We start from the raw sequence: 42,665 nt of genomic DNA, 5'->3' as shown, positions 1-42,665 counted from the left end.
CCGACGGCACCACGGGCAGGGCCGTGCCCGCGCTCGGCCGCGGGCTGCTCACCCTCGCCGACCTGCCCGCCGGTTACGCCCCCTGGAAGCCCGAGTACAGGCCCTACAGCACCAGCACCAGTCCGGAGTGCGCCGCCGTACTCGACGAACTGGAGTTCAGCAGGCCCCGATACCGTGGCGTCGACTACGCCTTCGCCGGGTTCGCCGCCAAGGGGGCCTTCGGCCCGTGGGTCGTGGAGAACCTGCGGCGCTACCCGACGGCCGTCGTCGCCGACCACGACCTCGACCGCGTCCTGAGGGTGCTGCCCCGCTGCTCGTCGTTCAGCCTCGCCTACCGGGGTGAGCGCCCGGCCGTCTCCGTCGTGCGGGTCACCCCGATCAGGATGGCCGCCCTCGGCGACCGGAGCCGGGCCATGTGGATCACCGTGAACGTCAACGGCGAGTGGGCCTACGGGGAGGTGCTGGTTCTGGCCAGGGTGCGCGCCACCCTCATGGTCCTCAGCCAGCTCGCCTTCCGGCCGCCGAAGGCCGCGGCCGCCCAGGCGGTCGCCGCCAGAGCGGTCGCGAGACTCCGCGCGGCCAAGGTCTGAGACGTGTTCCGCGGGTCCTCACCATGGTGAGGACCCGCGGAACAGGTCAAGGTGCCCGCGTCCCACGAGTGCCGGACCACCGTGGGACGCGGGCACGGCTCACCGTCGCCCGCCTGGGGCACCGTCCCTGTCGCAGACGGTGTCACCGCCGGGCAGGACACCGTCGACCAGATACCGGTTGACGGTGGCGTCGACGCAGGTGTCGCCCGCCGCGAGGTAGGCGCCGTGACGGTAGGCGCCGCGCAAGGTGACCATACGGGAACCGGTCAACGCCCGGTGCATGGCCCGCTGGCCGGGGTAGGGGGTCACCGGGTCGCCGGTCGCGCCGACGACCAGCAGCGGGACGTCGTTGCCGATCGTGGTCGGCGCCTCGACCGGTGCGGTCGGCCAGAAGGAGCAGGGACTGACGTTGCGGGTCATCGGCCCGAACAGCGGCTCGTCGGCGCGGTGGGCCTGGATGTCGCGGAAGTAGGACTGCGGGTCGCGGGTGGCGGGCTTGTCGGCGCAGATGATCGGGGTCCCCGCCCGGTCCTCCGCCGACCCCGAACCGGTGAACAGGCCGTCGAGCGTCTCCTTCAACGACGCCGGGACGGTGACCGTTCTCCCCCGTGCGGCGTCGGCCAGCACCCGCACCTCGGCGGCGAGGCCGGCGTACGCCTCGGGGCGGTCGTCGTAGAGGCGGACGAACAGCAGATAGGGGACGTGCTGGAAGCCGAGCCGATACGGGCCGACCCGCAGCGGACGCCGGGTGGCGGCCTGGTTGACACGCTCCACGGTGGCCAGGACCTCGGCCTCGGTCGTGCCCAGGCCGTACTCGGTGTCGCGCGCGGCGGCCCACGACGCCCAGTTCCGCAGCGCGGCGGCGATCGCCGGGCCGTTCTCCGACAGCAGGTCGGGGCCGTAGACGTCCGGTCCGACCGCGCTGTCCAGCACGATCCGGTCGGCGCGGGCACCGAACATCTGCGTGTAGACGGCGCCCAGGTAGGTGCCGTAGGAGTAGCCGAGATAGGACAGTTTGGGTTCGCCGAGGACCTCGCGGACGACGTCCATGTCGCGGGCGGTGTTGCGGGTCGTGGCGTGGGGCAGCAGGTCACGGTCGCCCTGGGCACACCCGTCCGCCAGCTCCTTCATGAGGGTCACGCTCTCGTCGAAGGTGCGGCGGGTCGGACCGGCGGACCGGGTCGGGGTGTCGGTCGTCCACCGGCAGCGGATCTGCCTGTTGCGGCCGACGAAGCGCGGGTCCATCCCGATCAGGTCGTAACGGGCCGCGACGGCGGGCATGTACCCGGCCAGGAGCACCTGGGGCACCCCGCTTCCGCCGGGACCACCGGGGTTGATCAGCAGGGCGCCCCTGCGCCTGGCCGGGTCGGTCGCCCTGATCCGGGAGATCGCCACCGAGATGGTCCGCCCCCGGGGATCGCGGTAGTCCAGCGGGACGGTGACCTCGGCGCACTGGGCGCCCGCCGCGTCCAGCTTCTCGCCGGTCTCGTCGTCCGGCCCGGTCCTGCAGCCGTGCCAGGTGAGTGTCTGGCGGTGGAACGTTCCTGCGGCCCCTGCGAGGTCCGCGGCGTCCGCTGACGCCTGGCCGGTGACCGCCATCCCCGTCATCAGCGTCGCCCCCGCGGCGACGGCTGTGACGATCTTTCGTGCACGCACGGAAAGCCCCCTGTCGAATGTCGTCACCCCGAAGCTAGGTTCCGCGCGGTTGATCATGATCGGTCATATGGTCGATGGAACTCGACCATATGGACATTCCTCTCTCGTCCGCCCCACGAAGGCCGGCATGATCGAGATCATGCGGACCCGCGTCCTTTTCGTGCGACACGGAGACTCCCTGCACAAGCACGAGCGGGTGACAGGCGGCCCGAAGGGCTGCCGGGGGCTCACCGAGACCGGCAGGCAGCAGGCGGAACGGCTCGGGAGGCGGCTCGCCGCCGAGATCGGGGAGGCCAGGACCTCGGTCTACTCCTCGATCCTGCCCAGGGCGGTCGAGACGGCCACCGCGATCTCTGCGGCCTGCGGCCTGCCCTTCTCCCAGGACTTCCAGGACTGCGGGCTGTGCACCTGGCACATCCCGCCGGAGGCGGACGGGCTGCCGAGCGAGGAGTTCCTGCGGCGTTTCCACGCCGACGGCGGCGGTGTCCACCGGCCCTTCCAGGCGGGCAACGAGAGCTGGGCCGAGCTGGTGACGCGCGTCAGCCGTACCGTCGCCGACCTCGCCTACCGCCATCGCGGTGAGACCGTCATCGTCGTCGGCCACGCGGAGACGGTCGAGGTCTCCTTCAACGTGTTCGGGCTGCTGCCCGCCTACCGGCCCTTCGACCTGGAGGTCTCCCCGGCCTCCGTGACGGAGTGGGTCACCGACGAGGACCCGGGCCGGTGGCCGCCGCCCCGGTGGACGCTCACCCGCTTCAACGACACCTGATCCGGGGCGTACCATGGGGCCGCACACGAAAACGCGGTCCGGTTGGTAGCCCGGGCATGTCGCTCTCGTAACCGCCCTCTCCAGGGATGTCCGGTGTGCCGGAAACGGTCTCGTCAGACCGTTCGTCGGCATACACCTGGGAGGGCGTTGTGATCTCACTGGCCGTTTACTACGAGGGCCCCTTCTGGGTCGGTGTCCTGGAGATGGTCGAGGGCGACGAACTGCGGGTGACGCGGTTCGTCCTCGGCTCTGAGCCGACCGACCCGGAGCTGTACGAGTTCCTGATGCGGCACGGTAGCGCGCTGCTCGCGCGGACCGCGGAGTCGCGCGCCGTACCGGCGGGGGAGCGCGCCGAGCGGCGGGTCAACCCCAAACGCGCCGCCAAGCTCGCCGCCCGCCAGGCCGCCCGGGTCTCCACCAGGAGTACGGCCTCGCAGGAGGCGATGCGGATCGAGCTGGAGGGCCGCAAGCGTGAGGCGGCCACCGACCAGCGGGAGAGGAGGCGGGAACTGGCCGAGTACAAGCGCGAGGTCGCCAGGCGCAAGCGCGTCGAACGGCACCGGGACACCTGACCGGCGGGCCGGTTTCGGCCGCGTCACCGGTTCACCGCCCGCCCCGGGAGCTGCCTGCCCTGGTTCACCGCCCGCCCCGGGAGCCGCCTGCCAGGAGAGCCGCCTGTCCGGTTCGCCGCCTGTCCGAGGAACCGGCGTCCCCGGCGGGTTCGGGCGTCGCCGCCGGGGACGCGCGGGTCAGACGCCGCCGGTGACGGAGATGGTCTGGCCGGTGATGCCGGTGTTGGCGGCCGAACCGAGGTAGACGACCGCGTTGGCCACCTCACGGGCGTCGAGCAGCCGGCCGACGGCCGACAGGTTGATGTAGCGCTGACTGAACGGCTCGATCCGCTCCTCGTTGCGCGCGGTCGCGGTGAGGCCGGGCAGTACGACGTTGGACAGGATGTCGCCGTCCCGGCCGAGGCTGAAGGCCGCGGACCGGCTGAACCCGTGGACCGCGGCCTTGGCCGTCGTGTAGTACTCCGCACCGGCCATGCCCTCGTCGACGAGACCGCTGGAGATGTGCACGAGGCGTCCGAAACGGCGTTCGCGCATCCCGGGGGTGACCAGTCTGCTCAGCTCCAGGTAGCCCTCGACGTTGCGCCGCACCATCTCACGCCAGGCGTCCTCCTCGACCTTGTCGAACGACTCGCCGGGCTCCCATCCCCAGGTGAAGAGGGCGTTGTTGACCAGCACGTCGATCCGGCCGGTCCAGTCGAGGGCGGCGGAGACCACGGCGCGGGCCGAATCGAGGTCGCCGAGCTCGTAGGGGACGACCAGGGCGTGTTCCCCGATCTCCTTGGCCACCCGCCCGGCTTCCTCGGGTGAGCTGCGATAGGTGAGCACCACGTCGGCACCCTCGGCGGCGAAACCCCGCGCGACCTCCCGGCCGATGCCGCCCGACGCTCCGGTCACGATCACGGTACGGCCGTCAAGTCCCAGGTCCATGAAAACCCCTTAACCGATTGGTTTGCTTCGCAACATCGAAGCATCGGGGCAGGGGAGGAACGTCGCCAGGGTGGGTACCCCGGGTGTCCGGCATTGGTGCGGGCGGCGCCTGACCCCGCCCCTCCATACTCCGCTCCCCTCGGGCACTGTCAACGGCTGTTCGAATTAGGCTTGTAACGGACGCCCCATATATGTAATTTGCGTTTCGCACAAAGGGGCGGCGGGCATCTGGACCCCGCGGGCTCTCCCCTCCTGCCGGGGAGGGCCCGCGGACTTCCCTCGACTACGGTGTGCCGTATGTGGCGGTTCACTCCTTTCGAAGAGCGGCTCCACGCGGCGCAGACAGGAGGGGACCTCGCCCGGTGCCTGGGCCTGCTGGCCGCGGCCGACTTCGCGATGCCGATCTCCAGAGCCGCGGCGGCGGGGGACGAGCCCGTGGCCTGGCCGACCTGGACGGACGGCGAACGGACCTGGCTGATCGCCTACACCTCACAGGAGGCGCTGCTGACGGGCACCGGCGGAGCCGTCGGCGACCACCGGATCGTCCTGATGGCCGAACTCGCCGCGGGATGGCCCGACCCCCACTGGGGACTGGCGGTCAACTCGGGGCTTGAGCCCTCCTTCCTCCTTGAGTCGGGTACGGTGGCCCGGCTCGCGGCGCCCACCCTCGCGCAGGACAACGCGGTCGATCCGGGGATCCCGATCGTGCAGAAACTGGTCGGGCCGGAGGAGATCCGGGCGCTGCTCGACGACGGCGCGCCGAGTGTGTCCGGATACTGTCACCACGCCCTCGACGTGGCGCACATCGCGACGCCGACCGTGCTCGCCGAGGCCCTGCTGCAGGAGGAGATGATCACCGATAGCGGATCGGTGAACGTCCTGCGCTGGCCCGCGATCGGGTTCGACCTCTACCGGACGCCCTACGGCGGGGTGGACGAGGAGACGATGCGCGCCGTGGGCGGGTGGGTGGTCGAGGAGCCGCCCTTCGTCGGGCTGGGGCTGGTGCCGAACGTCGACCAGACGATCAGGGAGTACAAGGTGGCCGGGGTCGCGTTGCCGTACGGGGCGGAGATCGTGGAGCTGGGCGACGACGGGGTGACCCGGCGGCGCGCGGTCTACGACGGGGACCTCGGAGGATGGATTCTCCTTGAGGCGGCGCGGTGACCGGCTCCTTCTACCGGGCCCACTGGCGCGGGAGCCCCTACCGGGCCTCTCCCGAACTCCGCGGGGACGGACTGTGGCTGCGTCTGTGGAGTCCGTACGCCGTCGAGGGGGCCGAGGAGGTGGTCGCCGGGCGGTGGATCGTGGTGGTGCCCGCCGGGGAGTGCGAGCGGATCGACCTCGTGACCACGGTCTGCGAATGGCGCGGCGAACCCTTCCTGGTGGTCGGCGAGAGGGAGGACGAGGTGCTGCTGGAGTATCCCGGCGGTCTGGCGCCGGTGGCTCTCTCGCTGGGGTTCGAAAGGGTCGAGCGGGGAGTTTATCGCCGCTGGACCCCCCGCGTGGAAACGGGGAATGCGAGGGAAGAGGCGCGTTCTGTCACGATTTCGTGACTTATGTACGGCTTCTGTAGCTGTTCTGTGATTTAAATAACAGAAGCGAACTTTGTGGTGGACGTTAGGTAGCTTGATCGTGTTGTTCGAGTGAACACAGTGACAGCGTTTACCACGGGGGAGAACGTGCAGCCGGTCGAGAGAGCGGACGCGACAGGTATGCGGGCCTACGCCGACGAACTGCGTCGGACCTTCATGAGCCTGCAGGACGAGGGACTCGACCTGCTGCGGAACGCGAAGGCCGTACAGGTGACCGAGAGGTCCAAGGACGGCCTGATCACGGTCACGGTGAACTCGCGCGGCGAACTCGTCCGGCTCGACATCGACCCGAGGATCTACCGCCACCCCGACGCCAGGGCCCTGGCCGACACCATCACCGACACCGTCCACCGCGCGGGCGAGAAGGCGCAGCAGAAGGTCGTCGAGGTGTTCGAGCCGCTGGTCCCCGCCGACCAGATGCGGGCCTACATCGAAGGCGACGTGGAGAAGATGATGGACCAGCTGGCCGGCATGATGGCGGGGAGGACCAGTGGCGACCTCTGAGCCCGTCCTCTACCTGGGCGCGGTCATCGAGAACGGGATCTCCCAGTGGGACACCATGGCCTCCGACCTCAACGAGGCGTTGTCGCCGGTGTCCGCCGAGCTGAAGGCGCTCAACGCGACGGCGCCGTGGGGGAACGGCCCCGAGGGGCGGGCGTTCGCCGCCCAGTACCTCAAGGGGGACGGCCCCAACCGGCTGGTCGAGACGGGGGCCGAACTGGTCGGCCACATCACGGACGCCGGGACGCTGCTGCGCAAGACCATCGCCAACTCCCGGGCGGCCGACGTCAGGAACGTCGAGGACATGACCCGCCACGCGAAGGCAGTGGCCCAGGGACGTGTGACGGCCTGAGATGGCCGGTAGGGGGGACGTCAACTCACAGACGCCGGGCGGTCTGCCGTCGGAGGACGACTTCGGCGGCGTGTCCGCGACGGACGTGCGGCCGGTGTGGGAGACGGAACAGCTGCCGGACTGGGTGGTCCACTGGCTGATCCCGATGCTCATGTCGGGACAGGCCTGGCCCGAGGCCAGCGAGAGCGGGCTGTGGAAGCTGCGGGAGGTGCACCGGCGGGCCGTCGAGGTCTACGCGGCCTCCTTCGAGCCCACGAGTACGGCGGTGCGGACGATCGCGGCGGACTGGGAGGCCCCCGTCAAGCCCGTCACGTTCTCCCGAATCGGGCAGATGTACGACGAGAAGACCGGCGTGCTGTCCAAGATGGCCGGTCACCACCGGTACGCCCAGCAGACGGACGCCTTCGCACTGGAGACGCAGTACTCCAAGATCTCCATCAACGTGGCCTTCTGGGTGGCCGTCATCGCGATCGCCATCGCACTGCTCGCGGCCTTCTTCTCCGCGGGGACGACCACCCCGATGGTCGGCTCGACCGCGACGGCCCTGCGGGAGGTGATCAGGAAGATCCTCACCCGCCTCGGCATCATGGCGGCACGCCCGGCCGGGGTCGCCGCGGCGAGCAAGCTGACCACCCTGGCGGGCGGCGCGGGGGGCAAGCTGCTGTCCGGCGCGCTGGCCCGCGAACTGTTCGAGGAGATCGGTGAAGAGACCTTCATCGACGCCTACACCCAGTACAAGCAGATCCAGCTGGGCACCAGGAAGAGCTGGGACTGGAACAAGACCATGGCCGCCGTCATCGGCGCGGGCGCGGGCGCGGTCGTTGGAACCAAGATAGGCGGCTCGGTCTCCGGGCTCACCAACAGCCTGCCGGGCATCCGCCAGTTGAACCGGAGCGCGGGCGACCTGCCGGGGTGGGGCAACGCCTTCAAGCGCTTCCCCGGCCGGGCGTTGAACACCGGCCTGAACAACGTGGTGGCCTCGCCCGCGGGCAGCTTCGTCGCCAACGGCCTGGTGTACGGGCAGTGGGCGCCCCCGACGGCCGACTCGCTTGTCGGCGGCTTCATGGGCGGAGCCGGCCGGACGAACACGGTCAGCCCGTTCAACGCCGACGTGGTCGGGGCGTTCGTGAACCCGGCGGGCGCGTTGAACTCCGCCATCGACGCCGCCGCGGCCACCGACCTGGCGAGCGTCGGGACGGACCCGTCATCCGGGGGCGCTCCCGGGAACGACTCAGGGGGCGGCCCGGGGACCGGCCCCGGAACCGGGCCTGGGAACGGACCCGGGAGCGGGTCGCACTCCTCGCAGGGGCCGGTGCAGGGGCCGGTCTCCCCCACCACGCCGAAGTCCTCCTCCACTCCCACGACCCCGCCGGGTACACACGCCTCCCCCGGTACGGCCCCGCACGTCTCCCCGGGGACGAAGACCTCCTCGACCACGCACGTCTCCCCGACCACGCACCCTGCCCCGGACACCGCCCCGGACGCTGCCTCGGACACCGCTCCGGACACGCAGGTCGCCCCGGACACGCAGGTTCCCCCGGGCGCGCAGGTTTCCCCGGACACGCAGCAGACGGACACGCAGCAGACGGGCGCGCAGCCGACGGGCGGTGTTCCGCAGGCCGGGGGGACGCAGGGGAACGGCGCCACCACGACGGAACAGCAGGGACGCCCCGACCAGGCGGCCGCACCGGACGTCACCGACCCCACCTCGACCACCCAGTCCCCCACCTCGCAGAACCCGGCGAACCCGCAGAGCCAGCAGAGCCCGGCGAACACCGGTCACCAGGGGACCGCCGCCGCGAACCCGGCCGACACGACGGCCCCGGCGACCTCGACGGCACCGGAGGGCCCGGCGGGTCCGGCCTCCGGTGGGCAGGGGAACACGGCGCTCGCCGGGCCGACCCCGTCCGCCTCCGCACCCGTGGCCGACCAGCAGGGCGACCCGGTGCCGGACGGGACACCCGCGCGGACGGCCCCGGACAGCACGCCGGGGGCCGCCGTACCGCTCGTGGGTTCCAGGGGCGGAATCCGGCCCGCGGGGAGCATCGACGCCCTCATCAACAGGGGACGGCCCGCACCGCCCGAGGAGATCGACCACGGGGTCCGGGTACCGAAGCTCAACGTGGAGCCCGCCTCGGGGCCGGAGCAGGCGCTGGCCAACGCCCATGACCCCCGCGAGGTGCCGTCGGCCAGGGACTGGGAGGGGCTGCGCGGATCGGTCGATCCGGAACCGGTCACCGTCCCGCACGCCTCGGGGGCGGTCCGCCTGGAGGCGCGCAGACTGTCCGTCCCGTGGCGGGGACAGCGGCGTCCCGTCACCGAGATCACCGTCCGGGTGAGCGTCCGCGCCGATCCCCGGATGAGTCCTGAGGAGATCGCCGCCGCCTACGCCAGGGTGCTCGAAGGGGTTGACCTCTACTGCAACCACCAGCACCGGCTGCCTGACGGTTCACAACTGCACGTGCGGATGGAGTTCGTGGTCGCGCCTGACTCGGCCCCGACCGGCGAGGTCGTCCACCTGCACCCCGGGACCGGGGTCCGCGCCTTCGACTTCGCGGACCTCCAGAGCTGGTCGGGCGAGGGCGAAGTGATCACCGCACCGCTGGACCAGCTGGCGGACTACCGCTCCCGCGCCCCCATCGACCACACGAGCTGGTACGCGGAGATGCCGCCCGTGGTCTTCGCGCACGAGACGATGCACCTGCTCGGCATGCTCGACGAGTACGTCGACGCGCGTGACGGGAACCGGGCCGACCTCGGCGCGGCGGGAGTCCGGGGCGACGCCAACCTGCTGGGGCACACGGTCCTCCTCTGGTCGGGGGGCAACCCGGTGCTCGACCGGGACGGTCACCCGGTGCCGGAGGCCGTCGGGCTCCGCGACCGTCACCTGGAGCACGTCTACGGCCTGCTGCCGGAGAGCGGAGCCTTCACCGCCCGCCCCGAGACCGCGCCCGCGACCTCCGGACCCGTGACCTCCGGACCCGTGAACTCCGAGGCCTCCACGTCAGAGAACCTCGCTCCTGAGAACTCCACGACCGACAACCCCGAGACCCGGCCCGAGACCCAGGACGAGACTCAGGACGAGACCCGGCCCGAGGAGTGGTCGCGGCCCGACTACGAGCCCGGCCGGTTGCCGGGGAACCTGCGGACGCTCCTTGAGGAGTTCCCCGCCGGAGACCGTCCGCTGCTTGAGCACCTCAGGCTCCTGGAGCGCGCCGAGGCCCTCTTCGCCGACGAGGGGCCGCTGACGCCGTACCACCTGGCCTACACCGACGCGCTGGTCCGGATGGCGCAGGAGGTCTACGACACCGGACCGGAGTACTCCTTCTCCACCACCGAACTGGCCCGGCTGCGGGGCCTGTCCGAGCTGCTGCTCGGCGACGCCCCGCCACGGCTGGACGCGCTGGCCGAACAGGTCAACGAACTGCTCGGCCGGGACCGGGACACCACGGTGGAGAACCGGAAGATCCACACTCTGGCCGGCATCGTGGCCGACGTGACGCCCAGGCCGGGGGAGACGGGCAGGCAGACCGCGCGCAGGGCCGTTCTCGAACGCCGGGGCTCGCTGAGCGGTGTCCTCGAACTCCGCCGCGCCGGGATCAGGATCCCCCAGGTCGCGACGGACCCGGCCCTCGCCATGCGGTCCGCCCTCAGCCCGGACGACTCCCGTGGCGCGGACAGTGGCTCCGACAGTGATCCCAGGGTTTTCCAGAGGTTCTGGAACACCCTGATGAACCAGGTGCGGGCCGAGGCGCACCGCCGTGGGACGGGGGTGCTCGACGAGCTCCAGCAGTTCACCCTCCAGCGCGCGCTCGGCAGGATCTTCACCGCCAACCCCGACGACTGGATGCTCAAGGGCGGCCAGGCGATGCTCTCCAGGAACCCCGGGGGGCGCGCGAGCAGCGACATCGACCTCGTCAGGATCTCGGGGGACACCGACCCCGAGGTGATGGCCGCCGAGTACGAGGCCGCGCTGGCCCGTGACCACGGCGACATGCTGCGGTTCGAGCGGGTGTCGAAGGTCCCCATCCTGCACGGCAAGGCCGTCAGGATGGTGCACAGGGTCTACTGCGGCGACATGGAGATCATGCAGCTCAGCGTCGACATCGCCCCGCCGCGCACCAGGCCCGTGTGGAAGGAGCCGGACCTCATCGCCTTCCCCCCGCAGATCATGTCGACCGGCCACCCGGACGAGGCCCCCGCCATCAGGGTCATCTCCTACGAGGACACCCTGGCGCACAAGGTCTCCGGCATCTACACGCACGGCATCAGGACGCTGGAGACGCGCTGCCTCGACTGCACCGCCCGTGGGGGCGGCCTGTTCAGCTGCAAGTCGGGTGACCTGCCGTACCGGTGCCAGGACCTGGTCGACGTCCTGATGATCATCCTGAGCTCGTCGTGGGACGGGCCCGCGACGCACGCCATGCTGCACGCGGAGTTCGCCTGGCGGCTCGAACAGGGCGAGAACATGAAGGTGCCCGAGTCCTTCGAGATCCCCAACCCCGACTGGTTCAGGAAGTTCGACCAGTACGCCAGGACGACACCCGGCCTGCCGTACGGCGGGCTGGCCGAGGCCATCCCGGTCGCGCAGGCGTTCCTCGACCCCCTCCTGCGGCCGGAGGCGCCGCCGGCCAGCCGCTGGGACCCGCAGACCCGCCAGTGGGTCGAGACCGACGGGACGACCCCCGCTCCCATGACCGACGCCGGGGAGTCGACCGCCCCCACGGGAACGCCGAGGGTCCGGCAGCTGGAGGGCCCCAGCGTCGCACCGGCGTCCACGGTCCACGCCGACCCCGACATGGTCGAGCGGTGGGACCACCTGACCCGGGGAGGCCTCGACGAGGAACTGCGGCTGCTCAAGGAACGGACCGACCTCTCCCCCGAGGAGAAGGCGGAGTTCGTCAAGGGTCGGCTGATGTACGACAACGGCTACACGGAACTGACCCGTGTCCCCGGCCCGGAGAACGAGAACTACAAGCACCTGCGCTTCTACGCGCACCAGCGTGGCGAGCTGTACAGCCACGCGGCGGCGCTGATGGCGGACCCGGAGACGACGGTCGAGATCGCCTTCGAACCCGACCGGGGCTTCAAGACCTACCAGTGGGACTCCCACCAGACCCACCTGGCCTTCCTCGGCGACCTCCCGGCGGGCCTCACCGCCGACCAGGCCAACGCCGCCTTCCTGCGCGCCCTGCTCAAGACCCCGGACGTCACGGGCCTCGACCCCGCCACGCTGGCCGACCACTTCGTCGACCTGCACGCCCAGCCGCTCAAGGACGCCCTGGAGCTGCGGCGGCGTCTGATCGAGGACTACGGCATCGAGCCGCACCGGGTCCGGCTGGCCTTCGCCAACACCAGTCAGAAGAGCCACTACGCCGAGACCCAGTGGATGCGGGCCCAGCTCCTCACGCTGCAGGCGATCCAGACCGACGCCGAGCAGGCCAGGCGGCGCATGGTGGACAGGATGCTCGGACCGGACGAGGAGAGCGCCGCCCGCCGTACGGCCCGCGCGCAGGCGGTGGTCGACCGGCTCGGCGCGGCCAACGGGAATCCCGAGGAGTACGCCCTGCTCTGGGTGCGCGACACCAGGGGACAGCCGGTCGGCGGCAGGCACGGCCCGCACCTGGACACCCGGCCCGAGATCCTGCGTCAGACGATCGAGACGCTGCGCGAACGGCACCCGGGGCGGCGTGTCGTCCTGCTCGGTGACGACGTCTTCGCCGGTCGTCCCGGGCTTGAGGAGGCCTGGCAGCGCGAGGGCGTGCTGGACGGCGTCGACATCCGGACGCTGGTGGAGTTCTGGAAGCCGGAGCACAACGAGGGGGTGGCCCTGAACTACGCGGAACAGGGCCTGTTCTTCGCCCGGCTGGCGGCCCAGCACGACGTGGTCCAGATCGGCATGGAGAGCGGGGCGCTGGAGATCCCCGCGATGCTCGGCGTGCCCACGGTCTACTTCGAGGCCCTGGAACACGACGGGAACAAGGGCAACCGCTGGCTGCTCTACTGGCAGGACTGGACGTTCGGCAGGCCGGAGCAGGTCCTCGACGACCAGGGCAACCCGCTCTTCGACCGGATGGGACGCCCCGTCACGAGGTTCGTCGTCGAGGAGACGAGTCCCGCCCCGCTGACCGGGATGCGGAGGGTGTCGTTCGGTCCCGACCTGTCCGACCCCACCAACCGGAGAGGGCAGCCGGTCGCCGTCTACCACTCGGCGCGGCTCGCGGTCACCGTGGACCGGATCGCCCGGCTGGTGAGCAGCGGCCAGCTCGACCAGTGGCCGCTGCGGCTCGGCCGGAGCTCCTCACTCGACGGCAAGGAGTGGATCGACTGGACCGCCGAGGACTGGAGGCGCAGCGCCTACTACGCCGACCAGCTCCGGCTGTGGCTGGGCACCGACGCCACGACGCCCGACGAGGTCGGCAGGAAGTGGCACGGCGTACGGCTCGCCCTGCTCGGCGTGCTGGAACCGCAGTTCATCGCCGACCAGGAGTACGAGGGCCTGTCCCTCGCGCACCCCTACGCGGTCCTGAGCCTGGAGACCTCCCCGGCGAACACGTCGGCGAACACTGAGACCGACCCCGCCGCCCGGATCGCCCAGGCCTACGACACCGCCCAGGAGGAGCGCGGCGTCGCCGTCACCGAGGCGCTCAGGCCGCTGCTCGCCTCGCCCGACCTGGCCCGGCGGGCGCTGGAGGAGCTGCGGCTGTTCCAGCTCACCCCGGCGGAACTCCTCACCCTGGGGGAGGAGATCGACAGGGCGACCGGCAACGCCGTCCGGCCGTACGCGGAACGGCTGGAGATCCCCATCGCCGAGGGGCAGCCGACGCCACGGGAGGTGCTCGAACGCTTCGACCCGACCGTCGCGGGACTTCCCGAGGTCACGCCGGAGGAGGCCGCGCGGTACATCGCCGACAACGTCGCCACCCGGCCGTGGCTCGCCGGCGTCGCGGACCTGGACCCGGCCGTCCAGCGTGTCCTGGTCGCCGTCGACCAGGGGCAGGGACACCACCTCGCCCGGCACGAGGGCTTCGCCGCGGACGGCAGGCTGGAACGCCGCGTCACCTGGCTGGAGGACCCCGCGCAGCTCGACGAGGGGGAGCGGGCACGCTCGACCGACGCGTTCAAGCCGGGGGACAGGGAGCACGGCTGCGCCGACGCGGCCACGGCGATCAGCGACCCCGTCGCGTTCGCCGTCGCCGTCGCGCGGAGCATCGAGCACCCGGCCGTGCGGAACGCCCTGACGACGCCGTTCGACCCCGACAGGCGTCCGGACCGGGTCACCGTGCCGATCGAGGAACTGCTCGGCCCCGACGGCCACCTGTACTTCTCCGGATACAGGATCGTGCCCCTCAACGGTAGCCTTGAGGCCGCGATCTCGAACCGGGCGTCCTGGGTCATGGAGCGCCGCGACCCCGCGAACCTGCCGGAGGACCGCAGGCCGACCGGCCCCGAGCCGCAGGCCGTGCCCATCGCGAGCATGGAGGGGGGAAGCATGCAGTACTTCTTCCAGCCGAACCGTCAAGGTGACGGCTACGAGATCACCACCATGTTCGCGGACCCGGCATGACGGACTCCGTGCTGCTGCGGGTGTGCGCCACCTACTGTCACCCCGAGGCCGACCAGGACGCCTACGACAGCCTGAGACGGCTGGCCGTACGGCCCGGCGACCGGGAGATGGCGCTGTTCAAGGCGGAACTGCGCCGTGCCCTCACCGACCCGGACCGGGTGCCGCCGTCGCTGTACACGGCTGTCCGCTACGACGACGGCAGCGCCGAACGCTTCCTGCGGCGACTGTGGGGGGACCTGTATCCGGACGAGCCGGTGCCTAACCCACCCGGGAGATGATCTCCGCGGCGATGTCCCGGCTCAGGGTCTCGTCGGGTACGGCCCCGGCCTCCGTGAGCATGTGGGCCACCCTCGGTTCGACGGCGGCGATCCGCTCCGGGTGGACCAGGGCGGCGTGACCCCGCCGGTTCCGTGGGGAGAGGGCCGCCGGGTCGACGTCCGGGATGAAGTACTCGACGAACCGCGCGCCGTCGCCGGGGAACTCGTGCCGCTCCGCCAGGGGGGCCAGGTCGGCGTGGAGCGCGCGCAGGTCGACGAGGTCCTTCAGCACGGCGTCCATGAGGACCCTGCGCAGGTCGCCGTGGTCGGTCCAGTCGGCCACCAGGTCGACGACGGTGCGGTGCGCGGTCGTCACCGGGATTCCCTCGACCACGGTCACCTCCTCCGGCGTGAGACGCGCGAGGTGGATCTTCACCGCCCGCGGCGCCTCAAGCGCCTCGGGGGAGGTGAAGATCATCAGAGGACTCGCGACCGAGCCGAGTCCCAGCAGGCGGCAGGCCGACTCGTGGGAGAGCACGGCGTCCTCGTCGGCCGAACGCGGCCGCTCCCAGCGGTAGAGCTCGGGCAGCAGCGCCAGCCAGGCGGCGTAGGGGTAGGCGTAGCGCGGCCCCGTCGACGACCACGCGAGCTGGTACACCGACCAGTCAAGCTCGACGAGCAGCCCCGAGGCGGCGAAGTGGGCGAGCCCCCGGTCGTCGACGCCGACCCTGGCCGCCTGCGCCGCGGTGACCATCCCGTTCTGGCGCGCGGCGACGGCCGACAGCTCGGCGAACCGCTCTTCCCACATCATTCCTCCACCGTCTCCCGCCCGTCTTCGTGGCCTTCACGATGTCCACGCGGTGAACCGTCGATGGCCAACCTAACGCGCGATCCGCCGTGCGGGGCCTCGCGGAGGCGGGAGAGCGATACGTCACACGACCCCTCCGCGCCGGTTCAGGAACGGTGGACGCGCGGGTCGGCCCTCAGCGGGCGCGGCAGCCGTACGGTGATGAACTCGTCGTTGTCGGGTTCGCCCGGAGTACGGCCCGCGGAGAACGGGAAGTTGTTGTCGTTCAGCACACCCAGGGTCCGGTCGTCGAGGATCACCACGTCCTCGATGGTCTGGAACGGGAAGCGGAAGGTCTCCCCGAACCCGCCGAGCCCGGCCGGGTTGGCCAGGTCGAGCAGGTCGGCGACCAGGGTCTTGCGCCCGTCGCGCAGGTCCACCTGGTAGATCCGCTTGAACGCCGCCGCGTCCCCCTGGAGGTTGTCCCGCTCGATGACCAGGAAACGGCTCCCGTCCACCGCGATCATGTCGCCGATCGCGTTGCCCGGACTCTCCAGCCGGTAGGTCCACCGCCTGCCGGTGTAGGAGCGCGAGCGCAGGTCGAACTCGTTGATCCGCAGCGTCCCCGCGGGGTCGCCCGCCACGGTCCCCTCAAGCAACGGGTAGAGGGTGCGTCCGTCGACCGAACGGGCCATGCCCTCGAAGCCCTTGCTTGAGGCGAGGTTCGGCTGCTCGCCGTTCAGGGACGGGTTCTCCGGCGCCCTGACACCGGGCAGCGGGACCGGCGTCTCAAGCAGCCTGCCGGTGGCCGAGAAGTGCAGCAGGAACGGGCCGAACTCGTCGCCGATCCAGTAGGTCCCGTCGGAGGTTCGCACGATCGACTCGACGTCGAAGTCGGCGCCGGTCAGCTTCCGGTCGGGGCGGGTCAGCGGCCAGGTCACGCGGCCGTCGGGGTCGCTCAGGTCGAACCCGCCGAGCACCCTGACCGTCCCCCGCCGGAGGTCCGGCCTGATCCGGTGGACCCGGAGCAGGAAGTCGGCGCTGTTGGCCTTGGCGCCGTAGCCGTTGTCCGACAGCACGTCGAAGGTGCCGTCGCCACGCCGTACGACCCCGCTGAAGCCCTGCACCGGCTGCCCGGGGAAGGGCGGAGTCACCCCGTTGACCGGCGCCGTGCCGAGCTGGGCGCCCGAGGGCTCGCTGCCGGGCACGAACGTCCGGGCAGGCAGCGAGGCGAACCCCGTCAGCACGGCCCTGCCGCGATCGGGCCGGTGGTCGGCCACCGCGGGGGTGGACATCGTCAGCGCCAGTACGGCGGCGCCGACCGTGATCGCCATGCGTCGTCTCATGGCGGCACGCTAGGCATCGCGTGTGAACGGGCGGTGGTGCGCCGCGGGCCGTACGGAGAAGAAATCCGGGGTGCAACAGATGGGCGGGGTCATACGTCCCTGGAGCGTGGAATTCGCCGATTTCGTCGCCGCGCGCGGGGACGCGTTGTACCGGTACGGATACGTCCTGACCGGCAACGCCGAGGACGCGGCCGACCTGACCCAGGAGGCGTTGATGCGTTTGGGGAACGCGTGGCCCCGGATCAAGAAAAAAGATGATCCGGAGGGATATGTCCGTACGACCATGGCACGGCTGCACATCAGCATCTGGCGCAGGCTGCGCAGGGAACGGCTGGTCGCGGCCGTCCCCGAGGGAGCCCACGCCGATGTCCATCCGGACGAGACCGGCCTGTGGAACGAACTGCGGGGGCTGCCGCCGAAACAACGGGCCGTGCTGGTCCTGCGGTACTACGAGGACCTCTCCGACCAGGAGATCGCCGACCTGCTCGGCATCTCCCGCGGCACGGTGCGCAGCCAGGCGTTCCGCGCCCTCGAAAAGCTCAGGGTCCGGATGACCCCCGTGAAGGCGGAGGCGTTGTGACGAACGACAGGAACGAGGCGGACCTGATTCGCGTACTGGCCGACGCAGCCGACCACGCGCCCGCCCTCACCCGGGACCTGGCCGGGGCGGTCCGGGTAAGGACCCAGGCCAGACGGCGCACCCACAGGGCGCGGGTGGCGCTCGTCTGTGCGGCCGTGGTGGCGATCGCGACAAGCCCTTGGGCGATCAGAGGCGTCCTTCCCGGCGGGAGCGGACCGGAAGGCGGTGTGTTCGCGGGCGCCTCCGAGGCCCCCGGCACGGTCGAGGTCTCCAGGAGGCCCGTCCCGCGTCCCGTCTCCGAGGTCTGGCCCAAGGCGGTGTCCAGGATCCCGACGAAAGCGGCGGACGGTCTGACGTACCAGCCCGCGGCGGCACTGAGCCCGACGACGCTGCTGCTGATCGCGGAGTCCTCCTTCGAGAGGGCGGCCAGGCTGGACACCTACGACACGACGACGGGCCGCAGCGAGCCACTCGTCCGGCTACCCTCGCCCGAGGGCAGGCGGAACTACTACGTCCAGAGGATCGAGGTGGGGACCGACACCATCGCCTGGTGGGGCGACGTCCAGGACGACGACACGTGGGCCGACTTCTGGGTGGCCCCCAGAACAGGCGGTACGGCCAGGCAGGTCGGCGAGGTCACGGGGGCGCTCGCCAAGGTGGAGGGGTTCGGCGTCACGCGGGACTCCCTGGTGTGGTCGGTACGCGGCGGCGGGGTGTATCGCATGCCACTGGAGGGCGGCGCCCCCCAGCCGGTTCCGGGGGCGGAGGGACTCACGCTGATCTCATGGCCCTGGGCGTCCGACGTCTCCCTGCACGACGACAGGAACCAGACGAAACTGGTCAACCTCTCCACAGGGCAGACGCTCCCCGTCAACCCGCCGGAGGGAGCCGAGCAGTTCCGGTGTGGTCCCGTCTGGTGCTCCGGCCTGACGAAGGAGGGAAACATCGTGCAACGTGTCGACGGAAGCGACCGCAGGATCCCATCCGCCTTCTCCGGTCCGTCGGCGGCTCCTCTGCGCATGCTCACGACGGGTTTCCTGGGCCCCGCCCAGGGTCCGAGCCCCCGCCTGTCGGTCCTCTACGACCCGGAGACCGACAAGGCTGCGGGATTCGGTGAGCGAACCACGAAGGACCAGGGCTGGTACGGCGTCGGCAGGTCCTCCACGCTCCCTTCGGTCCTCTACACGACCCCCAAGGGGATCATCCCGAAGGGGCCGGACGCCTCGGAGCCGACGTGCGAGGAGAAGTGCACGACGGAGAAATACCTCGTCGTCAACCTCCTGGCCATCCTCACCCCCTGACTCGTCACCACGCTCTTTCCGGCCACCGACAAGACGCCGACGACCGAAGGAACCAGGCCAGACACCCCCGATGTCTCCCGAGGCCGTCCCCGACCCTCTCCACGGAGGGCCGGGCGAGGCGGCCCCAGACATCAACGGAGGAATCGGCCCGTGCATCCCCGGGTGCCCGCGCATCCCTGAGTGTCCGTGCATCCCCGGGTGTCTGTGTGTCCCTGAGTGTCCGTGCATCCCTGGGCGTCCGTGCGGACGCGCCCGGCACACCCCCTGGCCGCCATCGCGACACGGCCGGGCGTGCCGCGACGGCGTTCACATCGTCGGCTCCGACAGACCCCGCCCATCCTCCTGCCCCGATGCCTCCCGCAGCCGTCCCCGACCCTCTCGGGGTTCGTCCGCACGGAGGCCAGGACACAGGTTCCGGCATCGTCCGGTGCCCCGGCGTTTCGCCCACGCTGAGGCCGGGGGCCGTCAGGACCGGGCGCTTCGCGTCACCCGGCCCTCCCCGCCGGGGCCGGGTGGTCGTGGATGGGGGCCGGGTGGTCACCACAAGGGGCCGGGTGGCCGTCAGGGCCGGGTTCTCCGTGTCACCCGGCCCTCCCCATCGGGGCCGGGCGGTCGCTCTGGCGGGCTGGACGGTCGTGATGAGGGGAATGGGCGGTCACCATCGCGGGCCGGGCGGTTGTCACGGGTGGGGCGGGCGCGGGAGAGAGGTCAACCGGCCTGACGGGAGCATGAGGACGTGGATGGGGAGGGGCGAAGCCGTACTGAAAGGGGCGCGCCGTATTGAAAGTGGGCGGCCCCGTACGGGAACTGTATGGGGAGGGGCGGGGCTGGACTGGGAGGGGCGAAGCCGTAAATATCAGGAGATGTCGGGGGACAGTTCCTGGGCGAGGATCGCGGCCTGGACGCGGCTGCGCAGGCCCAGTTTGTTCAGCAGCCTGCTGACGTGGGTCTTCGTGGTCGCCTCCGCCATGTCCAGTTCGACGGCGATCTCCGCGTTGGACAGGCCCCGGCCGATGCACGCCAGCACCTCGCGTTCGCGCGGCGTCAGGCCGCCGACCTCCGGGACCGGCCCGCGCGTCGGAACCGCCCCCCTGAAGGCCGCGATCAGCCGCCGGGTCACCGTCGGAGAGATCAGCCCGTCCCCCCGAGCGACCACCCGCACCGCCTCGACCAGCCCGTCGGCGTCGGTGTTCTTGAGCAGGAAACCGGCCGCCCCGGCCCGCAGCGCGCCGAAGACGTACTCGTCGAGGTCGAACGTGGTCAGGATCAGCACGTCCGTGATCCCGCTCAGCGCGCGGGTCGCGGAGATCCCGTCGAGCCTGGGCATCCTGATGTCCATCAGCACCACGTCGGGCCGCAGGTCACGGGCCATCGCCACGGCCCGCTCGCCGTCCTCGGCCTGACCGACCACCTCGATGTCGTCGTGCCCGTCGAGGATCAGCACGATCCCACTACGCACCGCCGCATGGTCGTCGGCCACCAGAACCCTGACCGTCACAACGCCCTCCCCCCGGGCCCAGTACACACCCTCCGACGCTCGCACACCCCGGCCCCAAAGACCGCCACGGCACTCTTTCTCCGGGCGACATCGCCGATGGTCCGGCGTGACCCTGTGTCCTTGTCCGGGCTGGTCGTGGGGGTCGCCACGATGTTTTCCCGCGGGGCGGATCGGTGTGTTCTGTGCGGCCTGGCCTCGGAGGCCGCCACGGGACCCTTTTTCCGGGCGGCATCGTCGCCGGTTCGGCGTGGGCCCGCGTTTTTGTCAGTCTTGGCCCTGGTGGTCGTCACGGCGCTTTTTCTCCGGGTGGCATGGTCGCCGGTTCGGTGTGCTTTGTTCGGACTGGCCTCGGAGGCCGTCACGGTGCTTTGCCGCCGGGCGGTACGGTCGCCGGTTCGGTGTGGGCTCGTTCCCCTGTCCGACTCGGTCCTGGAGGTCGTCACAACACCATCCCTCCAGGCAGTACCGAGGACTCCTCGGTCGGCAGTTCGGCGTGGACCCGCCAGCCCTCCTCGTACGGCCCGGCCTCGAAGGAGCCGCCGACCAGGCTCGCGCGCTCCCGCATCCCGACGATCCCGGCTCCGGCGCTGGGCAGGTCGGGGGAACCGTACCGCCTGGAGGCCCTCCTGGCCGCTCCCACCGGGTTGTCGGCGACCAGGGTGATCGTCCCGGCGCCGTACTCGACCACCAGATCGACCTTCTCCTCGCCGTGTTTGAGGGCGTTCGTCAGGGACTCCTGAATGATCCGGTATCCGGCGAGATCGACGGCGGCGGGCAGTTCCCTGGGCTCGCCCTCGACGCGCAGCCGTACGTCCAGGCCCGCCTCCCGGGCCCGCGTCGCCAACTCGTCCACTTCCGCCACCCGGCGCCGGATCGCCTCGGCCTTCTCCCCGTCCCCGCTCTGCCTGAGCAGCCCGATCATGGAACGCATCTCGGCCATGCCCTGGACACTGTTCTCCCGGACCGACTCAAGGATGCCCCGGACGGTCGCCATGTCGAGATCCTTGCGGGAGAGCACCGCCGTGGACTGGATGGCGATCGCGCTGAAGTGGTTGGCGATCATGTCGTGCAGCTCACGGGCCATCCTGGCTCGTTCGGCCTCCACCGCCTCCCGCCGGTCGAGCTCAGCCAGCCGCGCGACCTGCTCGGCTCTGGCCCGCTCAAGCTCGGCCTGGGTCCTGAACTGCCTGACGATGAGCGCGCTGACGACCGGCGCGGTGCCGAGCAGGCCGAACTGCGCCGCGGCGATGGCGAAGACCCTCACGTCATGGGAGAGGATCGCGATCACGCAGCCGATGAGGATCGCCAGGGCCGAGATGGTGCCGAACATCCACCTGCCCAACCTGGACGGGCCGTACAGGGCGGCGGAGTAGAGGTTGTCGGTGAAGACGACGATCGTGCCCAGGGAGTAGCCGAAGATCAGATCCAGCGTCATCCCCGTCGTGCCCAGCGCGAGGGCGCTCACCGGGTGGCTGCGCCGTACCACGACGCCGAGACAGGTGAGCAGCAGCGGGACGGCAAGCAACTGGACGGGCACGGTCGAGGGCAGGAAGGACACGAGTTCCGCCAGCGCGGCCGACAACGGCTGGCGGTTGTAGGCTCCGGCGGCGAGCAGGATCAGCCCCATCACCAGGGCGATCACGGCCCACAGGGCGTCCCGTCTCATGGGTTCCATCCCATCATCCCGAGGCCGGCGACTCATCCGGCGGCGGGCGGGTTCGTCGTACACACAAGGATGTAGGCGGGGCCACGGACTTCGTCAGCGCAGACGATGCCCGAACCGGGGGAGCGCGCCGATCCTTGAACCATGGTTCTGGCGGTGATCATCGGTTGCGAGATCGGCTTCTGGGTTCTTCTCGGACTCGGTCTCGTCACGCGTTACCTGCTGCGCATGAGACGTCTCAGTACGGCCCTGCTGCTCGCGGTGCCGTTGCTCGACGTGATCCTGTTGGCCGCCTCGGTGGTCGACATCCGCGGCGGCGCCGAGGCGGACTGGCGCCACGGTCTGGCCGCGGGCTACCTCGCCTACTCGATCGTCTTCGGTCATCGGACCCTCAAGTGGGCCGACCAGCGCTTCGCCCACCGCTTCGCCGGAGGGCCGCCGCCCTGGAAGCCCCCACCCGGCGGCAAGGCCAGGGCCCGCTACGAATGGATGATGTGGCTGCGCACCGTCCTGGCCTGCGCCATCGCCGCCGCCGTGCTGTACGGCCTGGGCTGGCTGGTCGGCGACTGGTCGAAGGCGAGCGGCCTGCTGGAGTTCGGAAGCGTCCTCCCAAGGATCGTCCTCATCTCCCTCCTGTGGCCCCTCAGCTACACCCTCTTCCCCAAGAAGGAAGCCCCTGTGGAGAACTCCGTTCCCTCGGACCACTCCGTTCGGTAAGGACCCGGGGCCGCTCCCATGGGGGCTGTTCTTTCGGGGGCGTTCTCAACGGGTGACGGGGAGTCGTTCTCTTGGCGGGTGCCGCTGCCCGGGGTCCGGGTCGTTCTCTCGAAGGGCTCCGTTCGCTGGTGGGGTGCCCGGGGGTTTCCGGACAGGTGGCTTTGCGGATGTTGATCCAGTGGCGGTTCATGCCGAACTCCCGGGCCACCGCGGCGATGGAGCGAGGGCCGTCCAGCACCATGCGGACGGCTTCCTCTCCGAACTCGGGCGAGAACTACCTGCGACGTCGCGTCACGTGTTTACCTCTTCCAGGCTCTCGGTCAGGACTGTCCGGAAATCGTGAGACTCCCTGTGGGGCCCTTAATGTGCTCTGTTCAGGAGGACCGCGTAGGCACCCTCGCATTGGTGACCGGGGAACCCTCCCCCGCGTCGACGACGGCTGAATCTCTTCCTGGAACCCGGGCGTCGCCACAGGGCCAGTCCTCACCCGTCGTCGACACCGCAGGGCGTTCACACCGATCACGGCTCCCACCACACCAACGACGCCTTCGACCAGTCCTGCGCCAACCGGCAGATCCACCGCTCGGCTGGCCGTACCGGCGTCTGACACGACAGCCGAATCGTTCTTCGCCATGATCAAGACCGAGTGGCCGGACCGGTTCGTCCTCATCACCCGCACCACGGCCAGACAGCAGGTCATCCGCTACATCGAAGGCTTCTACAACCGGCGCCGCCTGCACTCGGCACTTGACTACCGCACCCTCTCGAAGTACTCCCTGAGCACTCCACACGCCCACAACCCACCTGTCCGTAAAAACCCAGGCACCCCGGTGAGCTTCGCTGAGTTCTGATGCCTCGATACCCGTCAAAGTGGCACCATGCTCGCCAAGGCCCCGCTGCGTACCATGCGGGATATGCGTCCCCTCCAGCACCCGGATGTCTCGACGATCACACTGCCCATGATGCTGAGCGCTCTGGCCGACGAGGTCCGCCTGACGGTCGTCCGTCGGCTCGCCGAGGCCGGGGGTGTGGTCTGCGGCCAGTTCGACGTCCCCGTGAGCATGTCCACGCTCTCCCATCACCTGAAGGTCCTGCGCGAGGCCGGGCTCCTACGCGTCACGCCCGAGGGGAGTTTCCGTCGTCACGAACTCCGCCTCCCCGAGATGGAGGCCCGCTTCCCCGGCGTCCTGTCCTCGATCCTCAAGACCGCCCCCTGAGGACTTTGGGGACCTCCGGTGCCACAGCCGATAATTTGGCTGAGCACCCACCCACGCCTGGTAGAGTTATCCCCGTCGCCAAGGCCACCAGGCCAAAACGACAGGCAAGCGGCCGTAGCTCAATGGATAGAGCATCTGACTACGGATCAGAAGGTTAGGGGTTCGAGTCCTCTCGGCCGCGCAGCAGGTCAGAGGCCCTCCGGGATCATCCCGGAGGGCCTCTTTCATATCCGTACAGCAGCGAAATCTATCGCCTCCGCCGCCGTCTCTGACGGTGTGCCAGAGATGGTTCCTGAGAGCCCGCTGACGAGCCCCTGTTCTGTCTCATCCGTCTGCGAAGATCCTGGACTCCGCGTACGTCCTGACCGCCCGCCCCATCAGCGGCGAGCCGACCCCGAGCGACGAGTCCCGCGAAGTCCGCTGAGTCCCCCGCGATCAGATCGCCTCACTGACTATGGACCGGTCGATGCGCCTGCGGTTCGGTCACTTCCTCGACGACACCGCCAGTCGCACATCGGGTAAGTACGCTCACGCCGTCGAGTGTCACGACGAACCGAGATGTCTGCGCCCATATACCCTGAACGTTCCCTCGTTCTGGAAGGCGATCTTATGGCCGAGCGCACTCTTACCGATGAGCTGTATGAGGCAGAACGCCGCTTGCAGGCGGCCATGCTCGCCGGAGACGTCGAGGAACTCGACCGACTGCTCGACGAGCGGCTTGTCTTCACCGGCCCGCCGGACGGCGCGTGCCACCCGCAGGCCAAGCAACTCGACCTAGACAACCACCGTTCACGCCGACAGGCCATGACCAAGCTCGTCGAGGAAGACCTGACCGTGGTCGTCGCGGACGCCACCGGCGTCTCCTGCTTCCTCGGCACGCTGGAGGGCACGTTCGCGGGGGAGCCGTTCTCCATGCGGCTGCGTTACACCCGTACCTGGGTCCACACCGACGAGCACGGCTGGCGCATCCTGGCCGCCCACGCCAGCCCGGCGTAACGTCAGCTCCCCGCGTCCAGCGCGGCCTGTACGGCGTGCACGGCCGCAGTGATGCATGGAGTCGCCTTCGTGATCGACCGGCTGACCAGATGCTCCGGGCCGTACCGGGAATGGATCTCCAGCAACCGGGCCTCCGCCTCGACCAGCTCCGGGCGTTCCTTGTCGAACTCGGTGTTCAGCACGTCCAGCAGGCCGCGCTCGGCCGCCTCGTACTCCGCGCACGTGTGGTGAGCCACCAGTCGGGCAATTGTGTCATCGGCCCGCTGAACGTCGCGCAGATACCGGGCGCCATCCAGTGCATGGGAACCCGTGTCGACCAGCGCGGGGGAGTATCCGATGTCGTGCAGCCAGGCCGCTGCGGTCAGCAGGTCGGCCTCCGCGCCGAGGATCGGCGCCAGCGACACTGCCCGCGCAGCCACCCCCTGACTGTGCGCCCACCGGCGCGGCAGCGGCTCTTCCAACAGTTGCCGGGCCAGCTCACGTGCCCATTCGGCTTGTCCCATGCGCTTCACCATAGAAACCGTCCCCAGAACCCTTCCAGATATGACGCCAGACGTCCTAAGACGTCTCAAAGCACCGCAGGGCGGACTAACCGCCCCTTACCGTGCCGCGTCACAACCAGTCCCTCGCTCTCCAGTTCGGCCAGGGCCTGCCGGACGGTGTTGCGGGATGCCCCGTACCGCCGCCGCAGCGCGCTCTCACTCGGCAGAGCAGTACCCGCCGCCAAGACACCCGTGGTGATCTGCTCACGCGACTCGGCGGCGATCGCCTGGTAGCGGTACAGCGCTGCCCGCTGCTCTGGGCCTTTCACCCGGCGTCCCGCGCCGGGCATCGTGTCGATCAGGCCCTCGTCCTCCAGAACGGCCAGCGCTCGCCGGACCGTACTGCGGGCCACGCGAAAACGCTGGGCCAGCGCCGCCTCCGAAGGCAGGGCGCCGGCCGGAGGGTAGTGACCGGCAGTGATCTGCGCGCGGAGCCGTTCGGCAATCCGGTCGTAGACCTACTTGCCGGTCAGCCACCCGTCGGTGCCGTCGGTCATACGTCAACGGCCATGTGCGCCGCGGATGTTGCCCAGGTCAATGTTGAGCGTGCCCTGCTCGCCCTCGCGCCAGCCCCGCCGTGCGGCGGCGGCGATGTCCTCGGCGGCCATCGGCAGGTGGATGGTGGAAGTGCGCTCGTCGGGCTGGTCACCCTAGTAGAACCAGTAGAAGACGACCTGGACGTAGCTGCGGCGGGTACGGGCGTTGTGGTCGGTGATCTCCAGGCAGGGCTGGCCGTTGTGATCGGCAGTCAGGAAGGTCGGCACGTACAGCGCGGCGAGGTAGCTGCGCAGCGTGGTCAGCAGGTCCTGCTGGCGGGCGATGATCTTCTCTCGGTTCATGGGCGGGTGCTCTCGTCGGCTCAAGACCCCGGTAGGAGGTGCCAGGAGCGATGCCGCTGAGTTTTCTGCGCGGGGTCGGACACGGGCACCACGACTTGAGGGACGCCTAGGGACGTCTTATTTTAGCGTCGCCGGTACCGACCTGCTCCGGGAGGTGCACCCGCATGAACGAGAACCTTCGTCACGCCCTCATCCGGGCCCGCCTGCAGCCCCTCGACGTGGCCACCCACCTGACCGTCGACCCCAAAACCGTCTCCCGTTGGCTGGCCGGCCGCGTCCCCCACCCGCGCCACCGCCTCGCCGTCGCCGACCTCCTCCACGTCGACGAAAACGACCTATGGTCCGAAAGCGCCCGCCGACGCCCGGGAGTGTCAACCGAGATCAAGGCCGTCTACCCGCACCGCTGGGCCGTACCGGCCGACGTCTGGCGCACCTTCTTCGTCTCCGCGCAGACCGAGATCGGCATCCTCGTCTACAGCGGCCTGTTCCTCGCCGAAGACGCCGGACTACTCCGCATCCTGACCCAGAAGGCAACTTGCCGGAGTACGGGTACGCATCCTGCTTGGCGACCTCACCAGCCCCCACGTCGCCACCCGTGGAGTCGACGAAGGGGTCGGCGGCGACGTCATGGTCTCCAGAACCAGGAACGCCCTCACCCTCTACCAGCCCCTCCAGGCCGTCGACGGGATCAAGATCCGGCTCCACGACACGATCCTGTACAACTCCATCTACCGCGTCGACAACGGCCTCCTGGTCAACCTGCACATCTACGGCACCCGCGCCCCCGAAGCCCCCGTCATCTACGTCACCGGCAACGAACCCGACAGCACCGCCACCACCTACCTCGACAGCTTCGAACGAGTCTGGTCCGGCGCAGTACCCGCAGCTCAGAGCAGCTGACGACACTCATTCCAAGATCGAAAGAAACTTATCTGTCCGTCTTCAAGGGCGATCCGCCTTCGGCGGCCCGCCGCGCGTCGGGCGGTCGCTGGCCGCGCTGCGGCTCTCCGGCCGGTCGCGGCCAGCACCACCCACGCGCCAATTGTCCGTCTGAGCAGCGATACCGCTATCGTCTCTTCGAAGCTATCAAGGTGGGACACACAGGCAGGAGGAACCCCCTGCGCGCTACCCCAGACCGAGTACTCTGTGCGATCCTGCTCAACCCACCACTACGGCCTGCAGAGGAAACTGTAACGTACCGTAATGTCACAGCGGCTCTCTCTATAACTGGTTGCCAGAGCCTCTCTCTCGTCAACCTGCTAGCTGTCCCGTCCAAGGATCTCCCATCGCTCAATCAGACCCCAATCTCCGCGCGTGAGATCGTTATCTCCCGTGAAAAGTTAAGGAAGTCGATCACGCATAGTGATGAGGTGTTAGTGGCGTGGGGCATGGGTGGTGGAACTGGAATGCTTAGGCAGCTCCTTAAGGACCAAGTGACGTACGTTCGAGAGGTGCTCCGTGAACAAGGGGTTCGCTCCGTTTGGACACTTGAGGGGAAACCACGGCATCCCTCACGCTGGCACCAATATCTAGGGCCTCAAAAAAACCGCGTCCCAGGCAGTTCCTTCCAAGATCGCCTTAACCGCGCGCTCGTCCCCTTGCTGCTCGATCAGCCAGGGATCACCGTGGCCGAAGACTCCTTCTGAACAACAGGGGAGCTTCGCCGCTCCGCCCGCCTTCACCCCCCGGCCAACCGTTAGCAAGATCGCTATACGCCATTCTGATTTCGACCTGCCTACAAGCATGCGACACACTAAGGTCTTCCCTTAGCGAGTTACGAGGAGCCTGATGACCAAGTTGTTCGACCATCTGAGTTCTGGCACCGTCCTCTACACTACTGAGGTCGGAGCTCAGCTCTGCGGAGAGAGTCAGAGCCTACTCGCTGAGCTCCCGCCCGAGAGCGTCGACCTGTTCATCACGAGTCCTCCTTTTCCTTTGCTACGTAAGAAGGCATATGGCAATGAGGACCAGAAAGAGTACGTAGCGTGGCTAACGGCGTTTGCAAAACTGGCTCATACTGCACTCAAGCCTACGGGAAGTCTGGTCATCGACATTGGTGGTGCCTACCAGCGAGGGCGACCAGTGAGGTCGCTTCATCAATTTCGAGCCCTGATCGCCTTTATAGATGAGCTCGGCTATTTTCTCGCCGAAGAATTCTACTGGTTTAATCCAGCGCGACTTCCATCTCCAATTGAATGGGTTAATAAGCGCAAAATACGAGCCAAAGACGCAGTTAACACAGTCTGGTGGCTCTCAAAAACCGATCTTCCCAAGGCAGATATCTCCAAGGTCCGGATACCGTATTCAGATTCCATGCAGCGTCTCCTACGCAACCCGGAGGGGTATTATCGCCCCAAAGATCGCCCGTCAGAGCACGTTATCGGCAGTGCATTTGGACTGGACAACGGCGGAGCTCTTCCACCCAATCTCCTTGTAATACCGAATACAGAGTCCAATAGCTTTTATCTTCGGATGTGCCAATATCTGGATACACCTAGTCATCCGGCACGATTTCCCTCAGCCCTGCCTGAATTTTTTATCAGAATGCTGACCGAGCCAGGCGATGTAGTAGTTGACTTTTTTAGCGGCTCAAATACCACGGGCAAAGCAGCAGAAGATCTCAATCGCCGATGGCTGGCTTTTGAGAAAGATCGGAAATACGCGGCTCTTTCAGCTCTCAGATTCCTAGAGGATCAGCCACCAGAGACAGTCAAGAAGCACTACGAAAGTATACTGGCAGGGCAGAAAATGGAGCTTTCAGCAGCTAAACCGCCCCAGTCTTCTGGCGATGCTGAGGCCAGAAGAACGGACGAGCCCTCCGCCTTATTCTAAGCTTTTCAGGCTCTCGTCTGATTCTTCATAACCTGGCACTATATCGCTGAGACTGCCGATAACCCCCTCCTCCAAATGACGCAACAACAAAATCAGCCCCTTACTCATCAAGGTTTCGACAGCTCGTAATGGTTCTCCGAGTATTTGGGAGTCTGGGTAAAAAATCTTGACTGCGGATCGCATCAATCGGTCAGGGTCAATACTACCCTCGTTATAACCCGTCCGACCTGGGGTGCCAAATCCGGATCCTCGATCTAGGTCCAGCCTATGTTGAACGGCATAGGCAAAGCCAAGCCGCCCGAGATCGAGCTGATGATTAAAAGAAAACCGCTTCTCCAACTGCTGAACAGCCTGCAGCGCTTCGACACTGAAAGCTACCGTCTTGATATCGCTCATTACATATAACCCTTGGGAACAATTTTGGTGTGTCTAGAAGATACTCTCTCAAGCTCGTATTCAGCAATCAGGTGATGATCGAGAGCCCGAGCAGCTTCTCTTTCGTCAAACTCGCCTTTGAAGGCTAGTAGAATTACTTGATCTGCCATTTGAGGCAGGGCTGCGACAACTTTTCGTGTGTTCTCATGGTCTAGACGCCCGAATGGAGAGTCCATTACGACGGGTCCACGAACGGACGCTGAGTGCTGGAGTGCCGCAATCAACGACAAAGCAACAAGATGCTCATAGCCAGCCGAACGCCCACTTACTATTTGTCCGTTTAAGTCTAGAATCTCTAGGCCATAGTGCTCTGTAATCTTAAGGCTATTATAGTCCGGCTCTGAAGCTATCCGACGAAATATATTCGATGCTGTCTCCTCCACGCGCAGCCTTAGTTTATCTCGATAAACATCGATTGATCTTTCGAAGAGGGTAGACAGCTTTCTGGAGACGTCCTCCTTGCGGCTGGTTGCCGGTTCCGGAGAGAACCGATTCTTACTCAAATTCGCCTGCAGGTCATCGATGGCAAGTTCTTTATCTTGGATTTGCCGTGCGATACTGTCAATATCACCCTTGAGACGCCCAACGAGGTCCTGCCGCTCCTTCCGCTCTTTAACTAGGCGTCTCACTTCCTGCTCGTCTGCGATGTCTGCAAGCTCCTCTTCGAGCTCCCGAATATCAGTCTGTGCAGTGTCCAACTCTAGCCGCAGATTTCGCAGCGACTTATCGCGCTCGCGGACGAGTCGCCCATCATGTCCTGCTAGACCTTGCAAGATCTCCATACGCTCTTGAACATCGCGGCGCTGACGCTCCAGTGCTTCGCGTCGCTCGCTGCTTGCACTCCTCCTGATGCGCTGCAGCATCGCGGCCTTATCCGCAGCGTCCAGCGAGCTCGCACATACAGGGCAATCATCGCGTGACTCGAGGTGATACAAATCACGAAGTGATGCGTAGGTCGTATGCAGGTCTGAGTCGGTATCTCTAAGGTCTCGCTGAAGGTTGACCAGCTCTCGTCGGGCGGGAGCAGCTAGGACAACCTGCCACAACTCTGTTGCGGATTGCGCCAGGTCTTCCTCCGCCTTGGTAATCTTCCTCAAAAGCTCCGCCTCTTGATTGCGGAGCATATCCAGCTGAGTCAGCAGCCGCTCTGAGCGCTTTGCCTCTCTGAGTTTCTCCTCAATAACGCCGATACGTTCTTCATGTCCACGAACTTCACGTTTCTGCTTGGAGAATTCCTTGAGAAGTTCGTCCCGGAGATCCTGTGCCTCCCTTAGCGCGATACCGAGTCGCTGAGTCTTCTCATTTGCTGCCGCTAGATCGGCGAGTCGCCGGCCAGCCGCCTTCCGCACTTCCTCTATATCGCGGCGGGCATTAGCTACGATCGGCACGCCAAGGACCCGTTCAATAGCCTCCTCTAGCTTTGCACCCTCCTCGCTTCCCTTGTCCAATAGGTCCTCATACTGACGCAGTAGTTCTCCGTCAAAGAGAAAGAATTGACTGATGCTCACAGGAGCGATTGTCTGCAGCAGACGCTCCGCCTGAGTCTGCGAAACCGGGGTTCCGTCCTTCTCTAGCCGTAGCATGATGCTCGGATCACTATTTTCGTCGTATCGACGCGTCAAACGATAACGAGAATTTTCGTGAGAGAACTCTAGGATCGTAGCAAATTTGCCATACCCAATTTGTTTTCTCGCCTCACTATTGACTAGGTCTGCCGCAGCCGCCTCCCCGCGTCGACCGAAGATTCGGCCATACAGTGCCCAGCGAAACGCGTTGTGTAGTTTCGTTTTTCCTTGCCCGTTCTGCCCATAGACAATATAAACCCCCCGAGACTTCTCGAAATCCAGGCTTTGCGTTCCGAAATAGGGGCCGAAGTTTTCTATTGTGAGACGATGAAAAACCAGCACAGACTAGACCTCCTCTTTGCCAAGGTGCTGGGCGACCCAGCGGCTGATTGCTTGCTCTGTTTTACTTCTCGCTTCTGCTTGATCTTCAGAATGAAGTCTCTGCATAGTCAGCACTTCTGCAACAAGGTCCGCATCCAGATCAGGGAAGTCGCGTTGCCGGATTTCTTCGACCGTGGCATAAAGTTCAAATCCTTCGATCGGCTGATCATTGTTCACCTTGTCCCCCGTCCCCAAGCAGATGTGACGCCTCCTCTTCAAGCCCAGACTGCCTGAGCTCGTCCAACTGATCAAGGGGTAGGCCCATCTCAATCCACCGTCGTTGCAGAATCGACATGCCCGACTTACCCAGCGACCACTCAGCGAACTGGACCGCTCTCGCTAGCTCACCCACAACCAGCGACAGGTTGGGATCATTCTGTTCTATGTGGGAAGGAAACGCGAGGATGTCTATCAAAGTAGCTGTCACCTTGCCTGGCGCACGGCGAAGCACCCGTCCCCTTCGCTGGATGAATTCTCTTGGATTTCGGGATGACGCAAGGATCAGCGCATGCGTTGCAGAGGGAATATCTACTCCCTCATCCAGGCACCTGATTGCCACAACTATCCCACCGGTCTCTTCAAAGAGTTTAAGGGTGGTGTGGGCGTCACCAGCCATCTGACGATGGTATTCCCATGCGACAATGCCTCGCTGTCGGAGCCCTGCGATAACTTCCTGAAGTTGCCCTTGGTTGTCGCAGTAAATGAGCCATTTCGCGTTAGCGTTTGGTCTGTAATTTTCGACGACAACGTCTACAGCTTGATCAATCTTCCTGCTTGCATTTTTGGCTATCCGAGCTCGCTCGATTAGTTGCATCAGAAGACGCTCGGCAATTTCTGGCCCAGAGCCTGTCCGGCGCGACTGTGCGTATAGCCGGCGGATACGCGACGTTCTTAGGTCCCACTCCATCTGCTCGGAGTTGGTCAGCTCAACCCAGTGCGGGATATACCTATATGGAGCAAGAACTCCATCATCCAATGCTTGTTTAAGGGTATAGGTGTGTACGATTCCACCAAAATAATCTAGAATCGCAGCAGTACCGCTAGGGTCATTCGCGCGCTCCGGCGTAGCGCTTAGTCCAAGCCGTACGGGAGCATCAATCTTGTCGATGATCCCACGGAATATTGGACTACCGAGGCGATGGACTTCATCGGCTATAAGAGCAACCTTCTTCGAAAGTGGACGAACTTGCGCTATAAAATCAGTCGATGCCGCACTATTCATAATTGCTACCACTGCATGCGGCTTCTCTCCTGCAGCTTGCTCGAGCGCCGCGCGTACAAGGCCGTTCCTGTTCCAGCGGTCATTTCCTCCGCCACAGAGGATCACCCGTGCCCCGATGATGTCTCGAAGGTTGCCAGCCCACTGATCGAGAAGGAGCGTTGATGGTACAAGTATTAATGGGACATATCCTCTTCGCAAAATGACATCAGCGCAATAGAGGGCACTCACTGTCTTGCCAGCGCCGGTCGCATGCGCAAAGATTCCTCTGCAGTCATTATTGCGCCATGCCGTCACGGCTTCCTTTTGGTGCGGTAGAAGCGATAGCCCTCCAATTGATGGCTCTTCGGTCGTGTCGCTGGGGCGAGGCTGATTATCTCGTAGCTGTGTTAGAGCCTCGTTTAGATCAAAATCTTCTGCGACGCGCTCAAGTTCTTCCCGAAAATGATCGGGTAGGCTTATTATGGTGACGCCATGCGCTTCCCCTCGCCATAGGCGTTCGAAGCGCGAGGCAGCATTCTGGGCGCGTTCACTGTCACGTTTATCTTCCCATGAGGGCCAAACATCGATTGACTCGATATTTCCTGCAGGCGAGAGCCCTAGGAAGCTTTCGTTCAAAGAGCCGCGGAAGCCTACAATGTTCATTTCACGATCAGAAAAGAGGCCAACCTTATCATGAAACATGCGTTTCGCTTGCGATGTAGCGCGATTTGTGACGCGGGCTAGCCGAATGTCTAGATGTTGAGAAGCGATCAATGCTGCAAGCAGTCGCGTACTGTCTCCTTGAAGCGGGTCCGCGAGCATCTCGCGTAGCTCACGATGCAGTCGTGCTGCTAGGTCATCTATGTCGCGTGCTTCGTAGCCATAAATCAAGCCATCGGCGTCTCTGTTCGATAGCTGCGGTGAACAGATGAGGCGTATCCGGCCAGCATTATTGGTTACAAATTCGCTCAGACCTGACCAAATTAGATGATATACCGTCGAGCTGAAGAACCCTGTTATGCGGTCGTACCGAACCGACGCCCTAAGGCAAGGGTCGTAAAAGTCTCGCGCTATGTTGTCTGATTCAGATGTGTACTCTGTCTGCAAGTGTCCTATATCTATCAGCATACTTCAGACCACCCCATCCAAGAGGGACTTATTGCTCAAAGCTATTCGCTTCTCAATTGCCTCAATTAGTCGTTCTGGCCGTGACGCCAACATTTCCTCTGTGCGTGCTAGGCGCTTTAATGGCCTTTCTGCAATCGCCAGCCCGTGTGTCACTGCGCTATAAATTAAATCGGGAGGTGCCTGGCAGCTGGATGAGAAGGCGAATCCTCCTTGGGCATCGTGTAACTCTGCATCCCACAGGATGAAAACGCGGAGATCGGCGTGATATCCGATCAGAATCGGACGTATTCCACCGGTTCGGTCAAAGGTAAACCTTTTCCCGCTTTCTCCATTTACGGGATTGCCGGAGGTGAGCTGTATTTTAAATGTATCTACCTGGCGTTCAGAGGCGTGTTGCGTAACTGAATATAGATAAAAGCGGAGTTGTCGAGGGAGTGGGATGCGACATTCCAAAAGAAGGGGTTTCGTCTTCATCTGGTCATCGGAAGGCGCTTGACGAAGACATGGGCGTAGAGCTCTCGTCAAGGTCTTCGGTAGGTAGCTCTTGGTGCCTGTGTAGATTGGGCGCGATGTACCCTGAAAGACCTCATCGGGCTCCAACGCCCACTTTGGCCATGCAACCTCAAATGGGAGGGCCTGTTGGCTGCTCTGTGCTTCGCCGAACTGCTGCGGCAGGTGGGTTTCGGTCATCTCCCTTGTCATACCTCTACGCCTGGGGGCTTGGCAGACTTCCCTTCAGGCGATAGTAGACGCCTCCTCTGACACTTTCCTGCGGATGCGGTAACGCTCAGTGCGTTACTTCTTGTCGAGAGCCGTTTGTCCGACTACGCAGAATAAGTTCATAGAGTAGCGAAATTGTGACTGATTGTCACTGTGGGCGTACGGCGGAGACATGTGGTACGGACAGAGGAACAGGTACACGCCTGTTGAACAGGAGGGATAGGAGCGGTCACGTCTTCGCGCGGGTGAGCGGTTCGAGGGCGGAAGGCCACCCGTGACATCGCCCAGGACTTGCGGGTTAGGCGGGTTAGTTGGAACTCCTAACGCAATGAGCTGAGGCGGCGCCAGCAGATCAAGGCGCAGCCGAGCTTAGGAAATGCCTCGTAGATGTCGTCGCGCACCTCCCAGCGGATACGCAGACGGCGGAGGTGGTGCAGCAAGGCGAAGGTCGGCTCCACGACCCAGCAGTGTTTGCGCAGGTTGAAGCCGTGCTCGGTGCCGCGTGGGCGATCAGCGGGCGGATGCCCAGGCCGCGGACCTGCCTGCGGTACTCGTTGTGGTCGTAGCCGCGATCGGCCAGGACGACGTCGGGCCGTCTGTGGGGTCGGCCGCGCTTGCCGCGTACCGGTGGAACACGTGCAGCAGTGGCATCAGCTGGGTGGCGTCGCCCGCGGTTGCCGCTGGTCAGGATTGCGGCGAGCAGGATGCCGGTGGCGTCGACGATCAGGTGGTGCTTGCTGCCGGATCGTCCTCGATCGACGGGGCTCGGGCTGGTCTTTTAGGGCTCTGATGTAGGAGGAGTCCATCACGGCCGGGAAAGGTCGATCGCTCCTGACGGCGTGTTTGAGAGCTGATCGTGAGGCTGTCCCGTGGTGGGGTAGGAATGCAGACATGACACGACAGCCCTTTCTATCCCTCTGATCTGACCGATGAGCAGTGGGCGCTGATCGAACCGCTGCTGCCTGCTCCGCATTGGGACGGCCGCAAGGAGAAACATCCGCGCCGGGAGATCGTGGACGCCATCGTGTACGTGGTGCGCACCGGCTGTGCCTGGCGGCAACTACCGGTGGACTTCCCGCCCTGGCAGACGGTGTACTGGCACTTCGTGCGCTGGGAGGACCAGGGCGTCACCCAGAAGGTCCTGGACGTGCTGCGCCGGCGCATCCGCAAACGGGCCGGTCGGGATCCGGAGCCGTCGGCGGCGGTCGTCGACAGCCAGAGCGTCAAGGGCGCCGACACCGTCGGTGTCGGCGCCCGTGGCTATGACGCGAACAAGAGGGTCAACGGCCGTAAGCGGTTCGTGGCGACCGACATCCTTGGTCTGCTGCTGGCGGTGATAGTGCGTCCGGCCGGTGTGCAGGATCGGGCCGGGGCCACGACCTTGCTGCTGGGGCTGTATCTGACCGGTTCGTGCCGGGTGGTCTTTGCCGATCAGGGGTTTGCCGGGCGGTTGGTGGCCTGGGCGCGTCGGGTGCTGTGCATCGTCGTGCACATCGTGGCCAAGCCTGCTGACCAGCGTGGTTTTCAGGTGCATCCCAAGCGGTGGGTGGTGAAGCGGGCGCTGGTCTGGCTGATGTTGCATCGGCGGCTGGTGCGTGATTATGAGCGCAGTCTGCCGATCAGTGAGGCGATGGTCCGGTGGGCGGCGATCAGCACGTTGCTGCGGCGAGCCACGCAAGACCATCCCGCTCAGCGGCCCGGACCACGGCCGCTCGAATGGGTGGTCCGGTGAAGCTAACGATCAGCTCTCAAACACCTACTGAGACCTGAGCTTGGTCAGGAGCATCTCGTGCAGACGCTGCCAGACCCCGGCCTTGTGCCACTCGTTCAATCGACGCCGGCAGATCATTCCTGAGCTGTACCCGAGTTCTTGGGACAGGGGTTCCCAGGCGATGTGGGTGTGCAGGACGAATAGGATGCCTTGCAGGGCCAGGCGGTCATCCAGATGCTTTCGCCCTGGCCAGTGTGCCCACCGCTGGTATTTGGTAGCAATGGCTCGATGACCGCTCACGGTTCGTCGCCGATGCCCCATGGCTTCGGCCGTGCCAACCGGCTAACCCCTCCTGCCGCCGTTCCAGTGAGAGATCAAAGCACAACAGAGATCATTCTGTTAGGCGCTTTAAGGGCTTGCAGACAATTAACTCGCCGAGTTGATCTCTTGCGGGAAAGCGCCGGTGCTGAGGGCGTAGGCGGCGAGGTCTGATGTCGAGTAAAGACGTTTCTGAGTGGGTGTGATGGTGTAGCCAGCCCGGTCGAGCAGGGGCTGGATCTGCCGGATGGCCCGGTTGGCGGTCATGAGGGTGACCTGGAACAGGTCGGCGAGTACTGCTTGGGGCAGGCCAAGGCGCTGGTGCAAGACGGTGATCAGAAGGCGCTCGGGGAGGGTGAGGCGGGGGTGGCGGCCGGTTCCGGCCGCTACTTTCCGCGGGCCGCCGCGCTGGCGGTGCAGATCGGCTTCTCGCTGGTCATGCGCAGGAGAGCCAGCCGGTCGATGAGCCGATCCCATTCTCGCCGCGGCAGGCCGGTCAGGGCAGGGTGAGCCAGCCAGTCCCGGTCGTCTCGATGGCGCCGTGCCGGCGGGCTCGGGGATGGCTGCCGGCCATGCGGGCAGCAGGGTGTAGTTCCACTCGCCGTGCCAGTCGTGGCTGGTGATGGGCAGGCCAGCCATGTGGGCGTCGCTGATGCTGACGCCGGTGGCGTATTGCCCGGTGTCCAGTTCGGCGTGCACCCTCAGGCCGGTCGTGGTGGTGGTCGCAGCGATGGTCGGCACGATGACTTCATGGCTGGTCAGCGGCTTGGCCTGCCAGTTCATCGTGATGTGGCAGAACAACCGGTGCTCGATACGGTTCCATTTGGAGGTGCCGGGCGGGAAGTGACAAACGGTGATCTCCAGGCCGGTCTGCTCGGCCAGCATGGCGAGTTCGGCCTTCCAGGCGCGGGTGCGGTATCCGTTGGAGCCCCCCGCATCAGCGGTGATCAGCAGCCGCCTGGCGTCAGGGTAGGTTCCTTGCCCGGCGCCGTTCCACCAGCGGCGGATGGATTCCACCGCGAAGGCAGCGGTGTCATGGTCGGTGCCGACGTTGCCCCAGCCGCTGTCGGCGGCCAGGTCGTAGACGCCATAGGGGATGGCTTTGCCCAGGTCACGGTTGGGGAAGTCGTGCACGGCGACCTGCACCGGCCGGCCTGCAGGGCGCCATTGACGGCCTGCGGTCTTGAACTCGCCGATCAGTTCCTTCTTCTTGGTGTCCACGCTGATGACCGGCTGCCCGGCTGCCTGGTGGGCTTTGACCTGCTCGTTGAGGTAGCGGAACTGGGCGTCCCGGTGGGGGTTCTGCTTGCCCTCCAAGGTCTTGACGTTGCCTTGGAGGCTGAAGCCCTCCTGGCGCAGCAGGTCCGCGACCGTGTCCGCGCCGATCCGGTGCCCCTGATCGGTCAGTTCCCTGGCCAGACGGCGGGTCGACAGCGTCGTCCAGCGCAGCGGAGACATCGGATCGCCTCGCGTGTCAGGCTCTACCAGCGCCAGCAACGCCGCACGCAATCCTGAGTCGACCTCGATCAGGCGTTTACGGCCTCCACCAGGCCGGCGAACCCGGCTCAGCGGTTCCGTGCCCGCTTCCAGTTCATCGACGCCCAGCGACACTGTCGCCGCTCGAACCCCGGCGGCCCTGGCCACCGCCGCGATGCCACCATGTCCCAGCGCACGCGCCTCGGCGCCCATCAGCAACCGACGCTGCCGCTCATCCAGGTGCGGGAGGATCACCTCGAACTTCGCCGCCAGCAACGCCTCAGTCTCAGCCGCTACGCCCATACCACACCAACGAGCGGCATCTCCGAAAGTTACGGGTTAATTATCTGCAAGCCCTAAGCCTCGGAACATCGTGATACGAGCATGTGCGGTTCTATGGCTGCCGCGCCGCTTCCGGTGCGCGGGCCTGACGGCCCTGTGCTCCGGGTCGGCTTGCCACCGGATGACGAGTTACTCTCACGATCGGATTCAGGGATCATCGGGGGATGATCTTTTGTGGCACAGGTGGTAAGCAGCCTATTTGCGCAGTTCAAGATACCTAACGAGCGGAGTAACCTCTACGCTTCTACAGCGGGTGAAGGGCCTACTGACGTTTCCGGATAGGCTGCTCTGAGGTACGGATCACGACTTGCCACCCGCCGTCAGGTAACTGCTCGATCGGGATTTGCTCTATGACACTTGTGGGGCCAGAAATCGTGATGTCACCAGCCAAGATTTTTATCGCAATGTCTCGTGCGGTATCGATGAGGATGACTGGTCGTGCTTCCCGCTCCATCAGAGAGAGAACTTCGTGTTGCCGCGCTTCGCTAAGATCCTGGACCAGCATGCCCAGTTCCTGAAGCACCTCCGATGGGCTTCCGCGTTCTACTCGGTTGAGGACTGGGGCAACCTTCCCCGGGAGATCTTCGCCGCACTCCTCTAAAGCTGCAAAGAGCGCAGTTGTCCCTGCACTGGGCCGACTAAAAATCTTGATCCCGAAGGCTTGTGGAAAGTAGCTGGCTTGGCGCGTGAGCCGGTCTCCGCAGAGTACACGCCCATGGGCAAGGTTTGTGGCTACCAAGGCCCCCTTTTGGAGATCGCCGGGCTTCTCAAGGACGTTGGTGATGGCAGAAAGTTTTACATCTCCGGACTCTAGTTCCTCCAGTGTAGCTCCGTTAGGTGCGACGACCTGAAGTTTGAGAACACCAGCGATCCGCTCGTTCTCCTCCTGCGCGCGAAGGCTGATCAGCAGCCCAGGGGCGGTCCGACCGTTCATCCGCTCAATCAACCGCTTAGTGAGCATGTCAACTGACGTGAGGAACTCATCATCGCTCCCCGTGTGAAGCTTCCGGAAGAGGTCCTGCGCTTCAGAGTCTTCGAAGACAGCAGGTGGAGGCGAGTCGGACTTGGAGGTCATCCTGCGCATGGCTGCGATGTGTTCTCGTAGGAACTTTTCGACCTCGCTCTCGACCAGCTGCAACTGGGGGGAACGGGGCGAGACGCCCGGGGCCACGCGAGTGTAGGTCATGTGGGTGATGTGAAACATTGCAGCCCCTCTCGGCCAACAGAAGTATCATTATCCATGATTTTGCCAGTAGCTACTCACCGATGATGACCTCTGAGACGGCTAAAGGCTATGCCACGGAATGTGGACAAACTAGGGCAGATATGGCTGATTACGACTTCAAAACACTGTCTCCAACGGATTTCGAGTACTTCGTTTGCGACCTTATCAACACTGAGTTCGGGCTCAAGCTCCACTCTTACCCAGCAGGGCGCGACCAAGGGGTCGACCTGCGGCAAGTTGATACTCAGGACAAGATCACCGTGGTGCAGTGCAAGCACTATGCAGGGTCCACCTGGTCGGACTTCCGAAAGTCGGCTCTTAAGGAAGCTGTCAAGCCCGGAGCGAGAGGCGCCGACCGATACATGATTGCCACCTCGCTTCCTCTAACGGCCTTGAACCACACCAAGATCGTTAAAGAGCTGCGGAGCTTGGGCATTGCGCTGGCTCACGACGATGTATTGGGCGCCCGTGCCCTCAACGATGCCCTCATGAACCATCCGGAGGTCGAACGTCGGCATATCAAGCTTTGGCTTTCCTCCAGCACCGTGGTGGAGGATCTTATCAACAGTGGGCGCTGGCGGCGTACCGAGGCACTTCTGGAAGAGACCCTTGATCGGGCAAGATTCTGGGTCGAGCCGCCAGCCTACGCAGAGGTTTTTCACGTCCTCCGAGAGGAGGGAGTTTGCGTTGTAGCCGGCGCGCCGGGTGCAGGCAAGACGTTCCTCGCAGAGATGGTGGCTTTAGCAGCAAGTCGTGAGGGATGGGAAGTCGTTCATGTGTCGAATTCGATCGAGGCGTGGGACCTTCTGCGGAAGGACGACACGCCACGCCTCTTCTACTATGACGACTTCCTCGGGCAAGCCGAGCTTAAGATTACGGCGACGGAAGAAGGACCTCATCTCGAGTCATTCATCGCGAGGGTCCGGAAGCTTAAAAAGCATAAGCGTCTCATTATGACTACTAGGGAGCAGGTTCTTAGGCAGGCGTCACTAGCAAATAGTGAATCACTGTCCAGGGTAACTAGCGCCCCCATTCCTTATTTGATCGCCCTGTCCACATACGACGTTAAGACTCGGGCTGAGATTCTATTCAACCACTTGTATTTTTCTAGTCTCTCAAATGTAGACCGTCGACAGCTAGCGATTGACAACAGGATCATTAGCCTTGTGCAGCATCCATCTTATAATCCAAGAGTAGTGGCAACAGTTGCCCAGAGGGCAACAATAAGCACGTCAGCCGATACGCTATTGGCTCAACTTAGCCAGATATTGGACGACCCCCACGAGTTGCTCAAAGTTAGCTTTCAAGCATTGAAAGCTCCGGCGAAGGAACTGCTATTGACTCTAGCGACCTTTCCTGCTCGCCCGATCCGACTTGAGGAGCTCAAAAAAATCTGTGGACAGGATGTTACTTCTCTAGAGTGGAAAGAAATATGGCAAGCACTCGAACCCGCTTGGGTCAGATTGGCTATCTCGAGCTTGGAAAAGTCATTGGCTTTCGCAAACCCTGGCTGCCGCGACTTCCTGCTTAACCTTCTAGATGACATCGACTTGGCGGGAGAGCGAATCGATCACATCCAGAGGTTTGAGCAAATTACCGCCTTAACTCAGGCTGCGGGCTTGCTCAGGGGAGTCCCCAACTCGCATCGTTTCCAACGGGCTGAACTCGCCTACGCTCTAACTAGCCGCCGAGATGAAATTGCCCGCTTGATTGGTAAGGTAATTCAGCGTGAGCTCTCCGCCGCAATAACCGAAGCCTCCTCAGCTAGGCTGCTGAGCGAGGTGGCTGCGCTCGCAGCGATATACGGATCTATAGACAGCACTAGATGGCTATGGAATCAAATCTCAAATATTAACTCCGCTCAAAGATTTATGCCGGTCATTGATGGTCTGTCCCTAGCGGTCCGGCTTCTCGATGTACCTCGAGAAGATGAGCTTGAAGCAAACCTGCAAATTAAGAGCCTTGTTAGGAGTGCGGTGACTAACATTGCAACATTAAGGGATCTTGATGCATATGAATCACTTCCAAGCGATCTTCATGATGCCGAGATACATGATGTTGCTCGAAATAAGGCGGCTCTGGTCATTACCCTTGAGCTGGAGCAGTTAATAGAATCAACCACATCTGCCGATATGTTAAGGGAGGCGCTGATTGACTTGCAAGAGCGTGCAGAATGGTATGGTCACTCACTTAGTTTCGATGCATATTTCGATCGCGTAGATGAGTTAGAAATCAACAGTGGTGATTATACTAATTGGCCAGAGAAGCCTCCTGCCTCTTCTTTGAAGCGGGAGACGGTTGCTCAGATTAGACATATCTTTAGCCGGCTTGATGATTCCACTGATTGATCTCTTGTGCTAGCTAGTCCATTAATGACTTATTTGTAGAGCTGAGGGATCGCGAAGTCCATGGGGCAGTGAATCCCCTAGACTCGACGTAGATCTTCGGTGTGTCCGGAGACTGTATAAGTGTCAACCTTAAAATTCTAGGCGGCCTCGCCAATGCTAAACTTTGATCGAAGTCTGCAGGCTGAGTTTTGGTTAATAAACGTGCCTGTCTTCCGCAACTCCTGATTGCGCTGAAGCGTGTTTTGTCAATCCACTGACACAAGCTATTCACGGCAATCTTGTTTGTCCTGAAGGGTATTGGGGTGGTCGTATTTGCCCGCGAGATCGAGTTCCGTCATCCGGGCCTCTCCCGGCGGACGTACAAATGAGGAGATGGTAAGGCATCGTGGTGACAATGTCCACGAGTGCTCGGTTCCGACAGATTATGCATTGCCGTACTGAGCGAGAGAGCTGAGGGTTACAGCAGTTCGAGGAGCGTGAGTCCGGTCTTGCTGATGAACCCGGTCAGCAGCTCAGGCTGGTGCTGCATCTGAGCTTGAAAGGCTGAAGTTACAGCGGTTCGAGGATCAGGCCAGTCTGGGCGATGAAGCCATCGAGCAGCGCAGGACGGTACTGCATCCGTTTGAGTTTCGTCTTGACCAGCATGGTGAGCTGATCGACGTCATGGGCAGCGAGGTTGGCCAGGCCGCGCTTGAGGACCGACCACACCCCTTC

36 protein-coding genes, 1 tRNA gene and 2 pseudogenes (1 of these 39 cut by a window edge) are annotated in these 42,665 nt (G+C 65.2%); 20 read left to right on the top strand and 19 right to left on the bottom strand.

Annotated elements, in window-relative coordinates:
* Positions 1-689: 689 nt before the first annotated feature.
* On the bottom strand, positions 690-2,246 hold the full coding sequence (locus tag ACFOYY_RS21535) for an alpha/beta hydrolase (RefSeq protein ID WP_386191243.1): 1,557 nt from the start codon (positions 2,244-2,246) through the stop codon (positions 690-692).
* Between the two features lie 139 nt (positions 2,247-2,385).
* On the opposite strand from ACFOYY_RS21535, the gene ACFOYY_RS21530 reads away from it, so the two are divergent.
* Entirely contained in the window at positions 2,386-3,015 is a 630-nt protein-coding gene (locus ACFOYY_RS21530) for a histidine phosphatase family protein (RefSeq protein WP_386191240.1), read from the top strand.
* Between the two features lie 149 nt (positions 3,016-3,164).
* Positions 3,165-3,587 carry a YjdF family protein gene (locus ACFOYY_RS21525; protein WP_352012856.1) on the top strand — a complete coding sequence of 141 codons (423 nt, stop codon included), beginning with the start codon at positions 3,165-3,167 and terminating at the stop codon, positions 3,585-3,587.
* Positions 3,588-3,764: 177 nt separating this feature from the next.
* Here ACFOYY_RS21525 and ACFOYY_RS21520 read toward each other — a convergent pair whose 3' ends face one another.
* Positions 3,765-4,514 (bottom strand): SDR family NAD(P)-dependent oxidoreductase, encoded by a 750-nt coding sequence (locus ACFOYY_RS21520; protein WP_352012857.1) that lies wholly within the window; start codon positions 4,512-4,514, stop codon positions 3,765-3,767.
* 297 nt (positions 4,515-4,811) lie between these two features.
* Here ACFOYY_RS21520 and ACFOYY_RS21515 point away from each other — a divergent pair, with 297 nt between their 5' ends.
* The 6 genes from ACFOYY_RS21515 to ACFOYY_RS21490 all read left to right on the top strand — a co-directional run bounded on the left by ACFOYY_RS21515 (position 4,812) and on the right by ACFOYY_RS21490 (position 14,804).
* Entirely contained in the window at positions 4,812-5,678 is an 867-nt protein-coding gene (locus ACFOYY_RS21515) for an SseB family protein (protein WP_386191235.1), read from the top strand.
* The gene (locus ACFOYY_RS21510) at positions 5,675-6,067 is read left to right on the top strand and encodes a hypothetical protein (protein WP_352012859.1); all 393 of its coding nucleotides are present in this window, start codon (positions 5,675-5,677) and stop codon (positions 6,065-6,067) included. The genes ACFOYY_RS21515 and ACFOYY_RS21510 overlap by 4 nt, the downstream gene beginning before the upstream one ends.
* Before the next feature lie 99 nt (positions 6,068-6,166).
* Positions 6,167-6,610, top strand: coding sequence for a YbaB/EbfC family nucleoid-associated protein (locus ACFOYY_RS21505; RefSeq protein ID WP_386191232.1), 444 nt, complete (start codon positions 6,167-6,169; stop codon positions 6,608-6,610).
* A complete protein-coding gene (locus ACFOYY_RS21500; RefSeq protein WP_386191229.1) occupies positions 6,597-6,959 on the top strand; it encodes a hypothetical protein in 363 nt (120 codons plus the stop codon). Before ACFOYY_RS21505 ends, ACFOYY_RS21500 begins: the two co-directional genes overlap by 14 nt.
* Position 6,960: 1 nt before the next feature.
* Positions 6,961-14,526, top strand: coding sequence for a nucleotidyl transferase AbiEii/AbiGii toxin family protein (locus ACFOYY_RS21495; protein WP_386191226.1), 7,566 nt, complete (start codon positions 6,961-6,963; stop codon positions 14,524-14,526).
* Positions 14,523-14,804 carry a hypothetical protein gene (locus ACFOYY_RS21490; RefSeq protein ID WP_386191223.1) on the top strand — a complete coding sequence of 94 codons (282 nt, stop codon included), beginning with the start codon at positions 14,523-14,525 and terminating at the stop codon, positions 14,802-14,804. Before ACFOYY_RS21495 ends, ACFOYY_RS21490 begins: the two co-directional genes overlap by 4 nt.
* Here ACFOYY_RS21490 and ACFOYY_RS21485 read toward each other — a convergent pair.
* On the bottom strand, positions 14,785-15,594 hold the full coding sequence (locus ACFOYY_RS21485; protein WP_386191220.1) for a type IV toxin-antitoxin system AbiEi family antitoxin domain-containing protein: 810 nt from the start codon (positions 15,592-15,594) through the stop codon (positions 14,785-14,787). The genes ACFOYY_RS21490 and ACFOYY_RS21485 overlap by 20 nt on opposite strands.
* A 143-nt stretch (positions 15,595-15,737) precedes the next feature.
* Positions 15,738-16,916, bottom strand: a complete 1,179-nt coding sequence (locus ACFOYY_RS21480; RefSeq protein ID WP_352012865.1) for an esterase-like activity of phytase family protein — start codon at positions 16,914-16,916, stop codon at positions 15,738-15,740.
* A 106-nt stretch (positions 16,917-17,022) separates the two neighbouring features.
* On the opposite strand from ACFOYY_RS21480, the gene ACFOYY_RS21475 reads away from it, so the two are divergent.
* On the top strand, positions 17,023-17,496 hold the full coding sequence (locus ACFOYY_RS21475; protein WP_352012866.1) for a SigE family RNA polymerase sigma factor: 474 nt from the start codon (positions 17,023-17,025) through the stop codon (positions 17,494-17,496).
* A complete protein-coding gene (locus ACFOYY_RS21470; RefSeq protein WP_386191216.1) occupies positions 17,493-18,797 on the top strand; it encodes a hypothetical protein in 1,305 nt (434 codons plus the stop codon). The genes ACFOYY_RS21475 and ACFOYY_RS21470 overlap by 4 nt, the downstream gene beginning before the upstream one ends.
* Positions 18,798-19,653: 856 nt before the next feature.
* Here the strand turns inward: ACFOYY_RS21470 and ACFOYY_RS21465 are convergent.
* Both ACFOYY_RS21465 and ACFOYY_RS21460 read right to left on the bottom strand, forming a co-directional pair.
* Positions 19,654-20,295, bottom strand: a complete 642-nt coding sequence (locus ACFOYY_RS21465) for a response regulator transcription factor (protein ID WP_352012868.1) — start codon at positions 20,293-20,295, stop codon at positions 19,654-19,656.
* A 439-nt stretch (positions 20,296-20,734) separates the two neighbouring features.
* Positions 20,735-21,961 carry a sensor histidine kinase gene (locus ACFOYY_RS21460; RefSeq protein ID WP_386191213.1) on the bottom strand — a complete coding sequence of 409 codons (1,227 nt, stop codon included), beginning with the start codon at positions 21,959-21,961 and terminating at the stop codon, positions 20,735-20,737.
* 141 nt (positions 21,962-22,102) lie between these two features.
* Between ACFOYY_RS21460 and ACFOYY_RS21455 the strand changes: the two genes are divergently transcribed.
* The 5 genes from ACFOYY_RS21455 (at position 22,103) to ACFOYY_RS21435 (ending at position 24,888) form a co-directional block, all read left to right on the top strand.
* Complete coding sequence (locus ACFOYY_RS21455; protein WP_352012870.1) at positions 22,103-22,675, top strand: hypothetical protein; 573 nt, start codon at positions 22,103-22,105, stop codon at positions 22,673-22,675.
* A 443-nt stretch (positions 22,676-23,118) separates the two neighbouring features.
* Entirely contained in the window at positions 23,119-23,526 is a 408-nt protein-coding gene (locus ACFOYY_RS21450) for an IS3 family transposase (RefSeq protein WP_386191628.1), read from the top strand.
* 63 nt (positions 23,527-23,589) lie between these two features.
* Positions 23,590-23,892, top strand: a complete 303-nt coding sequence (locus tag ACFOYY_RS21445) for an ArsR/SmtB family transcription factor (protein ID WP_352012871.1) — start codon at positions 23,590-23,592, stop codon at positions 23,890-23,892.
* A 108-nt stretch (positions 23,893-24,000) separates the two neighbouring features.
* A tRNA-Arg gene (locus ACFOYY_RS21440) sits at positions 24,001-24,073 on the top strand.
* Between the two features lie 428 nt (positions 24,074-24,501).
* The gene (locus ACFOYY_RS21435; RefSeq protein ID WP_386191211.1) at positions 24,502-24,888 is read left to right on the top strand and encodes a nuclear transport factor 2 family protein; all 387 of its coding nucleotides are present in this window, start codon (positions 24,502-24,504) and stop codon (positions 24,886-24,888) included.
* Between the two features lie 2 nt (positions 24,889-24,890).
* On the opposite strand, the gene ACFOYY_RS21430 is transcribed toward ACFOYY_RS21435, so the two are convergent.
* From ACFOYY_RS21430 to ACFOYY_RS21420, 3 genes are all read right to left on the bottom strand, one after another.
* Positions 24,891-25,307 carry an HD domain-containing protein gene (locus ACFOYY_RS21430; protein WP_386191208.1) on the bottom strand — a complete coding sequence of 139 codons (417 nt, stop codon included), beginning with the start codon at positions 25,305-25,307 and terminating at the stop codon, positions 24,891-24,893.
* A gap of 149 nt (positions 25,308-25,456) precedes the next feature.
* A complete protein-coding gene (locus tag ACFOYY_RS21425) occupies positions 25,457-25,876 on the bottom strand; it encodes a GntR family transcriptional regulator (protein ID WP_386191624.1) in 420 nt (139 codons plus the stop codon).
* Between the two features lie 204 nt (positions 25,877-26,080).
* Positions 26,081-26,269 (bottom strand): hypothetical protein, encoded by a 189-nt coding sequence (locus tag ACFOYY_RS21420; protein WP_386191206.1) that lies wholly within the window; start codon positions 26,267-26,269, stop codon positions 26,081-26,083.
* 627 nt (positions 26,270-26,896) lie between these two features.
* Between ACFOYY_RS21420 and ACFOYY_RS21415 the strand changes: the two genes are divergently transcribed.
* The 3 genes from ACFOYY_RS21415 (at position 26,897) to ACFOYY_RS21405 (ending at position 29,101) form a co-directional block, all read left to right on the top strand.
* Positions 26,897-27,169: a hypothetical protein gene (locus tag ACFOYY_RS21415; protein ID WP_386191203.1), complete on the top strand. Its 273-nt coding sequence runs from the start codon at positions 26,897-26,899 to the stop codon at positions 27,167-27,169.
* A gap of 191 nt (positions 27,170-27,360) precedes the next feature.
* On the top strand, positions 27,361-27,915 hold the full coding sequence (locus tag ACFOYY_RS21410) for a DUF1643 domain-containing protein (protein WP_386191200.1): 555 nt from the start codon (positions 27,361-27,363) through the stop codon (positions 27,913-27,915).
* A gap of 142 nt (positions 27,916-28,057) precedes the next feature.
* Positions 28,058-29,101: a DNA-methyltransferase gene (locus ACFOYY_RS21405; protein WP_386191197.1), complete on the top strand. Its 1,044-nt coding sequence runs from the start codon at positions 28,058-28,060 to the stop codon at positions 29,099-29,101.
* Here the strand turns inward: ACFOYY_RS21405 and ACFOYY_RS21400 are convergent.
* The 6 genes from ACFOYY_RS21400 to ACFOYY_RS21375 all read right to left on the bottom strand — a co-directional run bounded on the left by ACFOYY_RS21400 (position 29,093) and on the right by ACFOYY_RS21375 (position 35,234).
* Positions 29,093-29,497 carry a hypothetical protein gene (locus ACFOYY_RS21400; RefSeq protein ID WP_386191194.1) on the bottom strand — a complete coding sequence of 135 codons (405 nt, stop codon included), beginning with the start codon at positions 29,495-29,497 and terminating at the stop codon, positions 29,093-29,095. The two genes, ACFOYY_RS21405 and ACFOYY_RS21400, sit on opposite strands and share 9 nt — an antisense overlap.
* A complete protein-coding gene (locus tag ACFOYY_RS21395) occupies positions 29,497-31,443 on the bottom strand; it encodes an AAA family ATPase (RefSeq protein WP_386191191.1) in 1,947 nt (648 codons plus the stop codon). The genes ACFOYY_RS21400 and ACFOYY_RS21395 overlap by 1 nt, the downstream gene beginning before the upstream one ends.
* Positions 31,444-31,446: 3 nt before the next feature.
* A complete protein-coding gene (locus tag ACFOYY_RS21390) occupies positions 31,447-31,659 on the bottom strand; it encodes a hypothetical protein (protein WP_386191188.1) in 213 nt (70 codons plus the stop codon).
* The gene (locus tag ACFOYY_RS21385) at positions 31,649-33,505 is read right to left on the bottom strand and encodes a DEAD/DEAH box helicase family protein (RefSeq protein ID WP_386191186.1); all 1,857 of its coding nucleotides are present in this window, start codon (positions 33,503-33,505) and stop codon (positions 31,649-31,651) included. The genes ACFOYY_RS21390 and ACFOYY_RS21385 overlap by 11 nt, the downstream gene beginning before the upstream one ends.
* A gap of 309 nt (positions 33,506-33,814) precedes the next feature.
* The gene (locus tag ACFOYY_RS21380; protein ID WP_386191621.1) at positions 33,815-34,285 is read right to left on the bottom strand and encodes a hypothetical protein; all 471 of its coding nucleotides are present in this window, start codon (positions 34,283-34,285) and stop codon (positions 33,815-33,817) included.
* 598 nt (positions 34,286-34,883) lie between these two features.
* The gene (locus tag ACFOYY_RS21375; protein ID WP_386191618.1) at positions 34,884-35,234 is read right to left on the bottom strand and encodes a transposase; all 351 of its coding nucleotides are present in this window, start codon (positions 35,232-35,234) and stop codon (positions 34,884-34,886) included.
* Between the two features lie 219 nt (positions 35,235-35,453).
* Here ACFOYY_RS21375 and ACFOYY_RS21370 point away from each other — a divergent pair, with 219 nt between their 5' ends.
* On the top strand, positions 35,454-36,263 hold the full coding sequence (locus ACFOYY_RS21370; RefSeq protein ID WP_386191615.1) for an IS5 family transposase: 810 nt from the start codon (positions 35,454-35,456) through the stop codon (positions 36,261-36,263).
* Between the two features lie 36 nt (positions 36,264-36,299).
* Here ACFOYY_RS21370 and ACFOYY_RS21365 read toward each other — a convergent pair.
* The 3 genes and pseudogenes from ACFOYY_RS21365 to ACFOYY_RS21355 all read right to left on the bottom strand — a co-directional run.
* Positions 36,300-36,532, bottom strand: a pseudogene (locus tag ACFOYY_RS21365) (transposase); the annotation flags it as partial.
* 136 nt (positions 36,533-36,668) lie between these two features.
* A pseudogene (locus tag ACFOYY_RS21360) lies at positions 36,669-38,339 on the bottom strand (ISAzo13 family transposase).
* Between the two features lie 301 nt (positions 38,340-38,640).
* Entirely contained in the window at positions 38,641-39,582 is a 942-nt protein-coding gene (locus ACFOYY_RS21355) for a hypothetical protein (protein ID WP_386191184.1), read from the bottom strand.
* A gap of 122 nt (positions 39,583-39,704) precedes the next feature.
* Between ACFOYY_RS21355 and ACFOYY_RS21350 the strand changes: the two genes are divergently transcribed.
* Positions 39,705-41,951, top strand: a complete 2,247-nt coding sequence (locus tag ACFOYY_RS21350) for an nSTAND3 domain-containing NTPase (protein WP_386191181.1) — start codon at positions 39,705-39,707, stop codon at positions 41,949-41,951.
* Between the two features lie 549 nt (positions 41,952-42,500).
* Here the strand turns inward: ACFOYY_RS21350 and ACFOYY_RS21345 are convergent.
* Positions 42,501-42,665 carry the 3' portion of a transposase gene (locus ACFOYY_RS21345; RefSeq protein WP_386191178.1) on the bottom strand. It continues 435 nt past the right edge of the window, so 165 of the gene's 600 nt are visible here — the last part of the coding sequence; the start codon falls outside the window, past its right edge; its stop codon occupies positions 42,501-42,503.

This window comes from Streptosporangium jomthongense, from assembly GCF_042650425.1.
In the GTDB taxonomy this organism is placed as follows: Bacteria; Actinomycetota; Actinomycetes; order Streptosporangiales; family Streptosporangiaceae; genus Streptosporangium.
This window is presented reverse-complemented; position numbering and strand designations above follow the sequence as displayed.

Bases quoted from the DNA above. Each gene is read 5' to 3' on its own strand.
- ACFOYY_RS21530 (WP_386191240.1), top strand. From the start codon at position 2,386: ATGCGGACCCGCGTCCTTTTCGTGCGACACGGAGACTCCCTGCACAAG.
- ACFOYY_RS21520 (WP_352012857.1), bottom strand. From the start codon at position 4,514: ATGGACCTGGGACTTGACGGCCGTACCGTGATCGTGACCGGAGCGTCG.
- ACFOYY_RS21515 (WP_386191235.1), top strand. From the start codon at position 4,812: ATGTGGCGGTTCACTCCTTTCGAAGAGCGGCTCCACGCGGCGCAGACA.
- ACFOYY_RS21495 (WP_386191226.1), top strand. From the start codon at position 6,961: ATGGCCGGTAGGGGGGACGTCAACTCACAGACGCCGGGCGGTCTGCCG.
- ACFOYY_RS21490 (WP_386191223.1), top strand. From the start codon at position 14,523: ATGACGGACTCCGTGCTGCTGCGGGTGTGCGCCACCTACTGTCACCCC.
- ACFOYY_RS21485 (WP_386191220.1), bottom strand. From the start codon at position 15,594: ATGATGTGGGAAGAGCGGTTCGCCGAGCTGTCGGCCGTCGCCGCGCGC.
- ACFOYY_RS21480 (WP_352012865.1), bottom strand. From the start codon at position 16,916: ATGAGACGACGCATGGCGATCACGGTCGGCGCCGCCGTACTGGCGCTG.
- ACFOYY_RS21460 (WP_386191213.1), bottom strand. From the start codon at position 21,961: ATGAGACGGGACGCCCTGTGGGCCGTGATCGCCCTGGTGATGGGGCTG.
- ACFOYY_RS21455 (WP_352012870.1), top strand. From the start codon at position 22,103: ATGGTTCTGGCGGTGATCATCGGTTGCGAGATCGGCTTCTGGGTTCTT.
- ACFOYY_RS21445 (WP_352012871.1), top strand. From the start codon at position 23,590: ATGCGTCCCCTCCAGCACCCGGATGTCTCGACGATCACACTGCCCATG.
- ACFOYY_RS21435 (WP_386191211.1), top strand. From the start codon at position 24,502: ATGGCCGAGCGCACTCTTACCGATGAGCTGTATGAGGCAGAACGCCGC.
- ACFOYY_RS21420 (WP_386191206.1), bottom strand. From the start codon at position 26,269: ATGAACCGAGAGAAGATCATCGCCCGCCAGCAGGACCTGCTGACCACG.
- ACFOYY_RS21415 (WP_386191203.1), top strand. From the start codon at position 26,897: ATGGTCTCCAGAACCAGGAACGCCCTCACCCTCTACCAGCCCCTCCAG.
- ACFOYY_RS21405 (WP_386191197.1), top strand. From the start codon at position 28,058: ATGACCAAGTTGTTCGACCATCTGAGTTCTGGCACCGTCCTCTACACT.
- ACFOYY_RS21400 (WP_386191194.1), bottom strand. From the start codon at position 29,497: ATGAGCGATATCAAGACGGTAGCTTTCAGTGTCGAAGCGCTGCAGGCT.
- ACFOYY_RS21385 (WP_386191186.1), bottom strand. From the start codon at position 33,505: ATGCTCGCGGACCCGCTTCAAGGAGACAGTACGCGACTGCTTGCAGCA.
- ACFOYY_RS21380 (WP_386191621.1), bottom strand. From the start codon at position 34,285: ATGAAGACGAAACCCCTTCTTTTGGAATGTCGCATCCCACTCCCTCGA.
- ACFOYY_RS21355 (WP_386191184.1), bottom strand. From the start codon at position 39,582: ATGTTTCACATCACCCACATGACCTACACTCGCGTGGCCCCGGGCGTC.
- ACFOYY_RS21350 (WP_386191181.1), top strand. From the start codon at position 39,705: ATGGCTGATTACGACTTCAAAACACTGTCTCCAACGGATTTCGAGTAC.